Genomic DNA, 57,420 nt, shown 5'->3' on the forward strand with positions numbered 1-57,420 from the left:
GGGGCCGCCCCCCCGCCCTCCCGGCCGGGGCGGGCCCCCCTCCGTCGCGTGCGGGGGAGCGGCCGTCAGGCGACCACCTGGTACTCCGGATCCAGCTTGCGCCGGGCGAAGGCGAGGTTCTCGCCGACCCGTTCGCGCTGGCTCTCGGGAAGCCCGCCCTCCCGCAGGAGCCGCTCGCAGCACTCCAGCGACTCCTGGTACTCGCCGACCCAGTAGGCCGCCACCGCGAGTTCGTCGAGCGCGCGCCACTCGTACCAGTCGAACTCGACGAACAGGATGTCGTCCGGACGCGGGATCCGCACCGCCTGGCGCGCGAACATGTACGCCAGCGGCCAGCGTCCCTCGATCCGGCAGAGCCGGGCGAGATCGCCGAGCGATTCGGCACGCGAGGGACGGCTCTCGTGGGCCCGGAGGTAGCGGTCCATCACCTCGGCCGCCGGCTTCTTCATGCGCGCCGCGATCCGTGCCGCGTAGAGCCGGGAGCAGAAGGCCTCCTCGGCGAATCCGCCCATGCCCGCCCGGCGGTCGTAGGCGGCGAGGGACTTCTCCGGTTCTCCCGCGTCGCGCCAGCTCTGCGCCAGATAAAACGCGTAGCGGGCATTGTCGGGTTCCTTCAGCAGTCCTTGTTCGAGGATCCCCGCGTCGCGCAGGTACTTTTCCCGCTCGCTCCCGTCACGGTGGCGGGCTCCCCCGCCGACGATGAGGATATGGGCGCCCTCGAGTACTCCGCGACTGAAGCGGCTTTCGCAGTCGAGGTACTCGTGGAGTACGCCGACGTATTTCCAGGGCAATCGGGTGGAGACCAGCGCGGGCCGCCAGTGGACGACGGGTTCGTGGTGCACCGCGACGCTGTACGCGTCGTGGGTGAGGTCCGGCATGCGAAATCCCGGCTCCACCTCCATCACGTCGTCGGCGTCGAGGAACAGCAGGTAGTCCGCGCTGGAGCGGGCGAGGTCGATCGCCTCGCTGCGGCTGCCGTCGAATCCCTTCCACGGGCGTTCGTGCAGAACACCGGGAAGATCGCCGAAGAATTCCCGGATGATGTCCTGGGTGCCGTCCGTCGAGCCCGTGTCCACGATGACCCACGTGTCGATCAAAGGCCGCACCGATTCGAGGCAGCGCCGGATTACCGGGGCCTCGTTCTTGACGATCATGTTCAGGCAGACTTTTGCTTTCAAGGATCCCGTCCACTGTGGCTGTGGTGATGAAGATGACCGTCATCCGACGGTAGGCACCGGGGTTATGCCGTGCAAGGAAGCTCGACCGCAAGGGCAGAGGCCGAGCCGGGTCCGTTACTGCAAGTGCCGCCAACGGGGTCGCATTCTTTGGTCCGATAAGTGGACTTACGCGCGCGGCGACCGATTGCTTGTGACCGCGCTCCTCACGATGACCGAGGTGGCCAGTCCGGCCGCATCGCACATCGTTCGATCCGTTTTCGAGAAGGAGCGGCGTATATGAGCCCCGAGAACAGGACCAAGTCAACTCTTGGTCCGCTGCCCAGGCGCAGCAGCTGGCTGGCCGGTGGCACCCTCGCCTCGCTGGCCATGGTGATGGTGGGTATCTCCAGCCCCGCATTCGCCACGGCTCAGAGCATTCAGGCGGCTGAGACGGTCACGGCGGCCAGTCCCACCGGCGGCGGGGAGAAGTGCGACGAGCACAGGAAGCCCGACTACGACCCGAGAGCGTCGGACGTCGAGGCCGGCCCGAAGGGCGGCGGCGGTGACGAGTGCGGCGAGCGGGGTCCGACCGGCCCGACGGGGCCCAGGGGTCCGCAGGGTGAGCCGGGCGAGGACGGTGCCGACGGCGCGACGGGTGCGACCGGTGCCACCGGTGCGACGGGCGCCACGGGCGCGTCCGCCTGTGTGGACATCGACTCGGTCCGGGACAGCAACGCCCGGGAGTTCAAGGCGGTGATCCCCGGCGACGGCAACACCTACGCCGGCATCCGTGCGCTGTCGGCCGGCGGCGCCACGGTCGGTCCCTGGACCTGGTACGACCTCACCCTCAACCCCGAGGGTGACTACCCGGCCGACGCCTGCGGAGTCTCCATCAGCCACCAGGCCAACCGGCTGGTGGTCGAGGTGGTGACGGAGGCAGGCGAGATCTGGGAGACCTTCTGCACGGTCCAGCCCGGTCCCAACACGCTGACGTGTGACGGTCAGTGGAACCTGGACGACCCGCAGCCCGAAGCGGGTGACCCGCCCCTCCCCCGGGCCGGTGCCATGGCGCCGATCCGCCCGGTCGACCCCAACCACCTGCCGAAGCAGCTGAAGTAGGCAGGGGGCCGGTTCTAATCCGGCCGGTTTTCCGGGCCGCCGAAGTCCGGGCTGGTGAAGTCCGGGGGTGTGTAGCCGGGCCGGGGTCCCTGTGAAGGGGACCCCGGACTGGTGAAATCGGGCCGGGTGTATCCCAGGTTGGGGATGCGCCCGGCCCCTGGCGTGCGCGGGGTCGGGAAACCAGGCCCCGCGCTCGGGTCGGCCAGCGCGTCCCGCAGGAACGGCACGATGCCACGCTCCAGCAGAGCGTGCCGCCAGGCCTCCCGGGCCCTCGCCACCTCGTCGGGTATCGCCTCGGTCTCGTCCGCCGCCACCTCGGTCGCGCTGTTGCGGACGGCCGTCACCAGCAGTCCGATCACGGCGAAGAGCAGCGCGGCCGCGGTGAGCGCGCCGAAGAGCCAACCCGCCGTCAGCATGGTTCTCGCGAACGCCGGTTCGGGCTCGATCATCTTCAGGCTGTAGCCCACGAGCAGGAAGATCAGCATGGCGGTGCCGGCCAGGACCGGTGCGAGGACCGCGACCACGGCGCTGACGCCCGCACCGCCGCCGCTGCCCTGGCCGCCGTCCTCGTCGCCCGTCCTGCCGGGTGTGGACAGCACCTCGTCGCGCCGTTCCTCGCGGACCTTCACGTAATGCCCGTACTCGGCGGCGGCCGCGGCCGCCAGCAGGGCGCTGGCCCCCTGGGCCATGGTGCGCAGCTGCTCGGCGTTCAGCCGTTCGCCGAGGGTGGCGAGTTCGGGCCGTTCGTGCGCGGCGCGCAGCGCCTCGTCGATGAGCCGGTCGAATTCCGGTCGGTCTTCGGTCAGCAGGTGCGGAGCGCTGGTCATGTGCATCCCCCGATGCTCCGTAGAAGCCGGTATGCCCGCGTAGACCCGGGCGCCGGCACAAACGGAGGAGAGCCTGCTACGGATAGAGCGATGGTAGAGCGCCCACACCATGCCGTGACAGGGGCTTTCCGGAAATACCCCTCTGCGTAAGCTCTCAGTCGCTCAGCGGGAGTTGTACGACAAGAAGTTTTCCTGCCATCGTCACTCCGCCGTCCATGGCGATGGCGAGCCCTTCCGCGTACACGTGGGGGCCGTCCACGGCCTCGGGGCCGCGTGCCTCGTCACCGTCCTCGGTGCCCACTTCGCCGAGCAGGTACGGGATGGGGCTGTGCCCGTGCACGACGCGGCTGCCGCCGTAGGTGCCGAGCAGCTCGCGTACGGCCTGGGGGCCGGTCTCCTCGTCGCGGAAGGCGAACCGCTTGGTGAACTTGCGGAAGAGGTCCCAGGTGATGTCGGCGTCGCCGCGGTTGAGGAGCTCGTGGATGGTGTCGTTGACGTCCTCGATGGAGTCGCCGTAGTCGAGGTAGGCCGTGGTGTCGGAGTGCAGGAGCAGGTGGTCCTCCTCCAGGACGGCCGCGTCCAGGCGGGACATCCACTGCAGGTGGACGTCCTGCAGGCGCTCCATGTCGGTGCGCTGGCCGCCGTTGAGGAGCCATGCGGCCTGGAAGGTCGCGGTGCCGGCGCCGGAGACGACGGGGGTGTCGCCGAACCTCTTGGCGCCGATGAGCAGCAGTTCGTGATTGCCCATCAGGGCCTTGCAGTACCCGCCGGCGGCGGCGGCCTCGGCGGACAGCCGCATGACGAGGTCGATGACGCCGATTCCGTCGGGGCCGCGGTCGGTGAAGTCGCCGAGGAACCAGAGCCGGGCGTTGCCGGCGGACCAGCGGCGTTCGGCGTCGATCAGGCCCTGGGCCTGCAGCTCGGTCACGAGCTCGTCGAGGTAGCCGTGGACGTCGCCGACGACGTAGAGCGGGCCGGGACCGGCGGCCGCGTCCTGGGGGACGTACTGGACCTGGACGGTGTCGCCGGGGCCGCCGACCGCGCCGCGGCCGATGACGGGGAGGTCGCGGTAGGTCGGGGTGTAGCCCTCGGGGTCGGCCTCGTCGGGGTCCTGGCTCATCGCGTGCACGGGTGCGGCGTCGCGACGGGCGTCGGCGTGTACCGGGGGACGGACGGCGGGGTGCGCGCCGGGTTGCGAAGCCGGGGGCGGGCCCGGGGGCGTGGCCGACGGCGTGGCCGTCTGCGTGACGGGCGGCGTGGCCGTCTGCGGCGCGTAGCCGGGCTGCAGGGGCACGGTCGGCGTGCCGTCGCCGTAGTACGCCGGGTACTCCCCGTAGACGGGGGCCTCGCCGTACCCGGATGCCTCGCCGGCAAGCCCGGTGGATACGGCGTACGGAGCGGGTTCGCTGACTGGAACCCGGAAGTCCCGCAGCGTCTCCGTCCGCACCGCGGGTCCCTGACCGGCCCCCTGAGTCATCGACCCCTCCACCACCGTCGCGCTGCCGTACACCTGCGGACCCTCCTGACCTCCGGGGAGGAGGGTCCGTGATGTCGTGCGCCCATCATAGGAATGCGGCTCGCGCTCTGTGACGCACCAGGGGTGGTGAATCCTGTCCGGAGCCGATCGTTCCTACCGTTTTCTCCCGATATCGGTGTTGCTGAAATCCTCGGCCGGGTCATTGGACAGGCCGACCGGACGGTCTGGCGGTCAATCCTGCGCCGGAGAGCGGGGTGGACTGACGGTTGTACGGGGCTGCCTGCGCTGTGACGACGTGCGGATGATGAGCTCGGTCGGGACGACCTGTTCGACGGGGCGTCCGGTGTCCGCTCCCTCGATCGCGTCGATGAGCAGCTGCACGACGGCAGTGCCGATGCGGCGCGGTTTGAGGGAGAGGGTGGTGATGGGCGGTTCGGTGTTGGCGTAGACGGTGGACTCGCTGCAGCACACGAGCAGCAGGTCCTCGGGGACGCGCAGGCCGTAGCGCCGGGCGGCGGCGAGCAGGTCGGTGCCGTTGGGGTCGAAGAGCCCGTAGACGGCGTCGGGCCGGTCGGGGCGTGCGAGGAGCCGGTCGGCGGCGACGGCGCCCGCGCACGGATCGTGGGCGGGGTAGGACTCGTAGACCGGGTCCTGGCCGACGCGCTCGCACCAGTTGAGGTAGGCGGTGGTGGAGAGCCGGGTGTAGGTGTCGGTGGTGGTGCCGGTCAGCAGCCCGATCCGGCGGGCGCCGGCGGCGGCGAGGTGGTCGAGCAGGCCGAGTACGGCGGCCTCGTGGTCGTTGTCGACCCAGGCGGTGACGGGGAGGGAGCCTGCGGGGCGGCCGTCGGAGACCACGGGCAGGCCTTGGCGGACCAGTTCGGTGACGACGGGATCGTGGTCGGAGGGGTCGATGACGACGGTGCCGTCGAGGGCGACGTTGGACCACACGTCGTGTCGGGAGGTGGCGGGGAGGATGACGAGGGCGTAGCCGCGGGCGAGCGCGGCGGAGGTGGCGGCCCTGGCCATCTCGGCGAAGTAGGCGAATTCGGTGAAGGTGAAAGGTTCATCCCCGTACGTCGTCACGGTCAGGCCGATGAGGCCCGACTTGCCGGTACGGAGGGTGCGGGCGGCGGCCGATGGGCGGTAGCCCAGTCTGTCGGCCACTTCGCGAACGTGGCGGCGGGTGGCGTCGGGCAGCCGTCCCTTGCCATTGAGCGCGTCGGAGACGGTTGTGATGGAGACGCCCGCCGCGGCGGCCACGTCCCTGATGCCGGCCCGGCCCTGTCGGCCGGCGGCCCGCCGGGTGGTCTCGGTCCGGCTCACCTGATGCTTCCCTGCTGCTGTCATGGCGAGCCGATAGTAGGGCTCGGTCGGGTGGGTGGTCCGGGTGCATATGCAGGCGTTGACAGGCACGATTCTGCATGGTTCGCCACCCCCAATGACCTTGGAAATGAAGGCAATTGATCACCGAGGGGGAAGGTGGCGCTTGTCGGCGGGCCCGGGCATGCCAAAACGGTGCGGTCTCGGACCGGTCTCAACTCACCTGCACGAGGGACGCGCGCCACGGCGCAAGCCACCGGCGCACGCATATATGCGTGCGCTCCCCCTCATTCCAGGCGCCCCCATTCTCGGAAGGGCGGAATCCTCATAAGGTGAGCAGTATTGAGTCGACGGCGACGTCGTACGGGACGGTCGAGGAGGACCTGCGGTGAGCGAGAAGAGCCCGAAGCTGCGCGCCGAGCTGGACGGCATTCCGACATACAAGCCTGGCAAGCCGGCTGCCGCGGGAGGGCCCGTCGCGTACAAGCTGTCGTCGAACGAGAACCCGTACCCGCCGCTGCCGGGCGTGCTGGAGAGCGCGGTCACGGCGGCCGGGGCCTTCAACCGGTACCCCGACATGGCCTGCACCGGCCTCGTGAACGAGATCGCGGAGCGGTTCGGCGTGCCGGTCGAGCACGTGGCCACGGGCACCGGCTCGGTGGGTGTGGCCCAGTCGCTGATCCAGTCGACGGCCGGCCCGGGCGATGAGGTCATGTACGCCTGGCGGTCCTTCGAGGCGTACCCGATCATCACGCAGATCTCGGGTGCGACCTCCGTGAAGGTCCCGCTGACCGACGGCGATGTGCACGACCTGGACGCCATGGCCGCGGCGATCACCGACCGGACCCGCCTGATCTTCGTCTGCAACCCGAACAACCCCACCGGCACCGCCGTACGCCGCGCAGAGCTGGAGCGGTTCCTGGACCGGGTGCCCTCGGACGTCCTGGTGGTCCTGGACGAGGCCTACCGCGAGTTCGTGCGCGACACGGACGTGCCGGACGGCATCGAGCTGTACCGCGATCGCCCGAACGTCGCCGTGCTGCGTACGTTCTCCAAGGCGTACGGCCTCGCCGGCCTGCGCGTCGGCTTCGCCGTGGCGCACGAGCCGGTGGCCGCGGCGCTGCGCAAGACCGCGGTTCCCTTCGGCGTGAGCCAGCTCGCACAGGATGCGGCGGTGGCCTCGCTGCGCGCCGAGGACGAGCTGATGGGCCGCGTCGGCGCGCTGGTGTGCGAGCGCAAGCGGGTCCACGAGACGCTGCTCGCCCAGGGCTGGACGGTGCCGGACACGCAGGCGAACTTCGTCTGGATGCGGCTGGGGGAGCGGACCGCCGACTTCGCGGCGGCCTGCGAGAAGGCCGGTGTGGTGGTCCGGCCCTTCGCGGGCGAGGGCCTGCGGGTCACGATCGGTGAGACCGAGGCGAACGACCTCTTCCTGCACGCGGCGGAGGCGTTCTTCAAGGAGCTCTAGCCCCGGGGGTGTGGAGCCGCCCTGTCCGGGGGAACCGCCCTGTCCGGGGGAGCCGCCCGGCCGGAGGGGCCGGTCCGGGCACGCCTTGGGGGGCGTCGTCAAAGGAGCGTCGGCCGCCCGAGGGCCGGCCGGACGGGACTTTCAGGACACGACCTCAGGCGAGTTCCACGCGGACGGGATCGCCGTCGCGGACGGTGGACAGCAGGCGGGGGTCGCCGTCGAACGAGCCGAGCACATTGCACGGGCTCGCCAGGCGGCTCTCGCCTCCGCGTGAGATGGGCGTGGGGCCGTAGGGCAGCGCGAGAGCGTCGCCCTCGGTCCAGAACGCGACCGTGCCGGGCTCGACGACCTGCCGGGCGTCGTGCTCCAGGGCCACGGAGACGCCGGTGTCGAAGTAGACCTCCTCGCCCCAGGTGTGGGCGGAGGCGGAGATCGGCAGGGCGTCGGTCAGTGCCTTGCTGGTCGGGGTCTCGTCGAGGGTTGCGGTGAGCTGGCCGGCAGGCCAGGAGATTCGTATCTGCATGAGCCGCATTCAACAATCTGTTGAATGGATTGGCTAGAGGGGTACCCCGGCGGAAGGCTCTCGAGAGTGGTACGACATAATGCTTGTGAATGTGAACGCGTTCACAAGCGTGTCCTGCTTTCTCCCGCATTGAGTGGGGCACAACAGGCAGACCGCCGCGGTGACCACGGCGACGCGAAGGAGACGAGGACGTGGACCTAGCTTTGGCGCCGGAGACGCTGGCGCGATGGCAGTTCGGCATCACCACCGTCTATCACTTCCTCTTCGTACCACTGACGATCTCGCTCGCCGCGCTCACGGCCGGCCTGCAGACCGCATGGGTGCGCACCGAGAAGGAGAAGTACCTCAGAGCCACGAAGTTCTGGGGAAAGCTCTTCTTGATCAATATCGCGATGGGTGTCGTCACCGGCATCGTCCAGGAGTTCCAGTTCGGCATGAACTGGTCCGACTACTCGCGATTCGTCGGCGATGTCTTCGGAGCCCCGCTGGCCTTCGAAGCGCTGATCGCCTTCTTCTTCGAGTCCACCTTCATCGGCCTGTGGATCTTCGGCTGGGACAAGCTGCCGAAGAAGATCCACCTGGCATGCATATGGATGGTGTCCATGGGCACCGTCCTGTCCGCCTATTTCATCCTGGCGGCCAATTCCTGGATGCAGCACCCGGTCGGGTACCGCATCAACGAGGAGCGGGGCCGGGCCGAGCTCACCGACTTCTGGCTCGTGCTCACCCAGAACACCGCCCTCACCCAGTTCTTCCACACCATCACGGCGGCCTTCCTGGTCGGCGGCGCATTCATGGCCGGCATCGCCGCGTACCACCTGGCGCGCAAGAAGCACGTTCCCGTGATGCGGAGCTCGCTGCGCCTCGGTCTGGTGGTCATGATCATCGCCGGCATGGGCACGGCCATCAGCGGTGACCTGCTCGGCAAGGTCATGTACAAGCAGCAGCCCATGAAGATGGCGGCCGCCGAGGCCCTGTGGGACGGCGAGGCGCCCGCGCCCTTCTCCGTCTTCGCCTACGGAGACGTCGACAAGGGCCACAACAAGGTCGCCATCGAGATCCCGGGCCTGCTGTCCTTCCTGGCCAACGACGACTTCACCTCCTTCGTCCCGGGCATCAACGACGTCAACAAGGCCGCGCAGGAGGAGTTCGGTCCGGGTGACTACCGGCCCAACATCGCCGTCGCCTACTGGGGCTTCCGCTGGATGATCGGCTTCGGCATGGCCTCCGTCGCCGTCGGCGCGCTCGGCCTGTGGCTGACCCGCAAGCGGTTCCTGCTGCCGACGGGGCTCCGGACCGGGGAGGACGAGGTCCCGCACCTGGTGCTCTTCAAGAAGGCGCTGAGCCCGCGGTTCGCCAACCTGTACTGGATCGTCGCGCTCTGGACGATGGGATTCCCGCTCATCGCCAACTCCTGGGGCTGGATCTTCACCGAGATGGGCCGCCAGCCGTGGGTGGTCTACGGAGTCCTGCGCACGAGGGACGCGGTCTCGCCGCACGTCTCCCAGGCCGAGGTGCTCACCTCGATGATCGGCTTCACCCTCCTGTACGCCGTGCTCGCCGTCATCGAGGTCAGGCTCATGGTCAAGTACGTCAAGGCCGGACCGCCGGAGCTCACCGAGGCCGACCTCAACCCGCCCACCAAGATCGGCGGGGACGACAAGAACCCCGACCGGCCGATGGCCTTCTCGTACTGAGGCTGGGAGGAGACCACACCATGCAACTCCACGACGTCTGGTTCGTGCTCATCGCCGTCCTGTGGATCGGCTACTTCTTCCTGGAGGGCTTCGACTTCGGAATCGGCGTACTGACCAAGCTGCTCGCCCGCGATCGCACGGAGAAGCGGGTCCTGATCAACACGATCGGACCCGTGTGGGACGGCAACGAGGTCTGGCTGCTCACGGCGGGCGGCGCGACCTTCGCCGCCTTCCCCGACTGGTATGCCACGCTCTTCTCGGGCTTCTACCTGCTGCTGTTGCTCATCCTGGTGTGCCTGATCATCCGCGGTGTCGCCTTCGAGTACCGGCACAAGCGCCCCGAGGACCGGTGGCAGACCAACTGGGAACACGCGATCTTCTGGACCTCGCTGATCCCCGCGTTCCTGTGGGGCGTGGTTTTCGCCAACATCGTGCGCGGCGTGAAGATCGACCAGGACAAGGAGTACGTCGGCAGCCTCCTCGACCTGCTCAACGTCTACTCGGTCCTCGGCGGACTGGTCACCCTCGCGCTGTTCACCTTCCACGGAGCGGTCTTCGCCTCGCTCAAGACCGTCGGTGACATCCGGGACCGCTCGCGGAGGCTCGCGAGCCGGCTGGGCGTCGCCACCGCCGTCCTGGCGCTCGTCTTCCTCATCTGGACCCAGGTGTCGCGGGGCGACGCAAAGAGCCTGATCGCGATGGCCGTCGCGGTCTTGGCGCTGGTCGGGGCACTCGGCTTCAACCGGGCGGGCCGCGAAGGCTGGTCGTTCGCCCTGTCAGGGGTCACCATCGCGGCGGCCGTCGCGATGCTCTTCCTGACCCTCTTCCCGAACGTCATGCCGTCCTCGCTGGACGACGCCTGGAACCTGACGGTCACCAACGCCTCGTCGAGCCCGTACACCCTGAAGATCATGACCTGGCTTGCGGGAGTGGCCACGCCGCTCGTCCTGCTCTACCAGGGATGGACCTACTGGGTGTTTCGCAAGCGGATCGGGACGCAGCACATCGTCGATGCGCACTGAGGTCCCGAGAGACCAGACCGGCCTGTCCGACCGACCCTCCCCAGGGGGATGTTTCACGTGAAACCGATCGACCCGCGCCTGCTTCGGTACGCCCGTTCGACCCGCCTCTTCCTGGGGGCGGTCGTGGCCCTGGGGCTTGCCGGGGCGGGGCTGGTCGTCGGTCAGGCCATGCTGATCGCCGAGATCGTGGTCGGTGCCTTCGAGAAGGGGCTCGGCGGCGAAGCGCTCCGCACGCCACTGCTGCTGCTCGCGGCGGTGGCGCTCGGGCGCGGTCTGACCGCCTGGCTGACGGATCTGGCCGCGCACCGCGCCAGCGCGGCGGTCAAGTCGGAGCTGCGTGGCCGGCTGCTGGACCGGGCCGCGGAACTCGGTCCCACCCGGCTGACCGGACAGAAGACCGGGTCGCTGGTGTCGCTGGCCACCCGGGGCGTGGACGCGCTCGACGACTACTTCTCGCGCTACCTGCCCCAGCTGGGACTCTCGGTGGTCGTGCCGGTGGCGGTGCTCGCCCGGATCGTCACCGAGGACTGGGTGTCGGCGGCCATCATCGTGGTCACCCTGCCCCTGATCCCCGTGTTCATGGTGCTCATCGGCATGGCCACCCAGTCCCGCATGGACCGCCAGTGGCGGCTGCTGTCGCAGCTGTCGGGACACTTCCTCGACGTGGTGGCCGGGCTGCCCACGCTGAAGGTCTTCGGCCGGGCCAAGGCGCAGGCCGAGTCGATCCGCAAGATCACCGATGATTACCGGCGCGCGACGATGCGGACCCTGCGCATCGCCTTCCTCTCCTCCTTCGCGCTGGAGCTGCTGGCGACCCTGTCGGTGGCGCTGGTGGCCGTGACCATCGGCATGCGACTGGTCCACGGTGAACTGGACCTCTACACCGGGCTGGTCATTTTGATCCTGGCGCCCGAGGCCTATCTGCCGTTGCGGCAGGTGGGCGCCCAGTACCACGCGGCCGCGGAAGGGCTCGCGGCCGCGGAGGAGATCTTCGAGATCCTGGAGACCCCCGCTGCGGGTCCGGCCGGTACGGCCGAGCTGCCCGTCGGCGCTCCCCTGCGGATCGAGATCGACGGGGTCGCCGTCCGCTACGAGGGCCGGGGCGAGGACTCGCCGCGGCCGGTCTCGCTGACGGTGGGGGCCGGGGAGTGCGTGGCCCTCACCGGCCCGAGCGGGGCGGGGAAGTCCACGCTGCTCCAGGTGCTGCTGGGGTTCGTGACACCGACCGCGGGGCGGGTGCGGATCGCAGGCGTGGATCTGGCCGAACTGTCTCCGGCGCACTGGCGGGAGCGGGTCGCGTGGGTGCCGCAGCGGCCACACCTGTTCGCCGGGACGATCGCCGAGAACGTACGGCTGGCCCGCCGCGGGGCATCCGACACCGAGGTGGCCGCGGCCTTGCGGGACGCCGGGGCCTGGGAGTTCGTGGCCGCGCTGCCGCGCGGGGCGCAGACCCTGCTGGGCGAGGGCGGCGTAGGGCTGTCCGCCGGACAGCGGCAGCGGCTGGCCCTGGCACGGGCCTTCCTGGCGGACCGGCCCGTGCTGCTGCTGGACGAGCCGACCGCAGCGCTGGACGGGGAGACCGAGGCGGCGGTCGTGGAGGCGGTCCGGCGGCTTTCCGCGGGGCGGACCGTGCTGCTGGTCGTACACCGGCCGGCCCTGCTGGCGGGCGCGGACCGGGTGGTGGAGGTGTGCGCTGCGGAGCCGGCCCCGGCCCCGACCGCGCCGCTTCCGGCGACTCAGGGGCTTCGCCCCCGAGACCCGCACCGGGGATCCGCCCCGGTGCCCGACGAGGTGCGGGGCGCCGAGCCTGGCCCGGCAGCGGCGCCGGCCGTGGCGAAGCGTCCGGCTCCGGGCCCGGAGGGGCCGGCGGACGATCCCCTCGCCCGCGTCCGGGCCACCGCCAGGGCGTGGCAGAGTCGGTTCAGGCTCGGGCTGCTGCTCGGGTCGCTGGCCGTCGGGTGCAGCGTCGGCCTGATGGCCGTCTCGGGCTGGCTGATCTCGCGGGCCTCCGAACAGCCGCCCGTGCTCTATCTGATGGTGGCCGTCACCGCGACCCGGGCCTTCGGGATGGGCCGGGCCGTCCTGCGGTACGCCGAGCGGCTGGTCTCGCACGACGCCGTGCTGCGGATGCTCGCCGACCTGCGGGTGTCCGTGTACCGGCGGCTGGAGCGCATCGCGCCCGCCGGGCTGCGCGAGCACCGGCGCGGGGACCTGCTGGCCCGGCTGGTGGCCGACGCCGACGCCCTGCAGGACTACTGGCTGCGCTGGCTGCTGCCGGTCGGCACCGCGGTGCTCGTCGGCAGCGGCTCGGTCGCCTTCACCACATGGCTGCTGCCCGAGGCCGGAGCGGCGCTCGCCGTCGGACTGCTGGCCGCGGGCATCGGCGTACCGCTGGTCAGCGGGGCCTGCGCCCGCCGGGCGGAGCGAAGGCTCGCACCCGCCCGGGGCGAGCTCGCCACCCGGGTGGCCGATCTGCTCACCGGTACTGCGGAGCTGACCGTGGCTGGCGCTCTGGAGGACCGCAAGGGCCGGGCGCGCGAGAGCGACGGTGTGCTGACGCGCATCGCCGCGCGGGGGGCCGCCGCGAGCGGCCTGGGCAGCGGGCTGTCCGCCCTCGTGTGCGGGCTCACCGTCGTGGCCGCCGCAGCCGTTGCCGCGACCGCGGTGTACGACGGACGGCTGTCGGGGGTGGCCATGGCCGTCGCGGTCCTGACGCCCCTCGCCGCCTTCGAGGCGGTGAGCGGACTCCCGCTCGCCGTCCAATACCGCGAGCGCGTGCGCCGTAGCGCCGAGCGGGTCTACGAGGTCATCGACGCGCCCGTGCCGGTGGCCGAGCCGGAGCAGCCCGCCGTGGCCCCGGCCTCGCCCTTCCCACTGCGGCTGACGGGGCTCTCCGCCCGGCACCCCGGCCAGGAGCGCGACGCCCTGCGCGGGCTGGACCTGACCCTGGACGCCGGCCGCCGCATCGCCGTCGTCGGCCCCTCGGGCTCCGGCAAGACCACGCTGGCGCAGGTTCTCCTCCGGTTCCTGGATCCGGGCGCAGGCACGTACACCCTGGGCGGGACCGACGCCCGCATGCTCGACGGCGACGATGTACGTGCCCTCGTGGGCCTCTGTGCCCAGGACGCGCACATCTTCGACAGCTCGGTACGCGAGAACCTGCGCCTCGCCCGGCCGGGGGCGGGCGAGGGGCAGCTGAGGGACGCGCTGGCCGCGGCCCGGCTGCTGGAGTGGGCGGACGGCCTGCCGGACGGAATGGACACGCTGGTCGGCGAGCACGGCGAGCGGATCTCGGGCGGCCAGCACCAGCGCCTGGCCCTGGCCCGGGCGCTTCTCGCGGACTTCCCCGTACTGGTCCTGGACGAGCCGGCCGAGCACCTGGACCTGGCGACGGCGGACGCCCTGACGGCGGACCTGCTGGCCGCGACCGAGGGCCGGACCACCGTGCTGATCACGCACCGGCTGGCAGGCCTGGACGCGGTTGACGAGGTGCTCGTCCTGGATGGCGGCGAGGTCGTGCAGCGCGGCGTGTACGCGGAGCTGGCCGCCGTCGAGGGACCGCTGAGGCGGTTGCTGGAACGTGAGAGGGAATCGGACGGGACGTTGGCCAACTTTCCCCGCCAATAGGGACTAACTAGGCTCAAGGGCATGTCAGCGCAGTGGTCGCAGGAATCGCCGGACCCGTCATCGGATCCCACGCCGGGAGGGATCGGCGGGCCGGGCGGGCAGGAAGGGCCGGGCGGGCAGGACACTTCGGTGACTCCGGGCACACCGGTGACGCCCGGCACACTGGACCCGCTGGTGGCCGCGACCCAGGCCACCAAAAGTCTGCACGGCCTGTCCACCGAGCTCACGGCCCGCGTACCGCAACTGCTGGAAGCCATGAGGTCGGTCGGGACCGGCCTTGAGCTGCACTCCACCCTGGACCGCATCTGCGAGACAGCGGCCGAACTCGCGGACGCCCGTTACGCGGCGATCGGCGTCGTGGACACGGAGGGCCGTGGGCTCTCGGACTTCGTCACTCACGGGATCGGCCCCGAGCCGGCCCGGAAGATCGGACACCGTCCGGACGGGAAGCGGGGCCTGCTCGGAGCGTTGATCTCGCATCCCGACACGGTGCGGCTCGCCGATCTGACGAAGGATCCGCGTGCGGAAGGTTTCCCGGTTCATCACCCGGCCATGACGACCTTCCTCGGTGTCCCGATCCGGGTACAGGGAGAGATCTTCGGCAATCTGTACCTCGCCGAGAAGCACGGCGGCGGCGAGTTCAACGACTACGACGTCCACATGGTCCGCGTGCTGGCCACCGAGGCGGGCATCGCCATCGGCAATGCCCGGCTGTACGAGGCCGCCACCCAGCGCGAGCGCTGGATCGACGGCTCGGTGGCCGTCACCACCGCCCTCCTGTCCGGCGGGGACGCCGACGACGCGCTCGCGGTGGTGGCCGAGCAGGCCCGCCGCCTGGCCGACTCCTCCGCGGGGATCGTCATGCTGCCGGCCGAGGAGGGTGGAATGGAGATCGTCGCCGTCTCGGCCGAAAACCCGGCCACCTCGCTCGGGGTGGTGATCCCGGCCGAGAGCCCGGTGGTCGGGCGACTCCTGCAGGGAGAGCCGGTCTTCGTGGACGACGCCTCGTCCGACCCCCGCACGGTCGGCAGGCTGACCAGCCAGTACGGCCCCTGCATGATGCTGCCCCTGCAAAGCGGCGGGCGGGTGCTGGGTGCGCTGGTCACCCCCCGGATCCGCGGCGAGCGCCCGTTCAGCGAGGCCGAGCGGACCTTGGCCACTCAGTTCGCCTCGCAGGCGGCGCTCGCGCTGATGATGGCCGAGGCGCAGCGCGACCGCGAGCGGCTCGCCGTGTTCGAGGACCGCGACCGGATCGCCCGCGACCTGCACGACCTTGTCATCCAGCGGCTGTTCGCCACCGGGTTGATGCTGGAGGGAGCCCAGCGCCGGTCCAACGTCCCCGAGGTCAGCGACGGCGTGGGCAAGGCCGTGGAAGAGCTGGACGTGACGATCCAGGAGATCCGCACTGCGATCTTCGCCCTTCAGCAGGGCCCGGCGGAAGCCCCGTCCGGACTGCGCACCCGGGTGCTGCGGGAGATCAACATGGCCGCCGTGCCCTTGGGCTTCAAGCCCGCGCACCGGTTCCTCGGCCCGATCGACGCGGTCGTCGGCGAGCTGGTGGGCAAGAACCTGATCGCTGCGCTGCGTGAGGCCCTGTCCAATGCCTTCCGGCATGCCGAGGCGTCCCGGATCGAGGTGCTCCTTGACTCCACCGTCACGCTCGCCGATGGGCGGCCCGGGGTCCGGCTGGAGGTCGCCGACGACGGAGTGGGCATCCCCGAGGGCGGCCGGCGCAGCGGGCTGCGCAATCTGCGCCGACGGGCCGAGTCGCTGGGCGGCGCCAGCTCGTACGGGCCGGGCATCGGCGAGGACGGCGGCGGGACCACCGTGGTGTGGGAGGCCCCGCTGTAGTTCGTCAGGGTCGCCGGTCTCGTCCGCTCTGTGCGCCTCGTCCGCCTCGTGCGTCCCGTCCGCCTCGTGCGTCCCGTGCGCGCCGTGCGCGCCGTGCGGGTCTTCCGGGTCGTCCGGTCAGGAGTGCTGCTGCTGGGCGAGGCGTTCGGCCAGAATGCGCTCGATGACGAGGGCGACCCCGTCCTCGTTGTTGGCGACCGTTCGGCCGGACGCCGCCGCGATCACATCCGGATGGGCGTTGCCCATCGCGTACGAGGTACCCGCCCAGCTGAGCATCTCCACGTCGTTCGGCATGTCCCCGAAGGCGACGACCTCCGCGGGGGAGATGCCCCGCTCGGCGCAGCACAGCGCCAGCGTGCTGGCCTTGGAGACGCCATGCCCGCTGATCTCCAGCAAGGACGTGGGACTGGAGCGGGTGATCGACGCGTACTCGCCTGCGGCGGACCGGGCGAGCGTCAGGAACTCGTCCGGGGCGAGCTCGGCGTGGTGCGCCAGCAGCTTGAGCACCGGTGCGTCGGTTTCGTCCGTGTCCTCGTGCAGCAGCTTCTCGGCGGTGGCGAGCCTGGCCCCCGGGTCCTTGAAGAACGGCGGGTACGCCGGCTCGTAGTTGATGCCGGTGGTCAGCTCGACTGCGAAGGACGTGCCGGGTGCCGCGGTCCGCAGGGCATCGACGACGGCGAGCGCGGCGGCCCGGGGGAGCGCCCTGACCTGGACGAACTCCCGTCCGGCATGCAGGTCGACGACCGCTGCGCCGTTCGCGCAGATCGCGAGGCCGTGGCCGTGGACATGGTCGCTGACCACATCCATCCAGCGGGCCGGGCGTCCCGTGACGAAGAAGACCTCGATCCCGGCCTCCTCGGCGGCGGCGAGTGCGGCGACGGTGCGCGGCGAGACGGACTTGTCGTCGCGCAGCAGGGTGCCGTCGAGGTCGGTGGCGATGAGCCGGGGCATGGGGGTTGGCCCGTCCGGGCACTGGGGAGCCGAGGTCACGGCTCCATCTTCGCCCATGGGCCGGGGCCGTCTGGACCAAGGTCGGGGATGGCAGTCTCCTCGGGCGATGTTTCACGTGAAACGGCCCGTGTTTCACGTGAAACATCGGCTCGCCGTAGGCTCGACACATGAGTCTGCGCCTGAGCACGGTGATCCTTCCGGTACGTCGATGGCACGAGGGAGGCCGCGACCAGTGGCTCCGGGCTGAGCAGCTTGGCTTCCACACCGCCTACACCTACGACCATCTGTCATGGCGTACCTTCCGCGACGGCCCGTGGTTCGGTGCGCTGCCCACCCTGACCGCGGCGGCCACGGCCACCGAACGGCTGCGCCTGGGCACGCTCGTCACCTCGCCGAACTTCCGCCACCCGGTGACCCTCGCGAAGGAACTCATCAGCCTGGACGACATCTCCGGCGGACGCGTCACCTTGGGCATCGGCGCCGGCGGCAACGGCTTCGACGCCACCGCGCTGGGCCAGGAGGCCTGGTCCCCGCGCGAGCGCGCCGACCGGCTCGCCGAGTTCGTGCCGCTGCTGGACCAGTTGCTGACCGAGAACTCCGTGAGCCACGAGGGCACCTTCTACTCCGCCGAGGAGGCCCGCAACATCCCCGGCTGTGTGCAGCGGCCGCGGCTGCCGTTCGCGGTCGCCGCCACCGGACCGCGCGGCCTGCGGCTCGCCGCCCGCCACGGTCAGGCCTGGGTGACCACGGGTGACCCGAAGCTCTTCGAGGAGGGCACGCCGGAGCAGTCGCTGGCGGCCCTGCGAGGGCAGCTCGACAAACTCGGCAAGGCCTTCGAGGAGATCGGGCGGGATTCCGAGTCCATGGAGAAGATCCTGCTGACCGGCTTCACGCCCGAGGCCAACACCGTGCTGGAGTCCCTGGACGCGTTCGTCGACTTCGCGGGCCGGCACCGTGAGCTGGGCTTCACCGAGCTGGTGATCCACGCGCCGATCCCGGACTCCGATTTCGCCGCCGACGAGGCCGTCTTCGAGAAGATCGCCACCGAGGCCCTGGCCCAGTTGGGCGGCTGAACCGGTCGGTGGTCGCCGCTCCTCGCAGGAGCGGCGACCACCGGTGGCGGGCTCAAGCCGTCAGCTGCGAGACCAGGCGCTCGGCCGCAGGCAGGAGCCAGTCGGGCACGGCGTCCTCGGGCTGTGCCCGGACCTCGTCGATCAGCGCGGAGACGCGGGCGACGCCCGCCTCCGCGTGGCCGCGCTCCTGCTCCGTCCACGCGGCGTTGTTCAGGCACTGGAACCGGTCGTGCAGGTGATCCGGGCCGAGCAACGCATAGGTCCCGGCGGCCCGGTCCCACAGCTCGATCTCCTCCAGGCGAAGGGCCTCGATCTCGGCATCGCTCAGCGGCTTGGCCGGGACGGGTCCGTCGTCGGCCTCGGCCGCGGCGTCGTCGAGGTCCTCGTCGTCCGTCTCCGTGTTCGTGCTGACGTACCGGTCGAGCACCTGCGCCAGCTGGTGCCATGTCTGGGCGAGTTCGGCCCGCAGTTCGGGGACTCCGGGCTCGGCGGTCAAGGCGGCCTCCAAGACCTCGGCGGCCTCGTCCATCCGGCCCCGGGCCCCTTCGACGGCTGCGGTGGTGGCCCCCTCGCGCAGTCCCAGCCAGGCCAGGGAGCGCAGAACGCGCACCTCGGCGACGGGGGCCCCGCCCGTCAGGCGGTGCAGCTCCAGGGCCCGCTCGTAGGCGGCGGCCGCCTCCACGGCCAGACCCGCGTCGGCCAGGCTGTCGGCGGCCGACTGCGCGAGGCTCGCCTGCGGGCGCGGATCCTCCCAGTCCCTGGCCACTTCCGCCGCCAGCAGGTACTGCTCCGCCGCCGGCCGGGGCTCGTTCAGCCTGCGCAGCAGATCGCCCAGGAACTCCCGTACCGACACTGCCTGCTGGTCGCCGTGCTCCAGCAGATCCGGCAGCGCCGACTGCAGGACTTCCGCCGCCTCGGCCGCCCGGCCCTCCTGCGCGTACGCCCGGGCCAACAGCAGCCGTGCCTGCGCACCGCCGTCGGCGGTGAGACCGGCCTGGTCGAACCAGTGGGCCCCCGCCAGGGCGTGCTCCGCGGCCTCGGTCACCGCGTCACCCCGCCGCAGCAGGATGTCCGCGAGCGTCAGCCGTACGACGCCCTGTGCTTCGGCATCGATCAGCTCGGCGGCGTGCTCCAGTCCGGTGCGCGCCGCCTCCTCCGCCTCCTCGGGGCGGTCCAGCGACATCAGCACGCCCGCCCGCAGCACCAGCGGATCCACGGCCTGCCACGGCCGGCCGGCCGAGACCGCCCGCTCGGCGGACGTCGCCAGCAGCGGCACGGCCCGCTCCGGGTCGCCCTGTGCCAGAGCAACCCGGCCCAGCATCTCCTCGGCCTCCGCCACCAAGTCCGCCGCCGTGCCCGCGTAGGCGGCGACGAAGGCGGTCAGTTCGGCGACGAGCTCACCGTGGCCGTGCTCCTGGTCCGAATCGTGGCGGTCGTGCCGGTGCTTGTCCGGTCCGGCTGCCTCGACCGAGCGCAGGTACGACTCCACCCGGATCGCCGACAGCTCCGCGAGCGCGATCCGCCGGGCCCGCAGCGGTTCCGTGGCGTCCAGTGCCTCGGCGGCCCGCACGGCGGCCCGCAGTCCTTCCCGGATCTCCGCGGGCGCGGCTCCGGATTGTGCGGCCACGCCGGCAAGCCGCAGTTGCGCGAGCGCCGCGCGCTCCGCCAGGCCGAGCGCCCGGTAGTCGTCGCGGACGGCAGCCAGCAGCGCCGGCGCGTCCTCTGCCCCGCGCCGCGCGGCGGCCAGGGCCTGCTGGTCCGCGAGATCGGCGCGGACCAGGGGATCGGGCTCCGGCTGCGCGTCCATCCGTACGGCCACCTCGGCCCACAGCGCGTCCGCCCCCGGGTGACCCAGGTGCCGGGCACCCCGGGCCCGGTCCACCAGGTCGGTGAAGTCGGTGGACGTCCACGCCGGTCCGGGCCGGGCGGGGACGGGGCCTGCCGGGATGCCGACGCCGGTGGCGGTCTGCGGCAGCCGGGGACTGCGCACGCCCAGCGGCAGATCGCCCTCCAGCGGCTCCCGGCCGACCCGCGCGAGGAACCGGTCCGAGATCCGGGTCGTGCCGTTGCGCCGGTCGAACTGCCGGGCGATGTCGAGGGAGCCCGCGTAGAGGACCTCGTACAGCTCGGAGACGGTGCGAGGGATTCCCTCGTAGGGGACGGCGGGGACCGCGCCGTGCCCCAGCTCCTTCAGACGGCGCAGCAGGACGAGGATGCCGCCGTGGAAGGCCAGCCGGTCGTCGAGGTTGGCGAGAGGGGCCACGTGGGCGGCGTGCTCCGCCAGGATCTCCAGCCCACGCGATTCGTTGCCGGTGAGCGCGCAGAATTCGATGTGCTTGCCGACCGACGGCAGCAGGCTCTCGTTGCCGCGGGCCATGCGGTAGCCGCGCAGATGGTTCGAGCGAGCCTCCTCGGCCCTTCCGAGCCGCAGCAGGGGCAGCAGCGAGGCGGCGAGCAACCGGTGGGGCTCCTCGGCGCAGGTCATCTCACCCGCGAGCACCGGCCTCCACAGCTCCAGGGCCTCGGCGTCGTCGCCCTGCAGGGCGACGTACTGGCCCTGGCCGTTGAGCTCGCAGGCCCGGCAGTCGCTCATGTCGTCGCGCTCCGCCGCCAGCCAGCGCCGGAAGGCCCGCTCGGCGCGCTCGTCATCGCCGATGGCATGGGCGAGCCACAGCTCGGCCTCGCGGACGGGCCGCTCGCTGTAGCCGGCGATCCGGTAGCGGCGCTCCATCTCGTCCAGCCAGCCGACGGCCGATTCCAACGGGATCCCGGGAGAATCCGAGATGGCCGTGGACACCCACTTGAACTGCCAGAACAGCGAGTGCGCGTCCCATCCGGAGAAGGCACCCGGATCCTTGTCGTACTCCTGCAGCAGCCGGGCGAAGGGCACCAGGATCTTCGGTGACTCGGAGCTGTAGAGATACGCGTTGATCAGATTGTCGAGGGCTTCGCGGAACAGGGCCCGGTCGCCGTTCGCCTCCGCCGCACCGGCCAGGGCCTCTGCGTGCGCGTTGCGGGCGGCGCCGTTCGGTGCTTCGCGGTTCTCCGCCAGGCCCCGCACGATCTCCTCGCGCGTCAGCGTCGTCACTTCTGGTCCTCCTGCGCATCGTCCTGCGCATCGCGGGCTTCGGTGGGGTGCGTCGCCCATTCCAGGAGTCCGAGGAACGCCCGGTTGAGCAGGGTGGAGTCGGCGGGGCGCAGCGGTCGTTGGGACATCAACAGGGCCTGCCCGTAGAGCGATTCGACGGCGGTACCCGTCAGCGCCTCGTCGGGAAGGGCGGAGATCCGCCGGATCAGCGGGTTGTTGTGGTTGAGGACCAGGCGGGCGCGTGGCGCGGAGCCCCGCAGCGCGCCGAGGATGCCGCTCCACAGGGAGTCGGCGCTCTCCAGTGCCGCGGTCCGGTCGCGTTCCTGGCGGGCCTGGCGGTCGTCGAGGTAGAGCGCGGGAACGGCGACGGGCTGGAAGGCGCGCAGCACCACGTCGCAGCCCTGGGGTTCCAGGCGGGTGCGCGCGGTGGCCAGGAAGGGGGCGAGTTCCAGTTCCGCGGCCGTCGGCACGGGGTCGAGCCGCTCGGTGACGGCTCCGGCGTCCAGTTCGGTGACCTTGAGCTCCGGCCGTACGGCGGGCAGCAGGGCCAGCAGGTCCGCGTCGTAGGTGTAGCCGGCGTTGATGACACCGAGACCGTGGGCCGCGGCGATCGGCGCGATCTGGCGGAACTCCTCGACGGTGCGGGTGAAGTGGATGTCCGTGTGGGCGGCCGCGAACTCCTGCAGGCTCACCGAGCCGTCGCTGGTCTCGAACGGCAGCCACGGCAGCATCAGCCCGAGCAGCTCGGGGTCGTGCCGGGCCATGGACTTCACACCGAGGTGGTGGACGCCCAGGAAGGCGGCCAGGCGGTCCGGCTCGCTCGCCGCGAGCTCGGCGAGCCAGCCGCGCACGCGGGCACCGAGGGCGTCCCGTACGGCGGCGAGGGTCTCGTCGTCGTACAGGTTCTCGCGCGAGGCGGTGGGCCGCAGAGTGTCCGTGTCGAGGACCGCGCGGACGAAGAACGCCCAGTCCGGCAAAAGGTTGTCCGCCCGGTCGGTCAGCAGCATCCCCTTGAGGTGGACGCGGTGCCCGGCCCGGTGGGCGGGGCTGGTCGGCTCGGGCAGGACGTACGCCACTCCGCGCACGCCGGCGACCGGCAGGTCGAGGTCGATGCTGTCGAGGGGGGTGAATCCGAAGAGCTGTGCGCAGTGTCCGGCGAGCGCGACGCGGCGGGCCTCGGGGGTGGGGAAGGGCCGGTCCCACACCGCGGGCCGGTCGGTGACGGGGCGGGGCTCGCCGCCCTCGCCGTCGTCAAAGGTGATGGCGTACGGCAGCAGGGAGCCGTAGTCGCGGGCCAGTTCCTCGACCTTGGCCGGGACGGTCCACTGCGAGGCACCCGGGCGGGCCTCCAGGACGACGGTGGTGCCGGGCTCCGGGCGTGCCTCGTGGGGAAGTTCGCGGACGGTGTACGAACCGTCGTCCATGGCCAGCCATTCGACCGGCGCCGCCAGGGGGTCGCGGGCGGAGCGGGTGACGACCCGGATCTGGCCGGAAGCGGTGGGAGGCGGCCGCGCGCAGCAGGTCGTCTATCTCCACCCAGCCCTGGGGGTCGAGCACCAGTCCGATCCGTTCCGGCTGGTGGCGCAGGTGTTTCGAGACGTATTTCGACACCTTCACGGTGCGTTTTTCATCCATGCCCCCAGCGTGCCCGGTCGGGCCGGCTTCGGGCGGGGATTTTCGGTGCGGCCCACCGTCGGAGACCCCTATCGCTCTTCCAAGATGCGGAATATATTTTCCACTGCCAATTCTGTTCAGGGGGAGAAACCATGACAGCCCAGACCTCTCTGTCGCGCCGTGCGGCTGCCGAACTGATCGGTACCGCCGGACTGCTCGTGGTCGTGATCGGTTCCGGACTCCAGGCCGCCCAGCTCAGCCGCGACACCGGTGTCGCTCTCATCGCCAACTCGTTCGCGTCGGCGATCGGTCTCGGGCTGATCATCACCCTCTTCGGGCCGCTGTCCGGCGCCCACCTCAATCCGGTGGTCACCCTCACGTCCTGGTGGGCGAGGCGCCGCGGCGGCAACGGGGTCGGCGGCGCGGAGGCGCTCGTCTACACCGCGGCCCAGGTCGCGGGCGCCGTCGGCGGCGCCTTCCTCGCGGAAGCGATGTTCGGCCGAACCCCGGGCACCTTCGCCACCCAGGTGCGCGACGGCAGCCACCTGCTCCTCGGCGAGGTGGTCGCCACCGCCGGTCTCGTCCTCGTGATCCAGGGCCTCGACCGCATCGGGCGCCCCCGGCTCATCCCGGCGGCGGTCGCGGCCTACATCGCGGCCGCCATCTGGTTCACCTCTTCCGGCTCCTTCGCCAACCCGGCCGGCACCATCGGGCGCAGCTTCAGCGACTCCTTCACCGGTATCGCCCCCGAGTCGCTGCCCGGATTCGTCGCCGCCCAGCTGATCGGCGGGGTGCTGGGCCTGGCGCTGGCCGCCCTCCTCTACGGATCCATGACCAGGGCCGGGACCGGAGCTGAGACCGAGACCGGGGTCGAGTCCGGGGCCGGGACCGGCCGGCCCACGGAGCCGGCGCCGGTCGCAACGGCCGTCCCGGCGGCCCTGTCCGAGAACGGTCCGGCGGACGGTGCGAGCCCCGCCAAGGCGGCGTACGAGACCATTGGCTGAGACACCGTCTCAGTTGCCCACAGGTAAAGGGGACTTTTCCACAGCCGTTTGGGCGGGTTTTGACGGCAAACGCGTGATCCGCCCTGTGGAACCTGTGGACTAAGCCCGACCCGGCGTCACCGGTCGCCGCGCGCAACCGGCCACCCGGCGCAAGCCGTCGCCCGGACGCCATCGGTCATCCTGGCGCCATCGGTCACCCCGGCGTCACCGGTCGCCCCGGCGCTACCGGCCACCCCGGCGCGCCAGATCGTTCATCGTCCGGGCCTGGAGCTCCCGCTCCGTGGCGGCCCGCACGAACTCCGCCACGTGGTCGGCGCCCACCAGCTCCTGCACCGCCCGTACCGTCCCGGCCGGCAGAGTCACCGGCGAGGGACCCGCCGGCTTCGGTGCGCCGACTGCTCCCAGGTGGCGCTGCAGGTGCCGGGTCGCGAAGAGTCGCATCGCCCGCGCCAGCTCCGCGTCCACCGTCTGCTGGGCCAGCGGCCGCAGCCGCCGCACCATCGTCGCCGCCTCGGCCGCGTCCGCGTCCGTGGGCGGCACCTGCCCGAGGTAGCGCGCGAAGACGTGCTCGGTGGTGAACTCCAGGAACCGCGAGGCGATGTGCTCGACCTGCCCGCGCAGCTCCCGCAGGTGCCCGGTGATGGCCGACAGCGGCACCCCGGCCGCGTACAGCTCGGCGGCCACCGCCAGTTCCTGAGGGGACGGCACCAGGAACTGGTCCGGGCGCCCGGGGATCCGCTCCAGCACTCCCAGGTCGCACGCCTCGTTCACCGCGTCGTCGTCCGGCCGGCCGCCGAACCGCTCGTTCAGCTCCTCCCGGCTGATCCGGGCCGCTTCCTCGTCGGTCCACGGCCCGTGCACCTCGGCGACCAGGCCCAGCACGCCGCCCAGCCCGCGCCCCGCGTCCCAGGCCTCCAGCAGTTCCTTGATGGAGGCCAGGGTGTAGCCGCGGTCCAGCAGGTCCGCGATCTGGCGCAGCCGCGCGAGATGCGTGTCCCGGTACACGTTGGAGCGGCCCCGCCGCTCCGGCTTTGGCAGCAGACCGCGATCCTGGTACGCACGGATCGTGCGCACCGTCGCCCCGCTGTGGTGCGCCAGATCCTCGATCCGGTACTCGGCTACCGCCTGATCGGACAATCCCGGCTCCCTACGACATCGCGGCTCGGCCGACCGGGCCCGCCGCGGCCCGGGCGCCAGGTGAAGCCGCAAGGTACTCGACCGCCCTGCGCAGCGAGCCCTCCTGCGAGGGATGGTACGACCGCCGAAAGTAGCAGGGTATGGCCGCGGCGAGCTCTCTCCATGGGGGCAGCAGGCCCTTGGCCACCGGCCGGTTGTGCGCGTGCGCCCGGCCCGGTCGAGCCCCTCGGCGCGCAGCACCCAGTCCCCGAGGACCGCCGTGAACGGGCTCGATCGCGGCGACCAGCGCGAGCCGGAAGCGGAGCCACTCCAGCGACGTGCAGCGGGGCGCTCTTCCAGCCGAAGGCCACCCGGCGCGGGCTGATCGGGTACGGGGTCCCGCTCACAGCCGGGGCTCCAGCCTGGCGAGGCGCCGCAGAGCGTTCGGGGCGTAGCGGGACATCCACAGCGCGCCCTTGGATTCCGGGGTCACCGGTACGACGGCCTCATTGCGCACCACGGCCCGCAGGATCGCGTCGGCGACCTTCTCCGGCGGGAAGTTGCGCAGCCCGTACAGCCGTGAGGAGCGTTCCTGGCGGCGCTTCTCCTCGGCCTCGTCCACCCCGGCGAAGCGCGAGGTGGACGTGATGTTCGTGTTGACGATGCCGGGGCAGATCGCGGAGACGCCGATGGACTTCGAGGCCAGCTCCGCGCGCAGGCACTCCGACAGCATCAGCACCGCTGCCTTCGAGGTGCTGTATGCGGGCAGGGTCCTGGAGGGCAGATAGGCCGCGGCAGAGGCGGTGTTGACGATGTGGCCGCCTTGGCCGCGCTCGGCCATCTGCTTCCCGAAGATCCGGCAGCCGTGGATGACGCCCCACAGATTGACGTCGAGGACCTTCTTCCAGTCCTCGGCGCTGGTGTCGAGGAAGGCGCCGGACAGGCCGATCCCGGCGTTGTTGACCAGGACGTCCACGATCCCGTACTCGGAGGCGACCTTCACCGCGAGCTTCTCCATCGCCTGCTCGTCGCTGACGTCCACGCATTCGGCCCACGCCTCGGAGGCGCCGACGAGCCGGGCCATGTCGGCCGTGCGCGCCGCGCCTTCGGCGTCGCGGTCGACGGCCACCACCCGGGCCCCGGCCTCGGCGAAGGCGAAGACGGTGGCCCGGCCGATGCCGCTGGCCGCGCCCGTGACCAGGACCAGCTGGCCGCCGAAGCGGTCGGCGTACTTGCCCGGGGCCTTCTGTCCTGGCGCCCGCGTGGCAGGCTCCTCCCGGTCGGTGACGAACTCAGTGATCCAGGCGGCCAGCTGGTCGGGCCGGGTCCGGGGCACCCAGTGCTTGGCGGGCAGGGTCCGCCGCAGCAGCTCCGGGGCCCACCGCTCCAGGCCGTCGTAGAGCCGCTCGGACAGGAAGGCGTCCCCGGTCGCGGTGATCAGCTGCACCGGCACGTGGGCGTACGCGTCGGGGCGCGGCCGGCGCAGCCGAGGCCGCACGTTGTCGCGGTAGAGCCAGGCGCCGTGCGCCGCGTCCGAGGGCAGCGAGGCCGTCGGGTAGGAGCCCGCCGGCACATTCTCGATGCGCTGGAGCATCGCGGGCCACCGCTTGCCGAGGGGCCCGCGCCAGGCGAGCTCCGGCAGCACCGGGGTGTGCAGCAGGTAGACGTACCAGGACTTCGCGCCCTGGCCGAGGAGCTGCGCCGCCGCGCGCGGGGTGGGCCGCGCCATCCGCTTTTTGATCCAGTGCCCGAAGTGGTCGAGGGAGGGGCCCGACATCGAGGTGAAGGAGGCGATCCGCCCCTCGGTACGGCCGACCGTCGCGAACTCCCAGCCCTGTACGGAGCCCCAGTCGTGGCCGACCAGGTGCACGGGCCGGTCGGGGCTGACCGCGTCCGCCACCGCCAGGAAGTCGTCGGTCAGCTTCTCCAGGGTGAAGCCCCCGCGCAGCGGCTGCGGCGCGGTGGAGCGCCCGTGGCCGCGGACGTCGTAGAGCACCACGTGGAAGCGGGTCGCAAGCCGCTCGGCGACCTCCGACCAGACCTCCTTGCTGTCCGGGTAGCCGTGCACCAGCAGCACGGTCGGGCGGTCCGCCTCGCCGAGCTCGACGACGCACAGCTCGACGCCCCCGGTGCTCACCCAGCGCTCGCGCGCACCCGCCAACCCCGCCGCTCCCGCTCCGCTCACGTCGCTCATGTCGCTCATGCTGCCTTCTCCTCCGCCCAGCGCCGCACGTGCGGCAGGTCGTCGTCCAGCCAGAACGCGCTCTCCTCGGGGTCCCGGGAGTCGGTGACGACCAGGATCTCCTCGAACTTCGCGCCGGTGCCCCGGAATCCCAGGTGCGGTTCCACCGCCCACAGTCCGGGCTGCGGGGGGTGATCGGAGAAGTGGTACGGGCTCCACAGCGGGGACCAGCCCTCGCGGTGCCCGTGCAGGACGTCACTGGCCAGCCCCTTGAGGGACTGGGTGCCGAACCCGAACGCGGTCGGCGACCAGCGGCGCTCCTTGACCCGGTCGATCTTGTGCGCGATCACGCCGAAGGGGTAGGCGCGGTGCCGGTTGGCGTACCCCTGCCGGTTCATCAGCCGCTCGACGTTCTCGTAGATCTCGCGCAACGAGCGGCCCTCCCGCACCTGCTCCAGGATCAGTACTCGGTGTGCCTGAAGGTCGGACATGAGCCGGTCCTGCACCGGATTCAGCCCGAGGCTGCCCGAATAGCCGATGTCGGCCGCGTAGCCCTTGAAAACCGGCGCCATGTCGAGGATGAACGGCATACCCGGCTCCAGCTTCCGGTTGGTCGGGAAGAACTGCAGCGGAATCCTGAAGTTCGCGAAGGCGGTGCGGTCCCCGAACCAGGCGAAGGGCAGGTGGAACCAGTCCCGCACTCCCCGGTCGCGCAGCCACTCGCGCTGCATGCGCGCGGCCTCGCGCTCGGTCACTCCGGGCCGCAGCTGGGCCGCCACCGCCTCGGCGCACTCGTACGAGAGGCGTTGAACCTCTCTGAACCCGCTCAGGTCGGCGCAGAGCCGTCCGGAGAGTCGCGCAGTGCGTTGCTTGGTGTCCCCAGCCATCAGCCCGTCCATCCGTGTAGCCGTACGCGCCCGTAACTTGACACTGATGAATGTGACAATGACCGGAGATCACGTCAAGGGCCGTGCACAGACCTGTGGACGAACTTGTCCGGGCCACATCAGCCTCCAGTACGGGCATGTACGCCTGAAGGCGGAGACCGGAGCCAGCTCAAGGTCTGACGCTTCGCGAGAGCCGCGCCACTAACGTCGACCCCGTGACTGTCATCGCGACCGAAAGCCTGAGCAAGCGGTACCCCCGAGTGACCGCCCTCGACCGGCTCTCCCTTGACATCGGGCCTGGTGTGACCGGCCTCGTAGGTGCCAACGGAGCCGGCAAGTCCACGCTGATCAAAATTCTGCTGGGACTGTCCCCCGCCACCGAGGGCAGCGCCGCCGTACTCGGCCTCGACGTCCATACGCATGGCAGTGCCATCCGTGAACGCGTCGGCTACATGCCCGAGCACGACTGCCTGCCACCCGACGTCTCCGCCACGGAGTTCGTCGTCCACATGGCGCGCATGTCCGGACTGCCGCCGACCGCGGCCCGGGAGCGCACCGCCGACACCCTGCGCCACGTCGGGCTGTACGAGGAGCGCTACCGCCCCATCGGCGGCTACTCCACCGGCATGAAGCAGCGCGTCAAGCTCGCCCAGGCGCTGGTCCACGACCCGCAACTGGTTCTGCTCGACGAGCCGACCAACGGCCTGGACCCGGTCGGCCGCGACGAGATGCTCGGCCTGATCCGCCGCATCTACACGGACTTCGGCATCTCCGTCCTGGTCACCTCCCACCTCCTCGGCGAGCTGGAGCGGACCTGCGACCACGTGGTGGTCGTCGACGGCGGCAAGCTGCTGCGCTCCAGCTCGACCAGCGACTTCACCCAGATCACCACGACCCTCGCGGTCGAGGTCACCGACTCCGACACCCACCCGGACGGCACCGCCGCCCTGCGCAAGGCGCTCACCGAGGCGGGCGTCACCCTGCACGCGGGTGCCGAGCAGGGCCTGCCCGGCGCCGGTCACATCCTCCTCGTGGAGGCCACCGGCGAGGACGCGTACGACACCGTCCGCGACACCGTCGCCGACCTGGGCCTCGGCCTGGTCCGCATGGAGCAGCGCCGTCACCACATCGCGGAGGTCTTCCGCGACAACGACCAGCCCTCGTACCCCGTCCAGCAGAAGGGAGCCGGTTCCGATGGCGCCTGACACCTCGACCCAGATCCACAACATCGGCTACCGGTCCTACGACGGACCCCGGCTCGGCCGCGCCTACGCCCGCAAGTCGCTGTTCTCGCAGTCGCTGCGCGGCGCCTACGGACTGGGCCGCTCCGCCAAGTCCAAGGTCCTCCCGATGATCCTCTTCGCGGTGATGTGCGTCCCCGCAGTGATCATCGTGGCGGTCGCCATCGCGGTGCCGGGCTCCACCGACCTGCCGATCAAGTACACGACGTACGCCCTGACCACACAGGTGATCATCGGCCTCTTCCTCGCCTCCCAGGCACCGCAGTCCGTCTCGCGCGACCTGCGCTTCAAGACGGTGCCGCTCTACTTCTCGCGGCCCATCGAACGCGTCGACTACGTGGTGGCCAAGTACGCGGCCATGGCCTCGGCCCTGTTCATCCTCACCGCGACCCCGCTGCTGATCATGTGGATCGGCTCGCTCCTGGCGAAGTTCGACTTCGCCGACCAGACCGAGGGATTCGGGCAGGGACTCGTGTCGGTTCTTCTGCTGTCACTGCTGTTCGCCGGACTCGGCCTGGTGATGGCCGCGCTCACCCCGCGCCGCGGGTTCGGCGTCGCCGCGATCATCGCGGTGCTCCTGATCCCCTACGGCGCGGTGACCGCCGTCCAGGGGATCGCCTACAGCACCGGGAACACCGGAGCCATCGACTGGATGGGCCTGTTCTCCCCGATCACCCTGATCGACGGCATGCAGACCGCGTTCCTCGACGCGACGTCCGCCTTCCCCGGCGGAGAGGGTCCCTCGGCCGGCATCGGCTTCGTCTACGTGCTCGTCATCCTCGGCCTCATCGTCGGCTCTTACGCCGCCCTGATGGCCCGCTACCGGAAGGCCGGGCTGTGACCACCATCGACATCGACCACACCTCCCGCTGGTTCGGGAACGTCGTCGCCGTCAACGACGTGACCATGCGCATCGGTCCCGGCGTCACCGGACTGCTGGGCCCCAACGGCGCGGGCAAGTCCACACTCATCAACATGATGGGTGGCTTCCTCGCCCCCTCCACGGGCACCGTCACCCTCGACGGCGCGCCGATCTGGCGCAACGAGCAGATCTACAAGCAGGTCGGCGTCGTACCCGAGCGCGAGGCCATGTACGACTTCCTCACGGGCCGGGAGTTCGTCGTCGCCAACGCCGAGCTCCACGGCCTCGACGACGCGGCCGCGCAGCGGGCGCTCGCCACCGTCGAGATGGAGTACGCGCAGGACCGCAAGATCTCCACCTATTCCAAGGGCATGCGCCAGCGCGTGAAGATGGCGTCCGCCCTCGTCCACAACCCGTCCGTGCTGCTCCTCGACGAGCCGTTCAACGGCATGGACCCGCGCCAGCGCATGCAGCTGATGGACCTGCTGCGACGCATGGGCGACGAGGGCCGCACCGTCCTGTTCTCCTCCCACATCCTGGAGGAGGTCGAGCAGCTCGCCTCACACATCGAGGTGGTCGTCGCCGGCCGGCATGCCGCTTCCGGCGACTTCCGCAAGATCCGCCGCCTGATGACGGACCGCCCGCACCGCTACCTGGTCCGGTCCTCCGACGACCGGGCCCTCGCCGCGGCCCTGATCGCCGACCCCTCCACCGCCGGCATCGAGGTCGACCTGAAGGAGGGCGCGCTGCGCATCCAGGCCGTCGACTTCGGCCGCTTCACCGAGCTGCTGCCCCGTGTGGCCCGGGAGCACGGCATCCGGCTGCTGACGGTCTCGCCTTCCGACGAGTCCCTCGAGTCGGTCTTCTCCTACCTCGTCGCGGCCTGAAAGGAGCTGGCACCCATGTACGAACCCACCGTTGCCCGGCTCACCTACCGGGCCCTGCTCGGCCGGCGCCGCGCGCTGATCCTCTTCGCGCTGCCCGCACTGCTGATCGTCATCGCCCTCGCCGTCCGTGCCTTCACCGGCGTGGACGACAAGGTCGCCGCCGAGCTTCTCGGGGGCTTCGCCCTCGCCACGATGGTTCCGCTGATCGGCGTCATCGCCGGCACCGGTGCCATCGGCCCCGAGATCGACGACGGCTCGATCGTCTACCTGCTCGCCAAGCCGGTGAAGCGCCCGACGATCATCATGACGAAGCTGATCGTGGCGATCGCCGTCACCATGGCGTTCTCCGCGATCCCCACCCTGATCGCCGGATTCATCCTCAACGGCAATGGCCAGCAGATCGCCGTCGCCTACACGATCGCCGCGCTCGTCGCCTCGATCGCCTACAGCGCACTGTTCCTGTTGTTGGGCACCGTCAGCCGGCACGCGGTCGTCTTCGGCCTCGTCTACGCCCTGATCTGGGAGTCGCTCTTCGGCAGCCTGGTCTCCGGCGCCAAGACCCTCAGCGTCCAGCAGTGGTCCCTGGCCCTCGCCGAGAAGGTCGCCGGGAACGGGTACGTCGACGCCACCGTCGGCCTGCCCACCGCGGTGATCCTGCTCTGCGCGGTCACCGTCGGCGCCACTCTCTACGCAGGCCAGAAACTGCGTCGCCTCACGTTGGCCGGTGAGGAGTAGGTCGCCCGCAGCGCAGGGAAAACCGTGCCCCGCCCGGCCCACCGGCCAGGCGGGGCACAGCTTTGCCCGTCATCATCGGTGCATGATCGAGCACACCGTGCCGGAGCCGTCCAGGCCCCTGCGGTCGTGGATACGCTCCTCGCCCGGAACGCATATCTGGCTGCTGATCATCGCCGTCACCAGCATCGTCGTCGTGATCGCGCCCGATCAGGTCGACCGCGTGCTGCTCCACCGCAACAGCAGCAATATCCACCAGCTCGTCCAGCATCCCGTCCGGGCACTCCTCAGCAGTGCGTTCTGGATCGAGAACCCGGCCTCGCTCGCCCTCTACGCGGTGCTCTTCGAGCTGTTTCACGCCCCCGTCGAACGCTGGCTCGGCACCCTGCGCTGGCTCGTGATCGTCGCGAGCGCGCACGTCGTCGCCACGCTGATCAGCCAGAGGGTCCTGCTGGCGGCCATCCAGGACCACCGTGCCCCCCGCAGCATGACCCATGTCGTCGACATCGGCGTCAGCTACGGGCTCGCGGCCGCCGCCGGTGTCCTCACCTACCGGATCCCCAGTCCCTGGAGATGGTTCTACCTGGCCGGAGCGGTCGCCTTCTTCGGTATCCCCCTCGCCACCGGCGGCACCTTCACCGACCTGGGCCACGCCATCGCGCTCTCCGTCGGCCTGCTCTCCTGGCCCCTCACCCGCCACGTTGTTTCACGTGAAACACCCCCTCGTTTCACGTGAAACACGACTGAGCCCTCCGGCTAGCCGGCCTCGTCCCCGGCCTCCGCCTTCACCACGCCGTGTTCCCAGGCCCACGCCGCGATTCCCACCCGGTTCCTGGCCCCCAGCTTGGCCTGGACGTTGGCGATGTGGGTCTTGGCGGTCCCCGCGCTGATGAACAGCTCCGCGCCGATCTCGGCGTTGGTGAGTCCCCGCGCCACCAGGCGCACGATGTCCAGCTCCCGCGCCGTCAGCGGATGCGTCGTGGGCCGGGCGACCGGACCCTGCTGCGTCAGCCGGCTCAGCAGCCGCACCGTGATCTGCGGACTGATCAGCGTGTCTCCGGCCATCGCGGCCCGTACCCCCTCGATGAGCAGCGCCGGTCCGGACCGCTTGAGCAGAAAACCGCAGGCGCCGTTGCGCAGAGCGGTGTGCACGTACTCGTCGAGGTCGAAGGTGGTCACCACCACGACACGCGTCTCGGGCGCCAGCAGCCGGGTCACCTCCAGCCCGTCGAGCCTCGGCATCCGGATGTCCGCGAGCACCACGTCGGGCCGCAGCTCCCGCGCCAGTGCCACCGCGCTCTCCCCCTCCGCCGCCTCCCCCACCACGGTCATGTCCGGCTGCGAATCGAGGATCAGCCGAAAACCGCTGCGGATGTCCTCTTGGTCGTCGGCTATCAGGATGCGTGTGGTCACGCCGCCATGATCACCCGAGGGTCGTCTCGTCCGCGGGGAAGACGGCGCAAACCCGCCACCCGCCGTCCTCGGCCGTCCCGGCCCGCAGGGTCCCGCCCGCGGCCTCCACCCGTCCGCGAAGGCCCGCCAGCCCGGTCCCGCCCCGACGCCGTCGTACCAGCAGCCCGACGGCGCCCCGGGGTGCGGCGGAATTGGCCACGCTGATCTCTATGGCCGCCCCTGCCCGGCGTACGGCGACCTGCACCACGGCCGCCCCGGGCGCGTGGCGGCGTACGTTCGTCAGCGCCTCGACGGCTACCCGGTACGCCGTGGTGTCCGCCTCCCGTGACAACTCCCGTACCGCCTGCGGGTCGGCGTCCAGTGTCCCGCCCTCGAATCGCTCCACCAGATCAGGCAGTTGGGCCAGACCCGGAACCGGAGCCGTCGGCCCGCCCGCGGCCTCCCGCAGCGCGTGCACCGTCCGGTCCATCGAGGCCAGCGCGCTCAGCCCCGCCGTCTCGATCCGCTCCAGCGCCCGGAGCGCTTGCCCGGGGTCCTGCGCGGCCACGAACCGGGCCGCCTGCGCCTGCACCACGATGGCGCTCACGTCGTGAGTCACGAAGTCGTGCAGATCCCGGGCGAGTTCCAGCTGCTGGTCGCGGCGCGCATCCCGTACGGCACGCCGCATCCGGCCGGCCTGGCGGCGCAGAAAGCCGCCGGCCAGCACCGCTCCGAGGGCAGGCAGCGCCCAGAAGGCCGCCGCCCCGCCGGCCTCCAGCCACGACCCCCGTCCCCACACCAGCGGGACGGGCCACAGAGCGACGGCGGCCACGCCCAGGACGCCCGCCACGGTCCCCGAACGCAGAGGAGACCAGCGGGCCACCAGAGCCAGCAGGGGCAGCAGGACACACATCCAGAGCAGCAGCCACGGCGCGGGTGCCCCCAGGCCGGTGGCGGCGAGCCCCACGACGGCAGCCGCTGCCAGCAACGGGGCATACGCGGCAGCCGGGTTGACGGTCATGCCCCCGACCCTACGAGCGCACGCCCGGGCCTGCCATCTGCCGTTCGGCAGAGCCGCACGAGCGGCCGTGCCCGTCCGGCCTGCTGTTCGGCGGATGGTTGCGAAGGCCCCGGGCGACGAGGCTCGAGTCATCAGCCGGACCCTCCCGAACAGGACGTGAACGATGACCGCCAACACCGTCGCGCGCCCCTCGGACACCTCGCCCGGGGTCTCACCCCGGCTTCGCCGGCTGGCGGGGCTCGCCTCGCTGACCGTGCTCCCCAGCTGCGTGTGGCGACTCATGATCGCGGCGGGCATCCCCATGGGCTGGGGCCCGGGCAGCGATCTGCACCACGCGTACTACCCGGGCAGGGAATCGCTGGTCCTCATCTTCGTCAGCGTCCTCCAGGAGTGCCTCGGCCTGCTGAGTCTCGGTCTGGTTCAGCGCTGGGGCGAGGAGCTGCCCCGCTGGATCCCCCGGCTGGGCGGACGCCGGTTCCACCCGTGGATGGCGGTGGTCCCCGCAGCGCTGGGCGCAATCGCGCTCACCGGCATCACGGTCCTCGGCGCCTCGACGTGGAGCGAGGTCAACGCCGCGAATCCCGAGGCGCCCACCGGGCTCGGCCTGTGGGTCTTCAACCTGTCCTACGCACCCCTGCTGCTCTGGGGTCCGCTGCTCGGCATCCTCACCATCGCCTACTGGCGGCGCCGCCGGATGTACGGCTGAGGCGTGGAAAATCGCTGGTACGGGGCTTCGGCCCGGGGCAGAGTGAGTCGTGCGGGGAGCAACAAAAGGTCCGGGACGGCCACTTCGAGCGCGTCTTGCGGCGCGGGCCGTCCCGGACCTCTCGTACGTCCTGCGCCTTACGCGGCGCCCAGCAGACGCTCCAGCACCACCGCGATGCCGTCCTCCTCGTTGGAGGTCGTCACCTCGTCGGCCACCGCCTTGAGCTCCGCATGGGCGTTGGCCATCGCCACCCCGTGCGCGGCCCAGCCGAACATCGGGATGTCGTTGGGCATGTCGCCGAAGGCGATCGTCTCCGCCGCCTTCACTTTCAGCCTGCGCGCGGCCAGCGACAGACCGGTGGCCTTGGTCAGGCCCAGCGGCAGGATCTCGACTATGCCGGGTCCCGCCATGACGATGTCGACCAGGCTGCCCACAATCTGCCGGGCCACCTTGACGAGCGCATCGTCGTCCAGCTCCGGGTGCTGGATGTAGAGCTTGTTGAGCGGAGCCGTCCAGACCGCCGCGGTGTCGTCCAGGTAGAGGGCCGGGAGGCCCTCCTGCACCTGGTACCCGGGCCCGAACAGGACCTCGCCGTCCACCCCGTCCCGGCTGGCCGCCAGGGCCAGCGGACCGACCTCGGCCTCCAGCTTCGACAGCGCCAGGCCGGCCAGCTGCCGGTCCAGCGTCACCGAGGTCAGCAGCCGGTGCGCGCCCGCGTCGTAGACCTGCGCGCCCTGTCCGCAGACGGCGATCCCGTTGTAACCGAGATCGTCCAGTACATGCCGGGTCCAGGGCACCGCACGGCCGGTGACGATGATGTGCGCCGCGCCCGCCGCGGTGGCCGCGGCGAGCGCTTCACGGGTGCGTTCCGAGACGGTGTCGTCGCCACGCAGCAGCGTGCCGTCGAGATCGGTCGCGACGAGCTTGTACGGGAACGGAGCCGGGCTCACTTGGTGATCGGCTCCAAGACCTCGCGGCCGCCGAGGTACGGACGGAGCACCTGGGGCACCCGCACCGAACCGTCGGCCTGCTGGTGGTTCTCCAGGATCGCAACGATCGTGCGCGGTACGGCGCACAGCGTGCCGTTCAGCGTGGACAGCGGCTGGGTCTTCTTGGCGTCGCGGTAGCGGATCGACAGGCGGCGCGCCTGGAAGCTGTCGCAGTTCGAGGCGGAGGTCAGCTCGCGGTACTTGCCCTGGGTCGGGATCCAGGCCTCGCAGTCGAACTTGCGCGAGGCGGAGGCGCCGAGGTCACCGGTGGCGACGTCGATCACCTGGAACGGCAGCTCCAGGCTGGTCAGCCACTGCTTCTCCCACTCCAGGAGGCGCTGGTGCTCGGCCTCGGCTTCCTCCGGCGCGACGTACGAGAACATCTCGACCTTGTCGAACTGGTGGACGCGGAAGATTCCTCGGGTGTCCTTGCCGTATGTGCCGGCCTCGCGGCGGAAGCACGGGGAGAAGCCGGCGTACCGCAGCGGCAGCTTGTCGGCCTCGATGATCTCGTCCATGTGGTACGCGGCGAGCGGCACCTCGGAGGTGCCGACCAGGTAGTAGTCGTCCTTCTCCAGGTGGTAGACGTTCTCCGCGGCCTGGCCGAGGAAGCCGGTGCCCTCCATGGCGCGCGGACGCACCAGCGCGGGGGTCAGCATCGGGATGAAGCCGGCCTCGGTGGCCTGGGCGATGGCCGCGTTGACCAGCGCCAGCTCCAGCAGGGCGCCCACACCGGTCAGGTAGTAGAAGCGCGAGCCCGAGACCTTGGCGCCGCGCTCGACGTCGATGGCGCCCAGTGATTCGCCGAGCTCCAGGTGGTCCTTGGGCTCGAATCCCTCGGCGGCGAAGTCGCGGATGGTGCCGTGCGTCTCCAGGACGGTGAAGTCCTCCTCGCCGCCGACCGGCACGTCCTCGTGGACGATGTTGCCGAGCTGGAGGAGAAGTTGCTTGGCGGCCTCGTCGGCCTCGTTCTGCTCGGCCTCGGCGGCCTTGACGTCCTGCTTGAGTTGCTCGGCCTTCTTCAGCAGCTCGGCCCGCTCCTCGGGGGAGGCCTTCGGGATGAGCTTGCCGAGAGACTTCTGCTCATTGCGCAGTTCGTCGAAGCGCATGCCTGAGGACCTGCGGCGCTCGTCGGCGGAGAGCAGTGCGTCGACGAGTTCGACGTCCTCTCCACGGGCGCGCTGCGAGGCGCGGACACGGTCAGGGTCTTCACGGAGCAGCCGGAGGTCAATCACCCCTCAAGGCTACCGGGCTGGGCTTCCGGGGATCACACCGATATCACGCTGCGTGGCACTATGTCCTAATTGCAACGAATGGATAAGTCCCGGAGGCTGACTGGAACTGATCCCTGTCGGGGGTGTCGATAAAAGCGGTCCCATTCCCCGAAAAGGGGCGCAATGTCGACCGGCGGTCGGGCCCTGAGCAGGGCCGGAGGTGGTTCTTGTCCACAGGAATCACTGCGGCCCGCAGTTTATCCACAGGCTGTGTGCTGCCTCTGTGGACACAGGAATAGATCATTCCTGATCGGTGGATGGTCGGGGCGAATCAGGGTTCAAACCACCCTCACACACTCATTCGGGTGGGAATGACTCGCCCCAAAGAGTTGATCGGGGCTGCGGAGGTGACACCGTTCACCTTCCGCTCCCCAGCACGAAACCCGGGCCGTCGGACCGATTTGTCGACCTTGTCGGGCCGCTCTGTCGACTTGTCCCCAGGTCTGCATCACATCCTGTGGATAACTCTGTGGACAGTGGACGACGGCCTTACGCCCGGCCGTCCAGGCAGCGCCCCAGCCAGTCGGAGGCCGCCGTGAAATCGCCGTCCGAGGTTCCGGCCCGAGGTGCCCGGACATCACTCTGAGCGACACCGGCGCGCGGATAGGAACCGAGGAAGCGGACCTGGGGGCAGGTCCGCTTGAGGCCCATGAGTGCCTCTCCGACCCGCCGGTCGGAGATGTGACCCTCGGCGTCGACGGCGAAGCAGTAGTTTCCGATGCCCTGGCCGGTCGGGCGGGACTGGATCAGCATCAGGTTGACCCCGCGGACTGCGAACTCCTGGAGAAGCTCCAGGAGCGCACCCGGGTGGTCGTCGCCGAGCCACAGCACGACGGAGGTCTTGTCGGCGCCGGTCGGCGCGGCCGGCCGCGCGGGGCGTCCGACGAGGACGAACCGCGTCTCGGCGTTCTCCGCGTCGTGGATCTCGGTGACCAGCGGAACAAGCCCGTAGGTGGCCGCGGCGAACTCGCCCGCGAAGGCGGCGTCGAAGCGGCCCTCCTGGACCAGACGGGCGCCGTCGGCGTTCGACGCGGCCGACTCCCACACCGTGTCCGGCAGGTTCGCCCGCAGCCAGTTCCGCACCTGCGGCTGGGCGACCGGGTGCCCCGTGACGGTCTTCACGTCCGACAGGGCGGTTCCGGGCCGCACGAGCAGCGCGAAGGCGATGGGCAGCAGCACCTCTCGGTAGATCATCAGCGGCTCGCCCGAGGCCAGCTCGTCCAGGGTGGCGGTGACCCCGCCCTCCACCGAGTTCTCGATCGGGACCAGCGCGGCGGCCGCCTCACCGTTGCGTACGGCGTCCAGGGCGGCCGGGACCGACACCATCGGGACGAGCTCGCGGGTCGCGGCTTCCGGCAGGGTGCGCAGGGCGGCCTCGGTGAAGGTGCCCTCGGGACCGAGATACGTGAAGCGGGTGGCTGACATGCGATCAGCCTAATGCCGGGGTGCCACCCCCCGGGTTGCTGTTCATCCTTCGAGCAGCCGCTGTCCCACGTACTCACCGCTGCGGGGGCCGGGCGGAACCGCGTACAGGCCGCTGGACTCGTGCCGGATGAACTCCGACAGCGCGTCGCCGCGGTCGAGCTTGCGCTGTACGGGGACGAACCCGCGCAGCGGATCGGCCTGCCAGCAGACGAAGAGGAGCCCGGCGTCGGGGGCGCCGTCGGAGCCGATCCCGTCGTGGAAGGAGAATGGGCGCCGCAGCATGGCCGCCCCGCCGTTCTGCTCGGGGGCGGAGATCCGGGCGTGGGCGTTGGACGGGATGACGGGCTTGCCATCGGCGCCGAGCTTGTCGAAAGCCATCTCGGTGGTCTCGCCGCCGCCGGTCAACGGGGCGCCGGTCGCCTTGGTGCGGCCGATGACCTGCTCTTGCTGGGCGAGGGACTGCTTGTCCCAGTCGTCGAGGAGCATGCGGATGCGCCGGACGACGGCGTACGAGCCCCCACCCATCCAGGCGTGCTCGTCGGGGCCGGGGCCGGCGACGGGTACGAAGATCCGCTTGTCGAAGTCGGGCTCCGAAGGCTTCGGATTGCCGGTGCCGTCGATCTGGCCCATCAGGTTACGGGCCGTCATCGGGGTGCCGGTGGCGCCGGGGGACCGGTTGAAACCGTTCATCTGCCAGCGGACGCGGGCGGCCTCCCCGGCGTCCCTCTGCAGGGCGCGCAGGGCATGGAAGGCGACGAGGCCGTCGTTCGCGCCGATCTGGACCCACAGGTCGCCATGGCTGCGCTGGGCGTCGAGCCGGTCGGAGGAGAAGTCCGGCAGCGGGTCGAGGGCGGCGGGACGGCGGGCGGTGAGCCCGGTGCGCTCGAAGAAGGAGTGGCCGAAGCCGAAGGTGACGGTGAGGGAGGACGGACCGGCGTCCAGGGCGATGCCGCTGTCCGAGGTCGGGGCGGGCTCGCCCGCCATGAGCCGCCGGGCGGTCTCGGACCAGCGTCGCAGCAGCGCGGCGGCCTCCGTACGGCCCGCCCCCGAGGCCAGGTCGAAGGCGACGAGGTGCCCCTTGGCCTGCAGGGGCGTGGTGATACCGGCCTGGTGCTCTCCCTGGAAGGGCACCTGGGTGGCGCCGAGGGAGGTCAGGCTGCCGGCCGCGCCCGAGGCGGAACGGCTCGCGGAGTCGGCGAGCGCGGAGTGCGCGAGGGCGCCGCCTGCAGCGCCCAGCGCGAGCCCGGCGGCGCCGGCGGCGCCGACGGTGCCCAGCAGTCGGCGCCGGGAGATCTCGATGTCGGTGTTGCTCTCGGTCACGCTGGTCAGCCGATCTTCACGGTCTTCTGGACGGTGGTCTGGTCGATGTCGGAGGTACGGACGGTCACGTCGATGCGCCATTCGCCGGCGAGCGGCAGCTGTACGCCCGATGCGGTCCAGTGCCCGGGGGCGGCCTGATCGGGGACGAGCGGCAAGGGGCCGATGTCCTTGGCGGGGAGGGTGAAGGCGACCTTGACCTCGGGGAGATCGAAGGGCTTGCCGTCGTCGGTGTCGGACCAGAGGTGAAGGGTGTTGGCACCCACCCGGCCCGGGTCGAGTTCGAGACGGATCGCCCCCTTGCCGTTCGGGCCGCCGGTGTCGAAGGGCAGGGTGATCTTGACGGCGCGGTCGGGGACGGCGGTGGCGGTGGAGCCGCGGCTCGACTCCTGCTCCACGGTTCGCCCGGGCTCGGTGCTGGTGAGGACCGTGGTGACGGCGAGCAGGATCACGGCGACGGCCGCCTCGGCAAGGACGGAGCGGCGCAGGCCGGCGCGGTCCGGGTCGGCGTCGCGGACCCGCTTCTCGCGCGCGGTCTCGCGGGCGGCACGCTGTCGGGCGAGCTGGGCGGCGCGCTCGGGGTCTGCGGGGACTGTGACCGGCTCGGCGTCACGGACAGGCTCTGTTTCACGTGAAACATCGTCGGCCGTTTCACGTGAAACATCGTCCCGTGCGATCCCCTCAGAAGCCCTGCCCGATGTCCCGTCCGATGTCCGCTGCGACGCCGCCTGTGGCGCCGCCTGCGAGGCGACCTTCTCGGCGGGCCCGGCCGAGGCCGCAGGGGCTTCGGCTTCGGCGAGCCGTCCGGTCCACTTCCGGGACGCGAAGGCGATGGCGAGAAGGACGGCGACCAGGCCCACCTTCAGGAGCAACAGCCGCCCGTAGTCGGTGCCGGTGAGGGCGGACCAGCTGCCCACCTGGCGCCAGGACTGGTAGACGCCCGTGACGGCGAGCACCAGGACGCTGGCGAAGGCGACCTTGGAGAAGCGCCGGACGGCCGCGCGTTCGATCCCGGGGATCTTGTAGAGGGCGACGAGCAGCGCCGCGAGGCCACCGAGCCAGGTGGCCACGGCCATCATGTGCAGGATGTCGGCGGGCATGGCGATGCCGGTCTGGATACCGGTGGAGGCGTGCTCGGAAAGCGCCCAGGTGGCGGCGATCCCGCCTGACACGACGGCGCCGCCCATGGCCAGGCCGAAGGTGAGGTCGCTGGTGTCCTTGGCCTCCTCCTCGGTTCCGGCGCCCTGCACACGGCGTGCGTACGCGCCGAAGAGCACCGCGACGAAGAGGGCGGCCGCGCCCAGCAGCAGCAGCCGGGAGACCAGCGAGGCGCCGGTCTTGGTCTCCAGTACGGCCCTGAGTCCGTTGAGGTCGAACGCGTCGGCGAAGTTCCCGGAGCCGGTGTACGGGGCTCGGAGCACCAGCATGGCGAGGGTTGCGGCGGTCAGCGCGACCCAGGCCCGCACGACGAGTTTCTGGAGCGGCCGTTCGGCGGCGCCCCCGCGCCAGCACAGCAGGATGAAGGCGGCGCCGCCGACGAGGACCGCGAAGCCGGCGTAGGCGGCGTAGCGGGCGATCCCGTACGCGATACCGACCGGCCCGCCGCCCGCCTGCGCGGTGGGGAGGGTGACATCGGTGGCGGAGGGCGCGCCGATGGAGAAGGTGAAGGCGCCCGAGATCGGGTGGCTGTCGGCCGACACGGCCTGCCAGGCGACCGTGTAGGTGCCATTGGGAAGGCCGGCGTGCAGAGCGGTGCCATAGCGGATGGTGTTCCCGCTGCACATGTCGCGCAGCTCGCCGGTGTCCACGCGTTTGCCCCGGGGGTCGAGGACGCGGATGGAGTCGTCCCCCATCGCGACCTGCTCCGAGAAGGAGAGGGTGACCTGGGCGGGAGCCGTGGCGACCACCGCCCCGTCCGTGGGGTCGCTCGCGGTGAGGGCGGCGTGCGCCGTGGCCGGTGAGGCCGCGGTGAACAGGGTTGCCAGCAGGGCTGCGAGGACCAGCGCGAGCCGCGGCAGGAATGCCGTGGCACGGGCGCGGGCCGTGGAGGGGGCGGGGGCGGTGGCCGTCATGGCGTGTCAGTTCCTCGATCCGTCAGTGGGCGTTGCCGGCCGTGGATGTAGGAGCCTGTGCGGTGTGCGTCCGGTCCTTCACGTCCAGCTCGACCTTGACGGAGCCGGCCTTCTCGAAGCGGAGCTCGACGGTGACCTTGTCGCCGACCTGCGGAGTGCTCTTGAGACCCATGAACATGATGTGGTTGCCGCCGCGCTCCAGCCTGAGCTCGCCGTTCGCCGGCACGTCCATCGACTGGACCTGCTGCATCTTCTGGTCCTTGGTCTCGTGGATCTCGAGATCGTCGGAGAGCGGGGAGGTGGCGCCGGTGAGCTTGTCGGCGGTCCCGGAGCCGTTCTTGATGACCATGAAGCCGCCGGCCATCTTGTCGTTCACGGGCTGGGGCATGAAGGCGCCGCTGACGGTCATCCTGGGCTTGTCGTCGCCGGAGCAGCCGGATATGGCGAGCGCTGCCGTCAGGGAGAGGGCGGCGGCGAGGGTGCGGGTGGTGCGGGCGTTCACGGGTTCTCCCCCTTGGTGAGCTTCGGCAGGTCCTTCGTGTAGTCGTCGACGGTGGTGCCCTCGCCGTAGAGGACGTAGCCCTCGTCGGTCTTGGGCGAGAACGCGATGACCTGGGCGCCGTGCATGGAGACGACCTTGTCGTCGCTCCCCTTCGTGGCGGGCTCGATGCCGATTCCGAGAGCGCGCGCGGCGGCCTGGATGGTGGCGAAGTCCCCGGTGAGCCCCGTGAAGGACGGGTCCTGAGCCTTGAGCCACGCGCCGAGGGACTCGGGGGTGTCCCGTTCCGGGTCGGTGGTGACGAAGACGACCTGGAGGTTGTCCTGGTCGGCCTTGGGAAGTGCCTTCTTGGCCACGGCGATGTTGCTCATCGTCAGCGGGCACACGTCGGGGCAGTGGGTGTAGCCGAAGTACATGAGAGTGGGCTTGCCCTTGGTCTGCTCACGGAGGTTCCACGGCTTGCCCGTGGTGTCCGTGAGGACGAGTTCCGGCTTGCTGAAGGGGCGGTCCAGCACGGTCGCGGCCTGGGTGTTGCTCTGGCCGCCGGAGATCTGGGTGACCGAGCCGGTCTTGGCGGGTTCACCGCCGCAGGCGGTGAGGGTGAGCGCGGCCGCCGCGAGAAGGGCGGCGAGCGTCACACGTGTGGTGTGCATGGAGAGATGTCCCTGGGATCGGGGAATGCGGACGTTCGGAGCGGGCGCGCCCAGGGGGCGCGGCGGGTCAGGCGGAGCGGCGACGCGAGGCGATGCCGAAGGCCACCCCGCCGAGTCCGATGACGATGCCGGCGATGCCGAGGGCGCGCGCGGTGGTGTCGGAGCCGTGTTCGGCGGCGGCCTTGCCATGGCCGTCACCGGCCTTCTTGTCGGCGTTCTTCGCCTCGTCGGCCTTGGCGCCGCTGCCGTGGTGGTCGTCGCCCTTGGGGGTGGTCAGCTTCAGGACGGGCGCGGGGTTCTGCGGCTCCGCGGCGCCGTCCTTGGCCTCCTCGATCCAGCGGACGATCTCGCCGTTGTCGTACGTCTGGATGGACTTGAACACCATCTGGTCGGCGCTCTCGGGCAACTTGCCCACGGAGAGCGGGAACTGCTGGAACTTCCCGGGCTCGATCTTGCCGCCGGACCAGGTGACCTTGGTGACGGCCTCGTTGATCTGCTTGCCGTGCACGGTGAGCGGCTGGTCGAGCTTGCTCTTCTCGACCGTCACGGTCCAGCCGGGAACGTCCTGCGGCATGACGGAGGTGAGCGGCTGGTCGATCGGGAAGTTGACCTCCAGCTGGGTGGTCGACGCGTTGTCGCGCTCGTTGGGGACCTTGAAGTTGATTGTCGCGTAGCCGCCCTTGGTTGCCTCGCCGGGCTGTACGCCGACATGGGCGAAGGCAGGGCCGGAGAGGACGAGGACGGTGCCGGCGGCGAGGGCGGCGGCGATCGAGACGCGAGAGGTCTTCATGGCAGGAACACTCCATGGAAGCAGTGGCGGCTCCGCGCACGGGCGCGCGCGGAGTTCGCGGCACCGGTGCTCCCGCTGATCCCGGGGAGGGGTGCCGCGTCAGGCTGCGAGGGCGAGCGCCACGGGGGGCCCGCGCCTGATCACGGTGTGCTGGAGTACTTCCCGGCCGGTGGAGGCCGTCGGGTCGGACCCGGTCCGCACGGCCTGCGGGTTACGGGCAGGCGCGCCGGCGAGTCCGGCGCCGAGGGCGCGGACGAAGGCCAGTGCGGCGCGCAGCGGGCGCATCGGGGCGGACTCGGCGGAGAGCCGGGACAGTTCGACGATCCGCAACAGTGCGGCGTCGCCGCGGCCGAGCAGCCAGCCGGCGGCGAGTGCGGCCAGCAGGTGGCCGATCAGCATGGCGGGGCTGAACAGGCCGGTCGCCGGCGCGGTGACGGCGGCCTGGGCCACGTGCGCGTGGGTGCCGTGACCCTGCGCCGCGACCTCCCCGGCCAGTGCGACCTGTGCTGCCTGCTGGGTCAGGGCGGCCGGGTCCAGGCCTGCGGCCTCCACGATCCGCCGGGCGTCGGCCGAGCTGAGCGGTACGGAGTTGCCCCCGCACACCAGTCGGGCCGCGAGTTCTGCGAGCGAGCGGTCGCCGGCGCCGGCCGGTCCCTGCGTGGCCCCGGTGCTGTGCTGGCCGAGGCCGAACAACGTGTGCAGCGCGAGTTGTCCGGCGGTGAGACCGGAGGCGATCCCGGGCAGTGTCCGCCGGCGACCCGCGAGCGGGGCTGCGACCGCGAAGACGGCGAGGAAGCCGATGCAGAGCGACCACCAGGGCACGGTGGCGCAGGACGCCAGGGCGTGCCCGACCGCGGACAGCACGACGCAGACCGCGGTGAACACCGCGGCCCGGGTCAGCCGGAGGCCGGCTCCGGCGTGCGTCGCGTGGGGGTCAGACATGGCCGGGCCATCATCGCACTGCGCTCAGGCCCTCCATACGGCAGGTCCGGAAGGTCCCCATGAGTCCCCTCTGCGAAGACGGTCCGGACCCTGTGGCCGGTGGTGTCCCGGTCAAGTGCACCGCCGCATACATCGCCTCCCGGGAGAGCCACATCGGCCGGACGGGCGTAATGCGGTCTCGGACGGCCGCAGGGCGCTTACGGCTGCTCACGGGCGGCAATACGTAACCGTATGAGCATCTGGTGGTCTCTCCACTTGAGGCGCGAAGCCGCGAGCGTGCCGCTCGCCAGGCGACTGCTGCTGGGGACGATGGAGACCGCGGGGGTGGACCCGGACATCTCCTTCGATCTCTCGGTGGCGCTGAGCGAAGCGTGCGCGAACGCCGTGGAGCACGGCGGCGACGGCGCGATCCCGGACGAGACCGAGGCGTACCACGTCACGGCCTATCTCGACGGGGACTGCTGCCGTATCGAGGTGACCGATTCCGGTCCGGGGTTCCCGCCCGCCACGGTGGCCCGCCGCAGACCCGCCCTGGCCGAACACGGCCGGGGCCTGGACCTGATCGCCGAGCTCGCCGACCACGTCCGCTTTCGAAACCGGCCGGGCCGCGGCGCGGTGGTGAGCTTCGACAAGACGCTGAAGTGGCGCGACGACGCCCTGCTGAAGGTGTCGTAGGAACGCCGGTGGGCGGGACCCCCCACGGGATCCCGCCCACCGACACCATCGGTGGAGGCGTCAGCCCTTCAGGCGCGCCATCCAGGCCTCGACCTCGGTGGAGGTGCGGGGCAGCCCGGCCGACAGGTTCCGGTTGCCGTCCTCGGTGACGAGGATGTCGTCCTCGATCCGGACACCGATCCCGCGGTACTCCTCGGGGACGGTCAGGTCGTCGGCCTGGAAGTAGAGACCGGGCTCGACGGTGAGGCACATGCCCGGCTCCAGCGTCCCCTCGACGTACGCCTCGGTGCGCGCGGCGGCGCAGTCGTGGACGTCCATGCCGAGCATGTGGCCGGTGCCGTGAAGGGTCCAGCGGCGCTGCAGGCCGAGCTCCAGGACGCGCTCGACCGGCCCGTCCAGCAGGCCCCACTCGACGAGCTTCTCGGCCAGCACGTGCTGTGAGGCGTCGTGGAAGTCGCGGAACTTGGCACCCGGCTTCACCGCGGCGATGCCGGCTTCCTGGGACTCGTACACCGCGTCGTAGATCTTGCGCTGGATGTCGGTGTACGTGCCGTTGATCGGCAGAGTGCGCGTGACGTCGGCGGTGTACAGGGAGTGGGTCTCCACACCGGCGTCGAGCAGCAGCAGGTCCCCGGAGCGCACGTCGCCGTCGTTGCGGACCCAGTGCAGGGTGCACGCATGCGGGCCGGCGGCGCAGATGGAGCCGTAGCCGACGTCGTTGCCCTCGACGCGGGCGCGCAGGAAGAAGGTGCCCTCGATGTAGCGCTCGGACGTGGCCTCGGCCTTGTCCAGGACCTTCACGACGTCCTCGAAGCCGCGGACGGTGGAGTCGACGGCCTTCTGCAGCTCGCCGATCTCGAAAGCGTCCTTCACGGCACGGGCCTCGGAGAGGTAGACGCGCAGTTCCTCGTCCCGCTCCTTGGTCACCTTGTCGGTGAGGGCGGACTCGATCAGCGCGTCGTGGCCGCGCACGTTGCGGACCGGGCCCTCGGCCTCGGTGAGGGCCTCGGCGAGCTTGCGGACGTCCTGGGCGGGGATGCCCAGGAGCTGCTCGGCCTCCGTGAGGGAGTGGCGGCGGCCGACCCACAGCTCACCCTGGCCGGACAGCCAGAACTCGCCGTTCTCCCGGTCGGAGCGCGGCAGCAGGTAGATGGTGGCGGTGTGGCCGGTCGCGCCGGTGGGCTCCAGCACCAGGACGCCGTTCTCGGTCTGGTCGCCCGTGAGGTACGCGTACTCGGTCGAGGCGCGGAAGGGGTATTCGGTGTCGTTCGAGCGGGTCTTCAGGCGGCCCGCGGGGATGACGAGGCGCTCGCCCGGGAAGCGCGCGGACAGCGCGGCGCGGCGGGCGGCGGTGTGCTCGGCCTGGGCGATGGGCTCCAGTCCGTGCAGCTCCGTGTCGGCCCAGCCGGTACGCATGCTCTCGGCGAGTTCGTCGCTGACGCCCGGGTACAGACCGTTCTTGCGCTGCTTGTGCGTCTTCTTGGGCTGCTCTTCTTCCGGGGTCTCCGGGGTGAGCTCGTCAGCCACGTCTTCTCCTCAGCTACGACGGTACGGACCTGGGTGTGGACCGCATCCATCGTATGCGTGTACGGAGTGGGCGTGGTCCGAATCATGCCGTCCGTCACGATTCGGACCGCGCCCCGCGGCTCACTCGAACCGGGCGGCGAGCAGCACGATGTCCTCGGGGGCGTCGGCCGGCCCCCCGTCGGGCAGCACGGTGCGCAGGATGTGGTCGCAGAGGGCCGCCGGATCGTCCCGGGCGCTCCGGGGCACCCCTGCGGCCGCCGCGTGCAGCCGGGCGTAGGCCCGGTCCATGGGGTCGCCGGTGTGGCGCAGCAGTCCGTCGGTGTAGAGCAGCACCGTTTCTCCGGGTGCGGGCTCGATCTCGACGCTCGGTGCCTCCCAGCAGGACAGCATGCCCAGGGGGGCGGAGAGCGAGGTCTCCACATACTCGGTGCGGCGCTCGCCGATGAGGAGCGGCGGGGCGTGCCCGGCGCCCGCCAAGATGATCTTGCTGCCCTGGTCGTCGGCGTACGGCCCCCCGGCGGGCTCGCAGTAGGCGAAGAGCGCGGTGGCCGAGCGGGCGGGCTCGGTCAGGCGCAGCAGCAGCTCCAGGTCGGACAGGACCGCCACGGGGTCCTCGCCCTCCATGACGGCGTAGGCGCGCAGCGAGGCGCGCAGTCGCCCCATGGCGGCGATGGCGCTCGGACCGGATCCGGTGACGGAGCCGACGGCCAGCCCCAGGGCGCCCTCGGGCAGCGGCAGGGCGTCGTACCAGTCGCCTCCACCGCGCGGACCGGTGTGGTGGCGGGCCGCGAGCTGCACCCCGGGGATCCGGGGGAGCCGGCTGGGCAGCAGTTCCTCGGCGAGGGTGGCGAGCCGCGCGCGGGAGCGCTCCACCTCCAGCATCCGGGCCAGGTGCTCGGCGGCCTGTCGCACGTAGAGCCCGGCGAGGTCGCGCTGGCGGTCGTTCGGCTCGGCCTGCTCGTCGTAGAGCCAGACGGCCGCGCCGAGCCGGCCGGTGGCGTCGGCGGTCAGCGGGAGGGCGTAGCTGGCGGCGTAGCCGAGGCGGGCGGCGACCTCGCGGTGCCGGGGGTCGACGGGGGCGGCGAAGCCGCCGGTCCCCGGCGGCGTGCCCGGTTCGGGCAGGATCTCGGAGCCGCCCTGGGCGTCGGGGAGTCCGTCGAGGATCCGCCCGTAGGAGGTGGCGCTGCGCGGCACGGTCTCGATGTGACCGAGTTCGGCATGGCCGAGACCGAGGCCGATCGTGCTGCTGGGGCCGAGCCCGTCGGAGGGCTCCAGGACGATCAGGCCGCGGCGGGCGCCGACGAGTGCGGCTCCGGCACGCAGGAACTCGTGGAGGGAGCTGTCGAGGTCACAGGTGCGGGCCAGCCGCTCGGTGAGCTCGTGCAGGGTGGTGAGATCCGAGACCATGCCCGCCAGCCGGTCCTGAATGAGGCTGCCCGGGCCGGGCGGAGGGGCCGGTGCGGGGGTGGTCCGGACGGGCGAGGGCGCCACAGTCTGCGGTGACGCGGTAACTGCTGGATCGATTCCAGCCACTTTCGGCAGATGCGGGGCGCTCATGGCGTCCGCCTTTCCACCTGGTGCGATTCGCCAAATAGCATCGCAAACCCCCAGATCGTGCTGCGCCGCCATCAAGGAATCCACATCTACACGCACACGTGGATACATGTCCAGCATTGCCCAGGTGGGAATCCTGGTGTCCATGGGACGGCAACTCACCGTCGAGCCAAGGCTAGAACTTGGCCGGAAAAAGCTGGAGGCAGTCGGTTTTTGCGATCGACTGGGCGGGCTCCACGGGGGGTCGGGTACGTACTCGTTGGCGCCTGCGGTCAGTTGGCCCCGCCGGGAACCACCCGGGACGGGCCGCCGTCCTTAGCGGCGGCAGCCGCTCTCGGCAGCCGGCGCGGTCGCGCTGCACCCCGCGCCGGACGTTTGACGGACCCGCAAGAAAACTGCACGAACCGTGTGAACCTGCTTCTGGCGGACAGTGACGCGAAACCTGTACGTGTGGTGAGACACCGGTTACATGGTGTGATGTGGCCCTCGGCGTTCAACGGAAAGGAACGAGCGCTCATGCGCGAGATCCTCGGAAGGCGTCTCCAGCGGCTCCGCGATCGCTTTCAATCCCTGCGCCCCGACCCGGGACAGAGCGGCTCCGCATCCGCTCTCCTCGACGCGGCGCTCACCTGCGCCACCACATGGCAGTGGCCCGTCCTGCCCGGCGTCGGCCGATCCGGCACCGACGGCTCGCGCTGCGCCTGCCCCGACCCCGACTGCGTCGTTCCCGGCGCACACCCCTTCGACCCGGGGCTGCTCGCGGCGACCACCGACCCCCGGATGATTGCCTGGTGGTGGACCAACCGGCCCACCGCCCCCGTCCTGATGGCCACCGGCGGGACCGCCCCGTGCGCGGTGAGCCTGCCGGCTGCCGCGGCCGCACGGGCCCTCGTACGGCTCGACGCGCAGGGCATGAGGCTGGGCCCGATCGTGGCCACACCCACGCGCTGGTCGCTGCTGGTGTCTCCGTATTCGCTGGAGCGGCTCGGCGAACTCCTCTACGCGAAGGACCACGTGCCGTCCTCGCTGCGGTTCCACGGTGAGGGCGGCTATCTGCTGATGCCGCCCTCCGCCGCGTCCAGTGGCGGCCAGGCGCGCTGGGAACGGGAGCCGGGGGCGCAGCCACACGCGCGGTCGTCACGGTCGTCACAGCTGCATCCGCAGTCGCGGGTGTGGCCGCGGACGGCGTCACAAGGGCGGCCGCCGGTGGCGGCTGATCCGCGGACGCAGGGCGCTGGGAACCTCTGGCTGCCCGAGGTCGAGACGGTCGTGGACGCGCTGGTCGAGGCGAGCAGCGGTGCACCCGGAGGCGGCAGCCGGCTCGCGTACTGACCCGCCGGACCTCGGAGGATCACTCGTACGGGTGCCAGCGGGACCGGTTTCGAAGGGAATTGGGCGCGGGGATCTCCGTGCCCCATTCCCGCATCGCTATCTTCGGCGAATGAATCTCCGCCTGATCGGTATCGGCGCCGGTGTGCTGGTCATCTTGTCCCTCCCGCTTGCCGGAGCGATCGCCGGGCCGGATTTCGCCGGTCAGGACGACGGAAAGGGCGGTGGCCTGTTCTCGACGCTCGGGCTTTCGGACTCCCCCCGCAGCGCTCCTGCGTCGCCCGCGCGCTCGGCGGGGCCGGCCGGGCCCGCACGACAGGGCAAGGCCGAGCAGCCCCGTACGGATTCCCGCTGCGGCCCCGAGCTGTCCTCGCCGCACGGGGTGGAGGCGCAGACGTGCGTGCTGGTGTCCGAAGGTCGGACGTGGGGCCGGAGTTACTACCGGAACACCAGCGGTCGCGCGGTCGATGCCGTGCTGACGGTGATGGGTCCGGCCGGGCGCACCGTGCAGATCATGTGCGCGGTCGGCGCGGGCGACGAGCCGGGCCTGTGCGAGACGCCGAAAGAGGCCTCGGCCGGCGAGCCGGACAGTTACTCGGCCGTAGCGGAGTTTGCAGTTCCGGATGATGAAGGCAAGCTGCTCTTGCGGTCAGGGAGCAACTCACCGGCACGGGGTGACGGTTGAGTACCGCCGGAAATGGAAGGGCCCGGTCGCTGGCGACGGGGGATGCACCAGCGACCGGGCTACAAGAACGGTAACAAGAGATCGCCTGTTCGCAAATTCGATCTCTGATATTCAGACACCGATTTGCAGACGATTAACGGGAGTTGTGACTCCGGTCACCGGCTCCGCGCGTGTGTGCGGTCAGCTGAGGGTCACCTGGCGGTTGGTGAGCCCGCCGCGTGCCCGGCGCTCTTCCGTGGTGAGCGGGGCGTCCGTGGCCAGAGCCCCGGCCAGCCGCTCCGCGAACTCCGCCGCGGGCTTCTCGACGTCCTCGGCCGTGAGCCCGGTGGGCAGGTCCCAGACGGGGACCATCAGGCCGTGAGCGCGGAAGGAACCGACGAGCTTCGTACCCTCGCCGAGCGAGGAGGTGCCGGCCGCGTGCAGCCGCGCGAGGGCGTCGAGCAGCTTCTCCTCGGGGTGCGGCATGACCCAGCGCAGGTGGTTCTTCTCCGGGGTCTCGCACCAGTAGGCGGCGTCGACGCCGGTCAGCTTGACGGTGGGAATGGCGGCCGCGTTGGCGCGCTCCAGGGAGGCGGCGATCTCCGGGGAGGAGTTCTGGGCGCTCTCCGATTCCGGAATCCAGAATTCGAAGCCGCTGTGCACAACCGGCTCGAAACCGCCGTCGAGGTCCAGGAGATCCTGAAGTCGCGGACCCTCGGCAGGAACCCGGCGCGCAGGAATCGGAGTGCCTGGTTCCGCTACGAGTGCGCGCTCCAGGGTGTCGGCCATGTCGCGGCCGAGGTCCCCGGTGGATGAGTCGTTCTGCAGGCCGAGCAGAACGGACCCGTCCTCACGGCGCAGCGCCGGCCAGGCCATGGGAAGTACGGTCACCAGCGTGACCGAGGGGACGCCCTCGGGCAGACCGCCCTTGAGGGACAGCGGGACGGTGGCCGCGGGGACCAGCTCGCGCAGCGCGACCCAGTCACACTCGCCCGGCAGGCCCTCGAAGGGGCGCTGGACGTGCTCGGTGACGGCGTGCGCGGCGGCGGCGCCGTGGCAGGCCTTGTAACGGCGCCCGGATCCGCAGGGGCAGGGCTCGCGGGCCCCCACAACGGGGATTTCACCGTTGGTGAGCTGCGGCTTTGCGGTCTTGGCTGCGGGGCGCTTCTTGGCCATCGTGGGTGTCTCCCGGTTGCGGCGGTACGGCGTCGTGTCTGGGCGCGAGCCTAGCCGTTCGTACCGCCGGAACCGGTGGGGTGCGGCCGGGAGCACGGTCGGCGTGCGCTCCCGGACGGCCGCCTGTGCGGATGACCGGTACTGCTGTGCTGTTGTGGTGAGTTTGTGCGGTACTGCGGTACTGCGGTACTGCGGTGCAGTCGTGCGCTGTGCAGGATGCCGTGCGTGCTGTTCTGCGGTCCTGCTGCGCGGCTGTGCTGTCAGGGATCCCGCTGTCAGGGATCCAGATCGTCGAACGCCGTGCTGAAGTCGATCGCCGGGGGCGCAACGCGCGTAGCGAAATCGTCGTGCCGGGGCCCACAGGCAACGATCACCCAGACGGTGACCTCACCCGCCGCTCCGTCCCGGACACCCCAGTCTTGGGCGAGGGCGCTGATGATGTTCAGCCCCCGGCCGCCGCGCGCGGTGACCGAGGGCGTGGCAGGAACAGGGCGGGTGGGCCCGCCCCCGTCCGTTACCTCGACCGTCAGCCGCCCCGCTCCGTCGATGCGCCATGCGGCGCGTATCTCCCCGTCCCCGACTTCCCGTGTGCCCAGAGGCCTGCCGTGTCGGCAGGCGTTGCTGAGCAGTTCGGAAAGGATCAGTACGGCATCGTCCACGACCGATTCCGGCACCCCGCTGATACGCAGTTGCTCACGCATCCGGTGTCTCGCCTCGCCCACGCCCGCAGGACCATGGCGTACGTCCATGCACGACGACGTGGGCACTTCCTGTGCCACCACCAACGCCACCCCCGGAACCTCCTTAGCCCCACGCATGGTCTGGATGCCCCAATGGCCTGGACCGGAAACCGCCGAAGCGGACACCTCTGACGCATTCATGCCGGACGAATGCGGAGCGGATGCGCCGGAGCACACCCTGTTATCCACGGGCAGGGAGTGGCGAGTGCGCAAATAGGGACGTCAGCGCCCGAGTTGGGACAGAACTTGACGGGGTCTGTTCGTGATGATCGCTTCCACGCCCAGATCAGCGCAGAGCTGAATGTCTTCGGGTTCGTTCACGGTCCATACGTGTACGGAGTGACCCGCGGCTTGAAGCTTGCGGATGAAACCAGGGTGGTTGCGCACGATGCGCATACCGGGACCGGCGATCGACACCCCGGCCGGCAGGCGCCCGTCCCGCATCCGGGGCGAGATGAACTGCATCAGGTACACGGTCGGGATCGCCGGCGCGGAAGCCCGCACCCGGTGCAGCGAGCGCGCGGAGAAACTCATGACCCGCACGGGGTGGGGGCCCTCGACGGGCGGGGCGTCCAGGCCGAAGCGCTTGAGGAGGATGAGGAGGCGCTCCTCCACCTGTCCGGCCCAGCGGGTCGGGTGCTTCGTCTCGATCGCGAGCTGCACCGTCCGGCCGGCATCGGAGACCAGCTCCAGCAGGCGCTCCAGGGTGAGGACGGAGGTCAGCTCGGGGTCCGCGTCCCAGTCGGGGGACTCCTCGCGGTCCTTCCAGGAGCCGAAGTCCAGGGCGGCGAGATCGGCCAGCTCCAGCGCGGAGACGGCGCCGCGGCCGTTCGAGGTCCGGTTCACCCGGCGGTCGTGCACCAGGACCAGATGGCCGTCCGCGGTGAGCCGGACATCGCACTCGAGGGCGTCGGCGCCGTCCTCGATGGCCTTGCGATAGGCGGCCAGGGTGTGCTCGGGGGCGTCCTCCGAGGCGCCGCGGTGGGCGACGACCTGGATGGTGCGTGGCATTGCGTGGGTCACCGGGCCATGGTGCCACCGCCAGAGCGCCGTACGTCGAGGTCCAGCCGTGCGGATGCGTCCGGAATGCCGCATATAAAGAATGGGGGGAGATGCACAGGTCCGGCTTACAGTGCTCTGACGGGTCATGGGAAAGGCTTTGCCCAGGAACTTGTGCGGCACGTCGAACGTTCAGTCGGACCGATCGCCAGAGAAATACTGAAGCCGTGTGTGACGAGGAGAGAGCGCTGTGAGCACCGAGAACGAGGGCACCGCGGCCCCGACACCCCCCGCGGCCCCGTCCGTACCCCCTGCTCCGGCCTCCGCGACGCAGGCCGGGGCCCCGGCGTCTGCTCCGCAGCCGGCCGACGCCCCACCGACCGCGGCTCCCGGTCCCGCTCCGGGCGCCCCGGCGCACGCGCCCGCCGCGGCCGAGCCGGTGACCCAGCAGCTGCCTCCGACGCCCGCGCCCGGTACCGAGCCGACCCGGCAGTTCCCGCCCGCCCCGGCGGCTCCGGCCCCCGCCTACGGGCAGACTCCCGCCCCTGCCGCCTACGGAGCCGAAGGATGGCCGCCCCCGCCGCCCACCGTCCCCGCGTACGGCGCAGGCGGTGGCCACGGCGGCGCGGTCTGGGGTGCTCCGCTGACGGCCGACGGGGCTCCCGCGCCCAAGCCTAAGGGCAAGGGCGGCCTGATCGCAGGCGTGCTGGTGGCGGCCCTCCTCGCGGGCGGCATCGGCGGGGGCGTGGGCTACTGGGCCGCGGAGCGCAGCAACACCGGCACCGGCTCGACCACGATCAGCGCCGCGAACACCCCCAAGGACCTCAAGCGCGAGGCCGGCTCCATCGCCGGCCTGGCCGCGGGCGCACTGCCCAGCGTGGTCACCATCGAGGCCTCGGCCGGCGACGGCGAGGGCGGCACCGGCACCGGCTTCGTCTACGACCAGCAGGGCCACATCCTCACCAACAACCACGTGGTGGCCTCCGCCGCGAACGGTGGCAAGCTCTTCGCGATCTTCTCCGACGGCAAGAAGTACGACGCCGAGGTGGTGGGCCGCGCCCAGGGCTACGACGTCGCCGTCCTCAAGCTGAAGGCCCCTCCGGCCGGCCTCAAGCCGCTGCCGCTCGGCGACTCCGACAAGGTCGCGGTCGGCGACTCGACCATCGCGATCGGCGCCCCCTTCGGCCTGTCCAACACGGTCACCACCGGCATCGTCAGCGCCAAGAACCGCCCGGTCGCATCAGGGGACGGCACCGGCAGCAAGAACTCGTACATGAGCGCACTCCAGACGGACGCCTCGATCAACCCGGGCAACTCCGGCGGTCCGCTGCTCGACGGACGCGGGGCCGTCATCGGCATCAACTCCGCGATCCAGTCGGCCGGCAACGGCGGCTTCGGAGGCGGCCAGGCCGGCTCCATCGGCCTCGGCTTCGCCATCCCGATCAACCAGGCGAAGAACGTCGCCGAATCGCTGATCAAGACGGGCAAGCCGGTCTACCCGGTGATCTCGGTCTCCGTGGACCTCCAGGCCAAGACCGAGGGCGCCAAGATCTCCGAGCAGGGCGCGGCCGCCAACGAGCTGGTCGACCCCAACGGTCCGGCCGGCAAGGCCGGCCTCAAGCCGGGCGACATCATCACCGAATTCGGCGGCAAGCCGGTCGACAGCGGCCCGACGCTGATCAGCATGATCTGGACGTACAAGCCCGGCGACACGGTCAAGCTGACCTACCTGCGCGGCGGCAAGCCGACCACGGTCGACATCACCCTCGGCTCGCGGATCGGCGACAAGTAGGAGCACCCGCCGCAGCAGTGGCGTGAGAAGGAGGGGCCGTAGGCTGGATTCCGCCTACGGCCCCTCCAACGTCCGCTTATGCTTCGGTGGTGTTCGATTCTCGGCACATACGGACGTTTCACGCGGTGGTCGCCTCCGGGTCGTACTCGGCCGCCGCCCGCGTTCTGGGGTACACCCAGCCCGCCATCACCCAGCAGATGAAGGCGCTCGAACGCGTCGTCGGCACCCCGCTGTTCACCCGTGTGGGCCGGAAGATGCAGCTCACCGAGGCCGGGGTGTCCCTGTCCCGGCACGCCGAGACCATCCTCGGCAACCTCTCCGCCGCCGAGGCCCAGCTGAGGGCGTACGCGCGCCTGCGCACCGGTCGGGTCAGGCTGTGCGGCTTCCCCAGCGCCAACGTCACCCTCGTCCCCGAGGCCCTGAGCGGTCTGGCCAAGGACCATCCGGGCGTTCAGGTGGAGCTGCTGGAGGGGGAGCCCCCGGAGTCGCTGCGCCGACTGGAGCGCGGGGAGTGCGACATCACCCTGGCCTTCACCTATCCCGGCCTGCACGAGGAGATCCCGGAGGAGGTCACCGAGGTCAGGCTGCTGGAGGATCAGCTGACGGTGCTGCTGCCGACCGGGCATCCGCTGGCCCGGCGCCGCGCCGTGCACCTCGCCGACCTCGCCGAGGAACGGTGGATCGCGGGCTGCCCGCGCTGCCGTGCGAACCTCCTCCACGAGTGTGCGGAGCTGGGCTTCGTGCCGGACATCCGGTTCGCGACCGACGACAACCTGGTGGTGCAGAGCCTGGTCGCCCAAGGGCTGGGCGTGGCGATGATGCCCGCGCTGGTACTGCCCTCCCTCTCGCTGAACCGGGTCTGCGGGCGCGCGCTCCAGCCGGCGGCGCGCCGCCACATCGCCGCCTACGTCTACCGGGACCATCTGCGGATCCCGGCGACGGCCGTAGTGCTCGACGCCCTGCAGAGGGTGGCGGCGAACCGGGTCGGCTGCTGACCGCAACCCATAAGCGGTGCTTGGGATTTCAGGTGACAACTGTCGTTGGACGTGATGGAACGACGGCAGCACGCTGCCGATATGACCACCACCACGCCGGCCCGCACCACCACGAGGATGGCCGCCCTCGTCAGTGAGATCCGCACCGTCGTGGAGCGGGGGCTGGCTCCCGACCTCACCGCCTACCTGGTGGGCGAACGGCTCGCCCCGCACCTGGGGGAACCCGACCTCCTGACCCCGGCGCAGCGGGAAGGCGACCCGGAGCGGTACCGGCAGCACATTCTGCACGCCGAGTCCGACGGCAGCTTCTCGGTGGTGGCGCTGGTATGGCTGCCCGGGCAAGAGACCTGCATCCACGACCACGTGTCCTGGTGCGTGGCCGGCGTGCACGAGGGCGAAGAGAGCGAACGCCGCTTCCGCCTTGCGCCCGGGACCGGTCCGGCCCGGCTGGTGGCCACCGAGGATGTGGTCAACGCCCAGGGGGACGTCTGCGGGTTCGCCCCACCCGGTGACATCCACAAGGTCCGCAACTCGTGTCGGACGAAGGCGATATCCGTGCACGTGTACGGCGCCGACGTATCCCGGCTGGGCACCAGCATCCGTCGCGTCTACACGCTCCCCGTCGACTGATGGCCCTCCTCCACCGTCCTCAGGGCGCGGCGCCGGTCCGGCACGTTTCACGTGAAACATCCACGCCCTGGCCGGGGTTGGCGATGGCCGCGGGCGGAGCGCTGACGGCGTGGTGCATCCACCGTCTCGTGCCCGCAGTCCCCATGCTGACCGCGTCGGTGGTGCTGGGGATAGCGGCGGCGCATCTCCCGGGGCTACGGGCTTTCGTCCGGGGGACCGCCCGTCCGGGCCTGTCCCTGGCAGGCCGAAGGCTGATGCGCATAGGCATCGTCCTGCTGGGCCTCGGCCTGGGGCTGGACCAGGTGTTCCGACCGGGCTGGGCGACGGTGGCCATGGTGGTCGGCGTGGTCGCGGCCACCTTCTTCGGCACCCTCTGGCTGGGCCGCCGACTGGGGCTCCCGGGTGATCAGCCGCTGCTGATCGCCACGGGGTACTCGATCTGCGGGGCCTCGGCGATCGGCGCGGTGAGCGAGGTGTCCGGCAGCGACGAGGAGGATGTAGCCGCCTCGGTGGCTCTGGTCACCCTGTGCGGGA

At 71.0% G+C, this 57,420-nt stretch carries 47 protein-coding genes and 3 pseudogenes (1 of these 50 only partly in view); 21 read left to right on the plus strand and 29 right to left on the minus strand.

Annotation, left to right across the window (positions count from 1 at the left end):
* Positions 1-65 precede the first annotated feature (65 nt).
* A complete protein-coding gene (locus ACWGIF_RS07545) occupies positions 66-1,154 on the minus strand; it encodes a tetratricopeptide repeat-containing glycosyltransferase (protein ID WP_453492493.1) in 1,089 nt (362 codons plus the stop codon).
* A 300-nt stretch (positions 1,155-1,454) separates the two neighbouring features.
* Here ACWGIF_RS07545 and ACWGIF_RS07550 point away from each other — a divergent pair, with 300 nt between their 5' ends.
* Positions 1,455-2,276 (plus strand): hypothetical protein, encoded by an 822-nt coding sequence (locus ACWGIF_RS07550; RefSeq protein ID WP_453492496.1) that lies wholly within the window; start codon positions 1,455-1,457, stop codon positions 2,274-2,276.
* Positions 2,277-2,290: 14 nt separating this feature from the next.
* On the opposite strand, the gene ACWGIF_RS07555 is transcribed toward ACWGIF_RS07550, so the two are convergent.
* The 3 genes from ACWGIF_RS07555 to ACWGIF_RS07565 form a co-directional block, all read right to left on the minus strand.
* Positions 2,291-3,109 carry a hypothetical protein gene (locus ACWGIF_RS07555; protein ID WP_453492499.1) on the minus strand — a complete coding sequence of 273 codons (819 nt, stop codon included), beginning with the start codon at positions 3,107-3,109 and terminating at the stop codon, positions 2,291-2,293.
* 148 nt (positions 3,110-3,257) lie between these two features.
* Entirely contained in the window at positions 3,258-4,580 is a 1,323-nt protein-coding gene (locus ACWGIF_RS07560) for a metallophosphoesterase (protein WP_453492502.1), read from the minus strand.
* Positions 4,581-4,811: 231 nt separating this feature from the next.
* Positions 4,812-5,927, minus strand: coding sequence for a LacI family DNA-binding transcriptional regulator (locus tag ACWGIF_RS07565; protein WP_453492505.1), 1,116 nt, complete (start codon positions 5,925-5,927; stop codon positions 4,812-4,814).
* A gap of 361 nt (positions 5,928-6,288) precedes the next feature.
* On the opposite strand from ACWGIF_RS07565, the gene hisC reads away from it, so the two are divergent.
* Positions 6,289-7,368 carry a histidinol-phosphate transaminase gene (hisC, locus tag ACWGIF_RS07570; protein ID WP_453492508.1) on the plus strand — a complete coding sequence of 360 codons (1,080 nt, stop codon included), beginning with the start codon at positions 6,289-6,291 and terminating at the stop codon, positions 7,366-7,368.
* Positions 7,369-7,522: 154 nt separating this feature from the next.
* Here hisC and ACWGIF_RS07575 read toward each other — a convergent pair whose 3' ends face one another.
* Positions 7,523-7,891 (minus strand): cyclophilin-like fold protein, encoded by a 369-nt coding sequence (locus ACWGIF_RS07575; RefSeq protein WP_453492511.1) that lies wholly within the window; start codon positions 7,889-7,891, stop codon positions 7,523-7,525.
* A 191-nt stretch (positions 7,892-8,082) separates the two neighbouring features.
* Between ACWGIF_RS07575 and ACWGIF_RS07580 the strand changes: the two genes are divergently transcribed.
* Genes ACWGIF_RS07580 through ACWGIF_RS07595 form a run of 4 tightly spaced genes read left to right on the plus strand, consistent with a single transcriptional unit; the run spans position 8,083 to position 16,088 of the window.
* Positions 8,083-9,588: a cytochrome ubiquinol oxidase subunit I gene (locus ACWGIF_RS07580; protein WP_453492514.1), complete on the plus strand. Its 1,506-nt coding sequence runs from the start codon at positions 8,083-8,085 to the stop codon at positions 9,586-9,588.
* Between the two features lie 20 nt (positions 9,589-9,608).
* Complete coding sequence (gene cydB / locus ACWGIF_RS07585) at positions 9,609-10,610, plus strand: cytochrome d ubiquinol oxidase subunit II (RefSeq protein ID WP_453492517.1); 1,002 nt, start codon at positions 9,609-9,611, stop codon at positions 10,608-10,610.
* Between the two features lie 57 nt (positions 10,611-10,667).
* On the plus strand, positions 10,668-14,237 hold the full coding sequence (gene cydD, locus ACWGIF_RS07590) for a thiol reductant ABC exporter subunit CydD (RefSeq protein ID WP_453492520.1): 3,570 nt from the start codon (positions 10,668-10,670) through the stop codon (positions 14,235-14,237).
* Positions 14,238-14,258: 21 nt separating this feature from the next.
* A complete protein-coding gene (locus ACWGIF_RS07595; RefSeq protein WP_453492523.1) occupies positions 14,259-16,088 on the plus strand; it encodes a GAF domain-containing sensor histidine kinase in 1,830 nt (609 codons plus the stop codon).
* Between the two features lie 117 nt (positions 16,089-16,205).
* On the opposite strand, the gene ACWGIF_RS07600 is transcribed toward ACWGIF_RS07595, so the two are convergent.
* Positions 16,206-17,096: a Cof-type HAD-IIB family hydrolase gene (locus ACWGIF_RS07600; protein ID WP_453492526.1), complete on the minus strand. Its 891-nt coding sequence runs from the start codon at positions 17,094-17,096 to the stop codon at positions 16,206-16,208.
* Positions 17,097-17,206: 110 nt separating this feature from the next.
* Here ACWGIF_RS07600 and ACWGIF_RS07605 point away from each other — a divergent pair, with 110 nt between their 5' ends.
* On the plus strand, positions 17,207-18,112 hold the full coding sequence (locus tag ACWGIF_RS07605; protein ID WP_453492529.1) for an LLM class flavin-dependent oxidoreductase: 906 nt from the start codon (positions 17,207-17,209) through the stop codon (positions 18,110-18,112).
* Positions 18,113-18,164: 52 nt separating this feature from the next.
* On the opposite strand, the gene ACWGIF_RS07610 is transcribed toward ACWGIF_RS07605, so the two are convergent.
* The 3 genes and pseudogenes from ACWGIF_RS07610 to ACWGIF_RS07620 form a co-directional block, all read right to left on the minus strand.
* Positions 18,165-21,200: a tetratricopeptide repeat protein gene (locus ACWGIF_RS07610; RefSeq protein ID WP_453492532.1), complete on the minus strand. Its 3,036-nt coding sequence runs from the start codon at positions 21,198-21,200 to the stop codon at positions 18,165-18,167.
* Positions 21,197-22,687 (minus strand): annotated as a pseudogene (locus ACWGIF_RS07615) (HSP90 family protein); the annotation flags it as partial. The gene ACWGIF_RS07610 and the pseudogene ACWGIF_RS07615, both read right to left, overlap by 4 nt.
* 4 nt (positions 22,688-22,691) lie before the next feature.
* Positions 22,692-22,835: pseudogene (locus ACWGIF_RS07620) on the minus strand (RNA 2'-phosphotransferase); the annotation flags it as partial.
* A gap of 131 nt (positions 22,836-22,966) precedes the next feature.
* On the opposite strand from ACWGIF_RS07620, the gene ACWGIF_RS07625 reads away from it, so the two are divergent.
* Entirely contained in the window at positions 22,967-23,818 is an 852-nt protein-coding gene (locus tag ACWGIF_RS07625) for an aquaporin (protein WP_453492535.1), read from the plus strand.
* A gap of 222 nt (positions 23,819-24,040) precedes the next feature.
* On the opposite strand, the gene ACWGIF_RS07630 is transcribed toward ACWGIF_RS07625, so the two are convergent.
* The 4 genes and pseudogenes from ACWGIF_RS07630 to ACWGIF_RS07645 form a co-directional block, all read right to left on the minus strand.
* Positions 24,041-24,955, minus strand: a complete 915-nt coding sequence (locus ACWGIF_RS07630; RefSeq protein ID WP_453492538.1) for a MerR family transcriptional regulator — start codon at positions 24,953-24,955, stop codon at positions 24,041-24,043.
* Positions 24,956-24,965: 10 nt separating this feature from the next.
* Positions 24,966-25,265, minus strand: a pseudogene (locus ACWGIF_RS07635) (hypothetical protein); the annotation flags it as partial.
* A 72-nt stretch (positions 25,266-25,337) separates the two neighbouring features.
* Positions 25,338-27,137: an SDR family oxidoreductase gene (locus tag ACWGIF_RS07640; RefSeq protein WP_453492541.1), complete on the minus strand. Its 1,800-nt coding sequence runs from the start codon at positions 27,135-27,137 to the stop codon at positions 25,338-25,340.
* Positions 27,134-28,003: a M24 family metallopeptidase gene (locus tag ACWGIF_RS07645; protein WP_453492544.1), complete on the minus strand. Its 870-nt coding sequence runs from the start codon at positions 28,001-28,003 to the stop codon at positions 27,134-27,136. The genes ACWGIF_RS07640 and ACWGIF_RS07645 overlap by 4 nt, the downstream gene beginning before the upstream one ends.
* Positions 28,004-28,218: 215 nt before the next feature.
* On the opposite strand from ACWGIF_RS07645, the gene ACWGIF_RS07650 reads away from it, so the two are divergent.
* From ACWGIF_RS07650 to ACWGIF_RS07670, 5 genes are all read left to right on the plus strand, one after another.
* Entirely contained in the window at positions 28,219-29,208 is a 990-nt protein-coding gene (locus ACWGIF_RS07650; RefSeq protein WP_453492547.1) for an ABC transporter ATP-binding protein, read from the plus strand.
* A complete protein-coding gene (locus tag ACWGIF_RS07655) occupies positions 29,198-30,085 on the plus strand; it encodes an ABC transporter permease (protein WP_453492550.1) in 888 nt (295 codons plus the stop codon). The genes ACWGIF_RS07650 and ACWGIF_RS07655 overlap by 11 nt, the downstream gene beginning before the upstream one ends.
* Entirely contained in the window at positions 30,082-30,993 is a 912-nt protein-coding gene (locus ACWGIF_RS07660) for an ABC transporter ATP-binding protein (RefSeq protein ID WP_453492553.1), read from the plus strand. Before ACWGIF_RS07655 ends, ACWGIF_RS07660 begins: the two co-directional genes overlap by 4 nt.
* Before the next feature lie 15 nt (positions 30,994-31,008).
* The gene (locus tag ACWGIF_RS07665) at positions 31,009-31,728 is read left to right on the plus strand and encodes an ABC transporter permease (protein ID WP_453492556.1); all 720 of its coding nucleotides are present in this window, start codon (positions 31,009-31,011) and stop codon (positions 31,726-31,728) included.
* An 82-nt stretch (positions 31,729-31,810) separates the two neighbouring features.
* A complete protein-coding gene (locus ACWGIF_RS07670) occupies positions 31,811-32,461 on the plus strand; it encodes a rhomboid-like protein (protein ID WP_453492559.1) in 651 nt (216 codons plus the stop codon).
* Positions 32,462-32,481: 20 nt separating this feature from the next.
* Here the strand turns inward: ACWGIF_RS07670 and ACWGIF_RS07675 are convergent, their stop codons facing one another.
* Together ACWGIF_RS07675 and ACWGIF_RS07680 are read right to left on the minus strand one after the other, a co-directional pair.
* Complete coding sequence (locus ACWGIF_RS07675) at positions 32,482-33,138, minus strand: response regulator (RefSeq protein ID WP_453492562.1); 657 nt, start codon at positions 33,136-33,138, stop codon at positions 32,482-32,484.
* A gap of 10 nt (positions 33,139-33,148) precedes the next feature.
* On the minus strand, positions 33,149-34,138 hold the full coding sequence (locus tag ACWGIF_RS07680) for a sensor histidine kinase (RefSeq protein ID WP_453492565.1): 990 nt from the start codon (positions 34,136-34,138) through the stop codon (positions 33,149-33,151).
* A 163-nt stretch (positions 34,139-34,301) separates the two neighbouring features.
* Here ACWGIF_RS07680 and ACWGIF_RS07685 point away from each other — a divergent pair, with 163 nt between their 5' ends.
* Positions 34,302-34,844, plus strand: a complete 543-nt coding sequence (locus ACWGIF_RS07685; RefSeq protein ID WP_453492568.1) for a hypothetical protein — start codon at positions 34,302-34,304, stop codon at positions 34,842-34,844.
* 137 nt (positions 34,845-34,981) lie between these two features.
* Here ACWGIF_RS07685 and ACWGIF_RS07690 read toward each other — a convergent pair whose 3' ends face one another.
* The 9 genes from ACWGIF_RS07690 to ACWGIF_RS07730 all read right to left on the minus strand — a co-directional run bounded on the left by ACWGIF_RS07690 (position 34,982) and on the right by ACWGIF_RS07730 (position 44,805).
* Positions 34,982-35,794 (minus strand): HAD family hydrolase, encoded by an 813-nt coding sequence (locus tag ACWGIF_RS07690; RefSeq protein ID WP_453492571.1) that lies wholly within the window; start codon positions 35,792-35,794, stop codon positions 34,982-34,984.
* Complete coding sequence (serS, locus tag ACWGIF_RS07695; protein WP_453492573.1) at positions 35,791-37,068, minus strand: serine--tRNA ligase; 1,278 nt, start codon at positions 37,066-37,068, stop codon at positions 35,791-35,793. Before serS ends, ACWGIF_RS07690 begins: the two co-directional genes overlap by 4 nt.
* A 528-nt stretch (positions 37,069-37,596) precedes the next feature.
* Entirely contained in the window at positions 37,597-38,532 is a 936-nt protein-coding gene (gene pheA, locus ACWGIF_RS07700; RefSeq protein WP_453492576.1) for a prephenate dehydratase, read from the minus strand.
* A 42-nt stretch (positions 38,533-38,574) separates the two neighbouring features.
* Complete coding sequence (efeB, locus tag ACWGIF_RS07705; RefSeq protein ID WP_453492579.1) at positions 38,575-39,933, minus strand: iron uptake transporter deferrochelatase/peroxidase subunit; 1,359 nt, start codon at positions 39,931-39,933, stop codon at positions 38,575-38,577.
* A complete protein-coding gene (locus ACWGIF_RS07710; protein WP_453492582.1) occupies positions 39,858-41,921 on the minus strand; it encodes a copper resistance CopC/CopD family protein in 2,064 nt (687 codons plus the stop codon). The genes efeB and ACWGIF_RS07710 overlap by 76 nt, the downstream gene beginning before the upstream one ends.
* Positions 41,922-41,943: 22 nt before the next feature.
* The gene (locus ACWGIF_RS07715; protein WP_453492585.1) at positions 41,944-42,423 is read right to left on the minus strand and encodes a copper chaperone PCu(A)C; all 480 of its coding nucleotides are present in this window, start codon (positions 42,421-42,423) and stop codon (positions 41,944-41,946) included.
* Positions 42,420-43,073 (minus strand): SCO family protein, encoded by a 654-nt coding sequence (locus ACWGIF_RS07720; protein WP_453492588.1) that lies wholly within the window; start codon positions 43,071-43,073, stop codon positions 42,420-42,422. Before ACWGIF_RS07720 ends, ACWGIF_RS07715 begins: the two co-directional genes overlap by 4 nt.
* 67 nt (positions 43,074-43,140) lie before the next feature.
* A complete protein-coding gene (locus tag ACWGIF_RS07725) occupies positions 43,141-43,863 on the minus strand; it encodes a YcnI family copper-binding membrane protein (protein ID WP_453492591.1) in 723 nt (240 codons plus the stop codon).
* Positions 43,864-43,962: 99 nt separating this feature from the next.
* The gene (locus ACWGIF_RS07730; RefSeq protein ID WP_453492594.1) at positions 43,963-44,805 is read right to left on the minus strand and encodes a hypothetical protein; all 843 of its coding nucleotides are present in this window, start codon (positions 44,803-44,805) and stop codon (positions 43,963-43,965) included.
* 231 nt (positions 44,806-45,036) lie between these two features.
* On the opposite strand from ACWGIF_RS07730, the gene ACWGIF_RS07735 reads away from it, so the two are divergent.
* Complete coding sequence (locus ACWGIF_RS07735; protein ID WP_453492597.1) at positions 45,037-45,480, plus strand: ATP-binding protein; 444 nt, start codon at positions 45,037-45,039, stop codon at positions 45,478-45,480.
* 60 nt (positions 45,481-45,540) lie between these two features.
* Here ACWGIF_RS07735 and ACWGIF_RS07740 read toward each other — a convergent pair whose 3' ends face one another.
* Both ACWGIF_RS07740 and ACWGIF_RS07745 read right to left on the minus strand, forming a co-directional pair.
* Positions 45,541-47,007, minus strand: a complete 1,467-nt coding sequence (locus tag ACWGIF_RS07740) for an aminopeptidase P family protein (RefSeq protein WP_453492600.1) — start codon at positions 47,005-47,007, stop codon at positions 45,541-45,543.
* Positions 47,008-47,127: 120 nt separating this feature from the next.
* A complete protein-coding gene (locus ACWGIF_RS07745) occupies positions 47,128-48,681 on the minus strand; it encodes a PP2C family protein-serine/threonine phosphatase (protein WP_453492753.1) in 1,554 nt (517 codons plus the stop codon).
* A gap of 396 nt (positions 48,682-49,077) precedes the next feature.
* Here ACWGIF_RS07745 and ACWGIF_RS07750 point away from each other — a divergent pair, with 396 nt between their 5' ends.
* Positions 49,078-49,893: a bifunctional DNA primase/polymerase gene (locus ACWGIF_RS07750; protein WP_453492603.1), complete on the plus strand. Its 816-nt coding sequence runs from the start codon at positions 49,078-49,080 to the stop codon at positions 49,891-49,893.
* Between the two features lie 109 nt (positions 49,894-50,002).
* The gene (locus ACWGIF_RS07755) at positions 50,003-50,575 is read left to right on the plus strand and encodes a hypothetical protein (protein WP_453492606.1); all 573 of its coding nucleotides are present in this window, start codon (positions 50,003-50,005) and stop codon (positions 50,573-50,575) included.
* Between the two features lie 180 nt (positions 50,576-50,755).
* Here the strand turns inward: ACWGIF_RS07755 and ACWGIF_RS07760 are convergent, their stop codons facing one another.
* The 3 genes from ACWGIF_RS07760 to ACWGIF_RS07770 all read right to left on the minus strand — a co-directional run bounded on the left by ACWGIF_RS07760 (position 50,756) and on the right by ACWGIF_RS07770 (position 53,493).
* Positions 50,756-51,730, minus strand: coding sequence for a DUF5926 family protein (locus ACWGIF_RS07760; protein WP_453492608.1), 975 nt, complete (start codon positions 51,728-51,730; stop codon positions 50,756-50,758).
* Between the two features lie 275 nt (positions 51,731-52,005).
* Positions 52,006-52,521 (minus strand): ATP-binding protein, encoded by a 516-nt coding sequence (locus ACWGIF_RS07765; protein WP_453492611.1) that lies wholly within the window; start codon positions 52,519-52,521, stop codon positions 52,006-52,008.
* A 171-nt stretch (positions 52,522-52,692) separates the two neighbouring features.
* Positions 52,693-53,493, minus strand: a complete 801-nt coding sequence (locus tag ACWGIF_RS07770) for a glycerophosphodiester phosphodiesterase (protein WP_453492614.1) — start codon at positions 53,491-53,493, stop codon at positions 52,693-52,695.
* A gap of 226 nt (positions 53,494-53,719) precedes the next feature.
* Here ACWGIF_RS07770 and ACWGIF_RS07775 point away from each other — a divergent pair, with 226 nt between their 5' ends.
* The 4 genes from ACWGIF_RS07775 to ACWGIF_RS07790 form a co-directional block, all read left to right on the plus strand.
* Complete coding sequence (locus ACWGIF_RS07775) at positions 53,720-55,261, plus strand: S1C family serine protease (protein WP_453492617.1); 1,542 nt, start codon at positions 53,720-53,722, stop codon at positions 55,259-55,261.
* Between the two features lie 89 nt (positions 55,262-55,350).
* Positions 55,351-56,256, plus strand: a complete 906-nt coding sequence (locus tag ACWGIF_RS07780; RefSeq protein WP_453492620.1) for a LysR family transcriptional regulator — start codon at positions 55,351-55,353, stop codon at positions 56,254-56,256.
* A gap of 81 nt (positions 56,257-56,337) precedes the next feature.
* Positions 56,338-56,886 (plus strand): cysteine dioxygenase, encoded by a 549-nt coding sequence (locus ACWGIF_RS07785; RefSeq protein ID WP_453492623.1) that lies wholly within the window; start codon positions 56,338-56,340, stop codon positions 56,884-56,886.
* A protein-coding gene (locus tag ACWGIF_RS07790; RefSeq protein WP_453492626.1) for a YeiH family protein crosses the window boundary here: on the plus strand, positions 56,886-57,420 show its 5' portion. Its footprint extends 515 nt past the window's final position; the window shows 535 of its 1,050 coding nt (coding positions 1-535); its start codon is at positions 56,886-56,888; its stop codon lies off the right edge, out of view. The genes ACWGIF_RS07785 and ACWGIF_RS07790 overlap by 1 nt, the downstream gene beginning before the upstream one ends.

The organism is Streptomyces sp. NPDC054849, from assembly GCF_053610945.1.

Bases quoted from the DNA above. Each gene is read 5' to 3' on its own strand.
- ACWGIF_RS07710 (WP_453492582.1), bottom strand. From the start codon at position 41,921: ATGACGGCCACCGCCCCCGCCCCCTCCACGGCCCGCGCCCGTGCCACG.
- ACWGIF_RS07575 (WP_453492511.1), bottom strand. From the start codon at position 7,891: ATGCAGATACGAATCTCCTGGCCTGCCGGCCAGCTCACCGCAACCCTC.
- ACWGIF_RS07735 (WP_453492597.1), top strand. From the start codon at position 45,037: ATGAGCATCTGGTGGTCTCTCCACTTGAGGCGCGAAGCCGCGAGCGTG.
- ACWGIF_RS07760 (WP_453492608.1), bottom strand. From the start codon at position 51,730: ATGGCCAAGAAGCGCCCCGCAGCCAAGACCGCAAAGCCGCAGCTCACC.
- ACWGIF_RS07745 (WP_453492753.1), bottom strand. From the start codon at position 48,681: ATGCTGGACATGTATCCACGTGTGCGTGTAGATGTGGATTCCTTGATG.
- cydB (WP_453492517.1), top strand. From the start codon at position 9,609: ATGCAACTCCACGACGTCTGGTTCGTGCTCATCGCCGTCCTGTGGATC.
- ACWGIF_RS07555 (WP_453492499.1), bottom strand. From the start codon at position 3,109: ATGCACATGACCAGCGCTCCGCACCTGCTGACCGAAGACCGACCGGAA.
- ACWGIF_RS07670 (WP_453492559.1), top strand. From the start codon at position 31,811: ATGATCGAGCACACCGTGCCGGAGCCGTCCAGGCCCCTGCGGTCGTGG.
- ACWGIF_RS07755 (WP_453492606.1), top strand. From the start codon at position 50,003: ATGAATCTCCGCCTGATCGGTATCGGCGCCGGTGTGCTGGTCATCTTG.
- ACWGIF_RS07625 (WP_453492535.1), top strand. From the start codon at position 22,967: ATGACAGCCCAGACCTCTCTGTCGCGCCGTGCGGCTGCCGAACTGATC.
- ACWGIF_RS07600 (WP_453492526.1), bottom strand. From the start codon at position 17,096: ATGGGCGAAGATGGAGCCGTGACCTCGGCTCCCCAGTGCCCGGACGGG.
- efeB (WP_453492579.1), bottom strand. From the start codon at position 39,933: ATGGCGCATCGACGTGACCGTCCGTACCTCCGACATCGACCAGACCAC.
- ACWGIF_RS07595 (WP_453492523.1), top strand. From the start codon at position 14,259: ATGTCAGCGCAGTGGTCGCAGGAATCGCCGGACCCGTCATCGGATCCC.
- ACWGIF_RS07665 (WP_453492556.1), top strand. From the start codon at position 31,009: ATGTACGAACCCACCGTTGCCCGGCTCACCTACCGGGCCCTGCTCGGC.
- ACWGIF_RS07725 (WP_453492591.1), bottom strand. From the start codon at position 43,863: ATGAAGACCTCTCGCGTCTCGATCGCCGCCGCCCTCGCCGCCGGCACC.
- ACWGIF_RS07655 (WP_453492550.1), top strand. From the start codon at position 29,198: ATGGCGCCTGACACCTCGACCCAGATCCACAACATCGGCTACCGGTCC.
- ACWGIF_RS07565 (WP_453492505.1), bottom strand. From the start codon at position 5,927: ATGACAGCAGCAGGGAAGCATCAGGTGAGCCGGACCGAGACCACCCGG.
- ACWGIF_RS07550 (WP_453492496.1), top strand. From the start codon at position 1,455: ATGAGCCCCGAGAACAGGACCAAGTCAACTCTTGGTCCGCTGCCCAGG.
- ACWGIF_RS07720 (WP_453492588.1), bottom strand. From the start codon at position 43,073: ATGCACACCACACGTGTGACGCTCGCCGCCCTTCTCGCGGCGGCCGCG.
- ACWGIF_RS07750 (WP_453492603.1), top strand. From the start codon at position 49,078: ATGCGCGAGATCCTCGGAAGGCGTCTCCAGCGGCTCCGCGATCGCTTT.
- ACWGIF_RS07685 (WP_453492568.1), top strand. From the start codon at position 34,302: ATGACCGCCAACACCGTCGCGCGCCCCTCGGACACCTCGCCCGGGGTC.
- ACWGIF_RS07605 (WP_453492529.1), top strand. From the start codon at position 17,207: ATGAGTCTGCGCCTGAGCACGGTGATCCTTCCGGTACGTCGATGGCAC.
- ACWGIF_RS07545 (WP_453492493.1), bottom strand. From the start codon at position 1,154: ATGATCGTCAAGAACGAGGCCCCGGTAATCCGGCGCTGCCTCGAATCG.
- ACWGIF_RS07645 (WP_453492544.1), bottom strand. From the start codon at position 28,003: ATGGCTGGGGACACCAAGCAACGCACTGCGCGACTCTCCGGACGGCTC.
- ACWGIF_RS07680 (WP_453492565.1), bottom strand. From the start codon at position 34,138: ATGACCGTCAACCCGGCTGCCGCGTATGCCCCGTTGCTGGCAGCGGCT.
- pheA (WP_453492576.1), bottom strand. From the start codon at position 38,532: ATGTCAGCCACCCGCTTCACGTATCTCGGTCCCGAGGGCACCTTCACC.
- ACWGIF_RS07730 (WP_453492594.1), bottom strand. From the start codon at position 44,805: ATGTCTGACCCCCACGCGACGCACGCCGGAGCCGGCCTCCGGCTGACC.
- ACWGIF_RS07785 (WP_453492623.1), top strand. From the start codon at position 56,338: ATGACCACCACCACGCCGGCCCGCACCACCACGAGGATGGCCGCCCTC.
- ACWGIF_RS07640 (WP_453492541.1), bottom strand. From the start codon at position 27,137: ATGAGCGACATGAGCGACGTGAGCGGAGCGGGAGCGGCGGGGTTGGCG.
- ACWGIF_RS07560 (WP_453492502.1), bottom strand. From the start codon at position 4,580: ATGACTCAGGGGGCCGGTCAGGGACCCGCGGTGCGGACGGAGACGCTG.